This window comes from Proteus sp. fly-1008, from assembly GCF_040140305.1.
GTDB classification, from domain to species: Bacteria; Pseudomonadota; Gammaproteobacteria; order Enterobacterales; family Enterobacteriaceae; genus Proteus; species Proteus vulgaris_B.
The window spans coordinates 57,672-98,440 of the sequence record NZ_JBEEWH010000001.1 but is presented as its reverse complement, the minus strand read 5'-3'; the positions used below and the strand labels follow the sequence as shown (position 1 = coordinate 98,440).

The following is a 40,769-nucleotide window of genomic DNA, read 5'->3' as shown; positions in this document are numbered from 1 at the left end:
ATTTCTCTTTATCCTTTTTTCTAATATTTTCTCATCTTACCTACCCTACAAAATAATTAATTCAGCTTGCAAAAATTTATTGCGCAACAAAACGTTTAAAAAACAAGCAGTCAGCACCGTATTTTGATCACATCACTTAAATTTACCTTTTTTCGATTTTCTTCATAGAAATTAACCTCTATAATACGAAACATAATTTTGTTGAAAGGTTTCAGCGTGTTGATTTACGGGCATCTTTAGAAAACAGAACAAATGAAACGTGATAGACTATAATGTAAGATGTCTACCAACCATTGATACAAAATAGTGACAAGTTTTTTATGGTGTTGCTAGATCATTAACATGTTGCGCAACTTATCCATTAGAGATGAGTTTACATATTCTGTTTCGCACAGTTGATTAAAAATAGCGACATTAACCCTTATTCATCCATTACAATACAACCATTAAATAGACTGCCATGAAAAAGACAAAAATTGTTTGCACCATCGGACCAAAAACCGAATCTGAAGAAAAACTGAATCAATTACTGGACGCAGGCATGAATGTTATGCGTCTAAACTTCTCTCACGGTGACTATGAAGAGCATGGCAACCGTATCAAAAACCTGCGTAACGTATGTGCTAAAACAGGCAAAAAAGCCGCTATTTTATTAGATACTAAAGGCCCAGAAATCCGCACCATCAAATTAGAAGGTGGTAACGATGTCGCTTTAGTTGCTGGCCAAACTTTCACTTTTACTACAGACAAATCTGTTGTTGGTAATAAAGATCGTGTAGCTGTAACTTATGAAGGTTTCGCAAAAGATTTAACCGTTGGTAATACTGTATTAGTTGATGATGGTCTTATCGGTATGAAAGTAACAAAAGTTACTGATACTGAAGTTGTTTGTGAAGTTTTAAACAACGGTGACTTAGGTGAAAACAAAGGTGTTAACTTACCGGGCGTTTCTATCGGTTTACCCGCATTAGCTGAAAAAGATAAACAAGATCTTATCTTTGGTTGCGAACAAGGCGTTGATTTCGTTGCAGCATCATTCATTCGTAAACGTTCTGATGTTGAAGAAATGCGTGCACACTTAAAAGCACACGGTGGCGAAAACATCATGATCATCTCAAAAATTGAAAACCAAGAAGGTTTAAACAATTTTGATGAGATCTTAGAAGCTTCTGACGGTATCATGGTTGCTCGTGGTGACTTAGGTGTTGAGATCCCTGTTGAAGAAGTTATCTTTGCACAAAAAATGATGATTGAAAAATGTAACGCTGCGCGCAAAGTAGTTATCACTGCAACGCAAATGTTAGATTCAATGATCAAAAATCCACGCCCTACTCGTGCTGAAGCAGGTGACGTTGCGAATGCTATCTTAGATGGTACTGACGCGGTTATGCTGTCAGGTGAAAGTGCAAAAGGTAAATACCCAGTAGAAGCGGTAACTATCATGGCAACTATCTGTGATCGTACAGACCGTATCATGCAATCTCGCCTTGATTACAAACAAACCGCTGCAAAATTACGCGTCACAGAAGCAGTTTGTCGCGGTGCGGTAGAAATGGCTGAAAACTTAGATGCACCTCTGATTGTTGTTGCAACTTTCGGTGGTAAATCAGCTCGTTCTATCCGTAAATATTTCCCAACTGCGCCAATCTTAGCATTAACAAACAACGAAGAAACTGCTCGTCAACTTCTATTAGTTAAAGGTGTAACAACTCAATTAGTTAATGAAATTTCTTCTACTGATGACTTCTACCGTATCGGTAAAGAAGCTGCATTAGCAAGTGGTTTAGCTCATGCTGGTGATCGCGTTGTTATGGTAACAGGCGCATTAGTTGATAGCGGTACAACAAATACTTCATCTGTTCACGTTCTGTAATTTGCACAGTATATTAATTGTTCAAAACGCCACTTTTTAAGTGGCGTTTTTTATTATTCACCCACATCTCGTTTATTTATTCACTTTTCTTTACCACTTCTTCTATCCTTTTAGTAAGCCTTTTATTCATATACGCTAAATAAGGATATAAAATGCCTGATGATAAAATAAATACTAATGTCTTCGCTTGTACTACCCTCGCGATTAAAGATAAAAAAAATCGTATTTACCATGGTAGAACAATGGAGTTCTCAACAGATAAACCCGCTTCAATATTTGCATATTATCCTAAAGCACATACTTTCCAACAGAATGCACCAGACGGTACACCAGGGCTAAAATATACTGTTAAATACCCTTTTATTGCCATTACAGCCCCCATTAATTTAGAAGGGACAAAAGACGTACTTGAGGGCGTCAATACTCAAGGTCTTTCTTTTAGCTTAAATATGCTTCCTGATTCAAAGCTCGATGATATTACCCCGCAAGATTACTCAACGTCAGTACCTATTGCGGCAATCGGTGAATGGGCTTTAGCACAATATGCAACCGTTGAAGAGTTAAGGAAAGCCATTCCTAAAACGGCTTTTTGGTCACAAAAACTATTACTTTTACGCAACTTACCCAGCCCTTTTCATTATGCTTTTTATGATAAAACAGGTGCTTGCATTGTTGTTGAGGTTTCAGAAGGGAAATTGCATATTTATGATAATCCTACTTATTGCATGACCAATGGCCCATTATTCCCATGGAATCTTACTAACTTAAATAATTACACTCACCTTTCTAATGTTAATATTTCCACCAGCACATTGGGAAATATTAAAGTCAAACAACCAGATAGTGGAATTGCTTTAGCTTCCTTACCAAGCTCTGATACTTCTGTCGATAGATTTATTCGTGCGGTTTACTATACAACGTATTATCATCAGGTGTCTGATCCTGATATACAACTTGTTGAATTAGCACATATCATGAACCGTTTCGATCGCCCTAAAAATTCCACAATCGATCCATTGCTAGGCCATGATACGTTAAAAGCGCTTCATACAAGTGAATTTTCAGTGTGGACAACGCTCACCGATTTAGAACGAGGAATACTCTTTTTTAGAGGGTATAACAATCTTAACTTTCAAAAGTTTACGCTTGAAGCATTTAAAAATGAAGCAGAACCTATTTTCATAAAAGTAAATTTAGAAGGTCATTTATAGATAAAAGCGTGAGCAATAATAAAAAAGGACAGATAATATATTTTTCTATCAGACTTTTATGAATAAAATTCTTTTGTGAAATAACACGCATTTTTTGTACTGAATATTTGCGTTTTAGGTGTTATTTTTTCTATTGTTCAGTTAATGAGTAAGTAGAATATAGTAAATAAATCCAGCATTTTCTTATATCTGTGCCATACTTATTAATGGTTTCATATAAATGCTACTTGTTCCTTTACACAAATTAATAATAGAGGTTGTAACTATGAAAGCGAAACTTGTACTAGGTGCGGTAATTCTGGCTTCAGGCTTATTAGCAGGTTGTTCTTCTAGTAATAATGCACAGTTAGATCAAATCTCTTCTGATGTAAGTAGCCTGAACTCTCAAGTTCAACAACTAAGTAGTGATGTACAATCTGCGCGTGCTGAAGCTAAATCAGCTTATGACGAAGCAGCTCGTGCTAATCAACGTTTAGATAACCAAGTCACTACTTATAAAAAGTAATTTGACTCACCAATAAGCTGAAAACAGCTTTAGGTAAGCATTAATAGCAAAGCCCTAACAATGTTAGGGCTTTGGTTTTTATAAGGTTTTTAATTATTATTAAGTGTATCAATGCCAAAAGCTTTTATACGCTCATTTAAATTAAGATTCGTTGCTAGGTATGAGTTATATCTGATATTTTTGTCTGTTTGAGTAGATATCTGACTAAATATATCCTTAATTTTATCAACATTTTTTTGTTGATCTTTCGTCAGTACAAAATATTCCATGCCACTGACTTTTTTTAATTCATTCTCTAGAATATTAAATAGCTCTGTCACTGACTTTGAATACTTTGAGTAAGATACTCTGGAGCTAACTTTATCAGGCAAAGTCTCTATTTCAATTAACTCATATGCCCTACATCCCTCTTTAGGGATGACTCGCTGAAGAAGCTCCTCGCACATTAATTGAATATTTTCACTTTTTAGCTTTTTATCCCCAATTAAAAATGTTTTACAGCTATTTATCACCTGAGATAACTTATTAAATAGCAAACCAGAATTATCCGCCATGCTAGGCGTGATACTGTTATTTCTCTTTATCAGATTTTCATTATTAGCTGAAACTCTCATTAAATTTCCTTATTATCAGTAAAATAATATTACTTATAGTAAGGTATCTTTAACGCTATTGATTTTATAAAGCAGTCTTTTGCTACTTATAAACTATCATTCAAACTTAGTAGACTGTAACCTCTACAGGAATACCAGAACGACGAATAAGCTCTGCATCGACTTTATCTTTATCGACTTTGCCACTTTCATACCAAGCATTAAATTGCTTTGTAAATGTAAAAGGCATGGTTTGGGGGTCGTCATTCTCATTGCGTGATAGTGGCTGATGGACTTCAATAAATTGCCTACCGTCTGCAGTTTCAGTAAATTTAATCGGTTTATTGATAACCTGAACTCGGCTTCCTTTGGGTACAACATTAAATAATGTCTCAATATCATTCGGACGTAAACGAATGCAACCTGAGCTCACTCTTAAACCGATACCAAAATCAGCGTTAGTACCATGAATAAGGTATTCGCCCCTGCTATGAGCCAATCTTAACGCATAAGCCCCCATAGGGTTTTCAGGGCCAGCAGGAACAACCGCCGGCAATGTTATCCCTTTTGCCGCATAATTTTTGCGAATATTGGTCGTTGGTGTCCAAGTGGGATCTTTTATAAGTTGGGAGATAGAAGTCACCATTTCAGGTGTTTCACGCCCTAATTGACCAATACCGATAGGATAAACATCAACCGTACCACCTTTTTTGGGATAATAATAAAGGCGCAATTCGGCAAGATTGATAACAATACCTTTTCGTACAGTGTCCGGTAAAATCATCTGTAACGGGATCGTTAATGCCTTACCAGCATCGGGTAAAAGAGGATCAATTCCTGGGTTTGCTTCCATCATATTGAGCAATCCCACTTGATATTCAGACGCTATCGCTTCTAGTGAACGCTTATCATCCGGCACAATGTAAGATTGATTATTACCAATAATACGCTGGCCATCATCGGGTAATAGGTATTCTGTAGCATAAGATAAGTGACTACTCATTCCTAATAGCGATGCACCCAAGAGAGTTAACCATTTTTTCATCGTTTATCCCGTGTGTTAGAAATAAAATAAACTGACTATTATGATGATAACATTATCATTGTTATGCTATTCATATAATTAGTCAGTTTAGATCATTAATGAGGGATAAGATAACATTTACGCTACAGTGTATTCTGAAAAACGCCTAATAAGCGTTGTCACCATTGCATGTAAACCTTGTGTTCTAGATGGCGTTAAGTGACTTTCTAGTGCTAATGATGAGAAATAATGTTTTACATCCGTCGCTAAAGCTTGCTCAACTGTTTTACCTTGGAATAAGATAATAACCAAGGCGACTAACCCTTTAACAATGCCTGCATCACTATCACCAGCAAGGATAAGTTGTTTATTCTCATTAAGAGAAACAGCGATCCAAACTTGGCTTTGGCAACCTTCAATAAAGTTAGCTGAAATACGTTGTTCTTCTGTTAGAGAAGGAAGACGCTCACCTAGCTCCATCATATAAAGATAACGTTGTTCCCAATCCTGACAACGAGAGAAATTGCGTAATAATTTTGCTTCATCTGGCAAATTAGCAACTGCCATGAATAACCTCTTTGTTTTAATCTTTAACCTAATAGCATTTCGACACGCAATAATGCATTAACCAGTGCATCTATATCGTTTTTATTAGTATACAACCCAAGAGATGCACGACACATTGCAGGAACCTGATAATAATCCATAATTGGCATAGCACAATGATGGCCAGTACGGATCGCAATACCATAATTATCAAGAAAAGCACCTACATCATAAGCGTGATGTTTACCTAAATTAAAGGCTATCACACCTTGGCGAAAATCATTGCCATACAGCGTTAATGATTTTACTTTTTGTAGCTGCTCTTGTGCATACTTCATTATACTATTTTCATATTTCGCAATATTATTCATGCCTAAATCTGAAAGATAATCTAATGCTGCACCTAACCCAATCATCCCCATAATGTTAGGCGTACCCGCTTCAAAACGCCAAGGCGCATCCGCATAGGTAATATCACCATTGATATGGACATGTTTTATCATTGCACCACCACCTTCCCAAGGTGGCAATTCATCGAGAACTACCTTTTTACCGTACAACAAACCAATTCCTGTTGGTCCATAAAGCTTATGAGCACTACAAACAAAAAAGTCACAATCAAGTTGTGAAACATTAATGGGTTGATGCATTACGCTCTGCGCACCATCAACCAAGATATGTAATTCACCACCTTGTTGAGAAGCATATTGCCGAGCATCATAAATAATGTTTGCAACTGGGTTCACTGTGCCTAATACATTTGATTGATGAGTAATACTAAGTAATTTTGTTCGCTCATCAATTAAACTAGGTAACTGACTTAAGTCCAGCGTACCATCTTGTGATAACGGTAAAATGCGAACATGAAAACCATACTGTTTTGCCAGCATATACCATGGAACAATATTCGCATGGTGCTCCATTTCTGTGATGATGATATTGTCACCATCATTTAAAAATCGTTGGCTATAAACATTTGCAATTAGGTTGATCCCTTCCGTTGTTCCTTTAACAAAAACAATCTCCTCTTCACTATTGGCACCTAAAAAATCACAGGCTTTTTTACGGACATTTTCAACCAACGTTGTCGCATTTGCACTTAACGTATGAATGCCGCGATGAACCGCGGCATATTGTGTTAAGGCAAACTGTTTTTCATGTTCAATGACGCAAGCCGGTTTTTGAGCACTTGCGGCACTGTCGAGGTAGACCAGTGGTTTTCCTTTCACTTGTTGTGAAAGAATTGGAAAGTCATCTCGCGCTTTTTCAATGGAATGCGTCATAATGCCTTATTTTATACCTCTAATAAGCGCTGATTAATTCTGTCTAATACAAGCGATTTAATCACTTTATTTTCTAACGATTCAGTTAATTCAGCAGCAAATGCATGAATAATCATTTTACGAGCATCACTTAAAGGGATGCCGCGTGAGCGTAAATAAAACAACTGTTCATCATCAATTCTACCCACTGTAGCGCCATGGCTACATTTTACATCGTCGGCATAAATTTCAAGTTGTGGTTTAGTATCGATTTGCGCCTTATCACCCAGCAACAGATTGTTATTCGTCATTTGACCATCTGTTTTTAATGCTTGTGGCGTAACAGTGATCATACCGTTAAATACGGCCTTTCCTGCATCCATTGCAATACTTTTATGTAGTTGACGACTTTGGCAATTTTTCTCACCATGAACCAACCAAGTACGAGTATCAGCAATTTCTCCGGCCTTAGGTAATACAACGCTATTCATCGAAAGCTCTGTATTTTCACCTTTTAGCGCAGAGCTAGTATGGTGCCGACTGAGTTTAGCACCCAATAAGAAAGCATAACTATTAACACGAGCATCACGACCAATAGTCAGATCGTTATGCGCAAAGTGCTGACTTTCTGCATTTTCAAAACTTAATTTGATATGGCTAAAAGAGGCATTATCACCAATCGTTGCCGTTAATCTCGCGCCAGTAAAATGACGATTTTCATTATTACTGCTGATATAATGCTCAATGACCTGCATTTGTGTATTAGCACCCACATCAAGATGAAAACGATAATTCGCGTTATTCACCTTCGCACCATGCTCACCTTGTGTAATATTAAGGATATAAAGCGGTTTATCCGCAATAACACCGTTTTTCAGTGTAATAAGCAAAGGGTGTGGCGCTAAACTTTCAACTAAATGCAGAAAAATTTCACCATTGACGGCCTCAGGTAGCTCACTCTGATTATCAAGTAAGGTCACCTGATAAGGGCCGAATTCTTTACTACTTTCTGTTGGCGAAAACGTACCATTCACCATTACAACACGATAGCAATCAAGTGCTAAAGCATGTTTAGTAATCAAGCTTTGCACATCAAAAGGGGGTAACTGTTGATAACTTTGGCTTAACGTCTCATCTAATGGTGTATAGTGCCAATCTTCATGGCGATAAATAGGAAAACCTACTTTCTCAACTTGCAACCAATGATTACGAGCGTTGAAGTTATCGTCACCTTTACGTTGATGATATAACTCAGAAAATATTTTTAGTGCTTGTTGATTACGTAATTCAACTTGGCGCTGCTTTTCACGCTTTTCATTGAGGGTCAATAAGCCAGCCATAACCTTGTTCCTCCAATTTTTGCGCCAATGAAAAATCACCTGATTTAATGATTTTTCCCTGATAAAGCACATGTACAAAATCAGGTTTAATATAATCAAGAATACGTTGATAGTGTGTTACAACAATAAACGCACGTTTACCATCACGTAGGCTATTAACACCATTAGACACGATTTTTAATGCGTCAATATCAAGACCGGAGTCTGTTTCATCTAAAATGCACAGTTCTGGCTCTAGGGCTGCCATTTGCAAAATATCGTTACGTTTTTTCTCACCACCTGAGAAGCCCACGTTAACAGAACGTGTTAACAAATCTTGAGGCATATCCAGTAATTTGATTTTATCTTCAATAAAATCTTCAAAATCAAAGCGATCTAATGGCTCTTGTCCACGATATTCTCTTACCGCATTCACTGAAGATTGTAAGAAAAACTGATTACTGACACCGGGTATTTCAACAGGGTATTGAAATGCCATAAAAATACCCTCACCTGCGCGATCTTCAGGTTCTAATTCTAATAAATCTTTATTTTTGAAAGTAATAGAACCTTCATCTACTTCATATTCTTCACGGCCAGCGAGTGTTGCAGATAAGGTACTTTTACCTGAACCATTTGGCCCCATAATCGCATGAACTTCACCTGCACGAACTTGCAAATCTAGCCCTTTCAGGATTTCATTGCCTTCAACACTGACATGTAAATTTTTAATATCTAACATAATATATGCCTTAGGTATCGTTACACCCAGAATTTGATTAATACTTAACCAACGCTATGCTCTAAGCTGATTGCTAATAATTTTTGTGCTTCTACAGCAAATTCCAGCGGTAATTCTGAGAACACGTCTTTACAAAACCCGTTTACAATCATTGAGATTGCATCATCTTCACTTAATCCACGTTGACGACAATAAAACAGTTGATCTTCACCAATACGTGACGTTGTCGCTTCGTGTTCAAGCTGTGCTGAGTTATTCATTACCTCAACATATGGAAAAGTATGTGCGCCACATTGCGTACCAATTAACATAGAATCACATTGTGTAAAATTACGGGCATTTTTTGCACCAGGGAGGACTTTCACAAGTCCACGGTAACTATTTTGACTTTTACCCGCTGAAATGCCTTTAGAGATAATGGTTGATTTGGTATTTTTGCCAATATGGATCATCTTAGTACCAGTATCTGCTTGTTGATTGCCGTTAGTTAGAGCAACCGAGAAAAATTCAGCCGTAGAATTATCCCCTTTTAAAATCACGCTTGGGTATTTCCAAGTGATTGCAGAGCCCGTTTCTGACTGCGTCCACGACATCTTGGCATTTTCGCCTTCGCAGATAGCGCGTTTAGTTACAAAGTTAAGAATGCCACCTTCACTATCGCCACCAGAGAACCAGTTTTGTACAGTAGAATATTTTACTTCAGCATCTTTATGAATAATGACTTCAACCACAGCAGCATGAAGTTGATAACTATCACGAACCGGCGCTGAACAACCTTCGATATAACTGACATAACTGCCTTCATCAGCGACCAGAATAGTTCGTTCAAATTGACCTGTTTGAGCCGCATTAATACGGAAATAAGTCGATAATTCCATTGGGCAACGTACCCCTTTTGGAATATAGACAAAAGTTCCATCAGACGCGACGGCGGCATTCAGTGCGGCAAAGTAGTTATCATGGCTTGATACAACAGTGCCTAAATACTGACGCACTAAATCAGGGTATTCTTGAATAGCTTCGCTAAATGAGCAGAAAATAATGCCATGTTCAGCAAGCTCTTCACGATATGTAGTTGAAACTGAAACAGAGTCAAAAATTGCATCAACCGCAACCGCTTGCCCTTCTCTTACAGGAACACCCAGTTGGTTAAATGCATCTTCAACTTCTTTAGTTAAATAATCTTGCACAGCTTGCTTATCACTAGTTACTGCTTCATTTGTACCACCAGCACAACTGCCGTTAGCACAACATGAACTGCAAGAAGGCGCAGAATAATAGCTATAATCTTGGTAATTAAGTGATGGATAATCCGCTTTTAGCCAATGCGGCTCTTCCATTTCTAGCCAATGGCGATAAGCATCTAAACGAAATTCCAGCATCCACTCTGGCTCGTTTCTTTTTGCCGATATTGCACGTACAACCGCTTCATTTAATCCTTTTTCTAAGGTGTCAGTTGATATATCGGTATAAAAACCTTCTTTATAGTGATGATCGCTTAGCCATCCCTGAACTTCATCACCAATTTCAACATTGCTCTGAGACATAATCTGACTTCACTATGTTATACCCCAAAGCTCTCACCACATCCGCAGACGTTTTGAGCTTTAGGATTATTAAATTTAAACATTTGATTAAGTCCTTCACGAACATAATCAACAACAAGCCCATCGATGAATGGCATTGCTTTCAATGAAACAAACAGTTTTGCGCCATTATGTTCATACACAATATCATCTTCATTAGGGCCTGCTACGAGTTCAATAACATAACCATACCCAGTACAACCAGAGGGTTTGATATTTAAGGAAAGCCCCTGTTTTTCAGGGTTTTTCTCAACTAAATGGCAAATATGTTTTGCTGCATCATCCGTCAGTACAATGCCTTGCCAAGCTGTGTCGTTAAGAGAAAAAGTTTCAACGTTGTTTGTCATTTCTGACCTCATTTCGAAAGGAGATTGATATCTTTCCTGACACTAATGGTAATGATAACCCTTATCACTTCAACCATGTCTTTTGAAAGGATATTATGCAAATGTATGTTTTTTGTTCTATTATTGCGTTAAATTTGTTAAATTTTATTTTTAACGCTATGTAATATATCACTTTTGTCTTTTTTTATAACAAAAAATAAAACTTTTAATTTTTCTTATAATTCGCACAATAAGCATATAAGTTGCAATATAAATGCACTTTATATGTTATCACTGAAATCGAGAGAAAAAAGCATAAAAATATGTATCTACACGATGGTATTTACAATACAGACATTTCATTTTTATGCTTGTCATGAGGGATAAGATAGCACCACTGATGGAATAACTTCTTATTGTATTGTGTGTTTGCTGAACTTATTTATTAATTGAAATGGTTTGAATATGTTCTCTTGTACATTCAATAAGTTGTTTGTATTTTTGCTTGTTCGACTGGCTATTTATTGTACTAATAAATTGCAATTGCCAAACGCGATTAGTGCTAAGGTCTGCCACTAAAACACCTTCATAGCTCACATTTTCTCTTGCCATATTTCCTTCAAAAAGAACATGACGGCTTTCAACATTTGGAATGGTTAATGGTTTTATTGATGTGAAAATCTCATTCATACCATCAATTATCGCAATATTATCAATGATGCCTTGTGCTCCAGCATCCACATCGTAAGTCATTGCATCGGCCATTTTAAAATAAACCAGACGAACTTCCGACAAATCACAAATAGGATTTGATTTATAAACTATCATTTCTGTTGTAACGTCCTGAACATTATCAGGCAATATTTTAAAATAGTTTTCAGTATCTTCTCTGCTCATTGAAAATGAAGTGGGATACGCCATATTAAAACCAGAAATATTTTGTACTGGAATATTACTTATATTGTTACTCGCTTTAGAGGTAGAATTATTATCACATCCGGTGAGTAATAAACCTGCAATTAATAATGCTGCGGTGTTGAGTTTTGAAATAGTTAACATTGTGAGCGTCTTTTCTTTTATTATGAAGATAATGATTATCATTAAAAATAAAGTCTAAATAAAGAATAATTTCTATTTTCGTTCTCTATTTTTATTCTTTTTCTCATTACCTATAAACATAAAAACGCACAAAGCGAGTATTTCACTTTGTGCGTTTAATTTTTTACTTTCTTAAGAAATAACCGATGTGGTTAACCTTGAAATACACACTTGACGATCCTCATCATCAAATATTTCTATTGACCACACTTGATGAGAACGCCCTAAATGAATAGGTTTACATACCCCTCTCACCTTACCTTCTCTGGCTGAACGAATATGATTAGCGTTAATTTCTAAACCCACAATTTTCTGTTCCCCTTCGGTACAAAGATACCCAGCAACCGATCCTAGGGTTTCAGCTAAAACAACAGAAGCGCCACCATGCAACAAACCTAGAGGTTGTTTTGTACGATGATCAACAGGCATTATTCCTTCAAGATAATCATCACCGAGGCACGTTAATTCAATACCTAAATGACTCATCATATTGTTTTGGCCAATATGATTAAGATGCTCGATTGTCGTTTCACGTTTCCATATCATGGCATAATCTCCAATAGCGCCTGTAGTGGGTGTTTAAGCTCAATATTATCAATACGTTTTACTTGGCTACGACACGAATACCCTGTGCTTAAGCAACGCATTGTCGGCAATGTTTTTAGTGCATTACCCCATGAGAGTTGGTAAATGCCTAATGAGTTTTCATAATTGTTCAGTTCATGTCCATAAGTACCAGCCATTCCACAACATCCAGTACTTACAAATTCGAGTTGTTGCCCATAACGTTGGAAAATTGTCTGCCACTGTTTCATACTTTGTGGTAGTGCCGTCACTTCCGTACAATGCCCGAAAAGATACCATTTTTCAGCATCATCACGAACAGCCATTGGTTCACTCACTAATTTATTTAGCCATTCATGAACTAGTTGAACATTAAAATCACCACGCTTATCACCCAGTATTTCACGATATTCATCGCGATAACAAAGCACTAATGCGGGATCAACTCCCACCATTGGAATGTCTAATTTTGCAACACGATTAAGCATAGTTGACGTTTTTTGTGCTGTTTTACTAAATTTTTGTAAAAAGCCTTTAATATGTTGCGCCTTTCCATTAGGTGAAAAAGGCAGTAAAACAGGTTTAAACCCAATTTTTTCAATGAGTTTGATAAAATCTGCGACCACTTTTGCATCGTAATAGCTAGTAAAAGGATCTTGCACCACCAACACATAATGACTTCGTTGCTTATCTGATAAACGTTCTAAATCTTCTAACGTCATATCTAGAGCGTGGTGACCAGCTAGTTGTTGTTTTAATGTTGGCGATGACAGTAACGGTAAATCTACCATTCCTATGGTATGTTTACTTAATGACTGCACCAAGGTTTGCTTCATAAAAAAATTAAAGAATCCCGGCGCTTTAGCCATGATAGGAGTTGTTAATTCAACATTTGCAACAATATGATCTTTTAATGGCCGTAAATAGCGCTGGTGGTACAATTCAGTAAATTTAGAACGAAATGACGGTACGTCAATTTTAATCGGGCACTGAGTTGAACAGGCTTTACAAGCTAAACAGCCATTCATAGCCACTTTCACTTCATGAGAAAAGTCATATTCGCCACGTTTTGCTTTCCATGTATTACGTGTTTTTTCAATCAAACTTCTTAAGCTAGGTTTATTATTTTCTAGGCTAGATCCAAGTTGTTTTGGGCTAACACCTTGCTCTGTTAATAAACGTAGCCACTCCCTTACAAGTGTAGCTCGCCCTTTAGGTGAATGAATGCGTTGCCCACTAATTTTCATGGAAGGACACATCGGGCTTTTCGCATCAAAATTAAAGCAAAGCCCATTACCATTACAGTCTAAAGCCCCTTTAAAATCTTGACGGACAGATAAAGGGATGGTGCGATCAAAGGTGCCTCGTTTAATGGTATCAACTTGTTTCATAGGTTCATCAACCTCTAACGGAGGGCAGATTTTCCCAGGGTTAAGTCGATTTCGAGGATCAAACACCGTTTTTATCTGGCGAAGTTCGTGATAGAGCGTTTCACCAAAAAATTCAGGGCTGTATTGCGCTCTAAAGCCTTTTCCATGTTCACCCCAAAGTAACCCACCATATTTGGCTGTTAACGTAACAATGTCATCTGAGATAGATTTCATCAGCAATTCTTGTTGTGGATCGCACATATCAAGTGCAGGTCTTACGTGCAATACACCCGCATCAACATGCCCAAACATGCCATAATTGAGTTGATGACTGTCAAGTAACGCTCTAAATTCTGTAATATAATCAGCAAGATGTTCTGGTGGTACACAGGTATCTTCTACAAAAGGTATAGGCTTTGCTTGCCCTTTTGCATTACCTAATAAACCAACTGCTTTTTTACGCATGGCATAAATGCGGTTAATATCCGCTAAATCATCACACACTTGATAACCAATAACACCGCTTTGTCCCTCTTTCATTAATGAGTCTAAACGCTGACATAATGATGTAACTTGAGAATGAATTAATGCTTCATCATCACCCGCAAACTCAACAATATTAAGGCCTTGCATATCTTTATCTGCCACATCCGTGATCAGTTCTTTGACGGAATGCCACACAATATCTTCACGAGCAAGATTCAAGACTTTGGAATCAACGGTTTCAACAGAAAGTGCATTGGCTTTAACTAAAAAAGGTGCGTTACGCAATGCAGAATCAAAAGAGTCATATTTTACATTTACTAAGCTACGTTGTTTAGGAATGGGCGTGATATCCAACGTTGCTTCAGTAATAAATGCCAGTGTGCCCTCTGAACCGGTTAAAATTCGCGTTAAGTCAAAGCGTTTCATGTCATCACTAAAAACATGACGCAAATCATATCCCGTTAAAAAGCGGTTTAATTTAGGGAATTTTTCAAGAATAAGTTTTCGTTGCTCTTTGCAACGGGATAAAACTGTTCGATAAACCTTCCCAATAGCAGAGCTTTCTTGGGCGATATTTTCGGCTAATGCCGTATCCATGGAGCGGGTTTCAAGGAGTTCGCCACCTAACAAGACCGCCCGAACACCGAGGACATGATCAGAGGTTTTACCATAAACCATAGAACCTTGCCCTGAGGCATCGGTGTTAATCATTCCACCTAATGTGGCTCGGTTACTGGTAGAAAGTTCTGGTGCGAAAAAAAAGCCATAGGGTTTTAAAAACAGATTGAGCTCATCTTTTATCACACCAGCTTCAACTTTAACCCAACGTTCTTCTGGGTTTATCTCAATAATACGTTTCATATAACGAGATAAATCAACCACTATACCATCAGTCAATGCCTGCCCATTGGTGCCGGTACCTCCGCCTCTTGGTGTCAAAGAAAGCGAATGAAATTTGGGTTCATCGACCAGGCGTGCAACAATAGTAACGTCAGCCGTTGAGCGAGGAAAAACCACCGCCTGTGGCAATAACTGGTAAATACTATTATCTGTTGCCATAGTGAGTCTATCAGCATAACTGCTGGAGATATCACCAGTGAAGCCATTCTTACGGAGAGTATCAAGAAATTCTGTTGTGAGTTCACTAACTTGCGGTGCTTGCGATATACGTGGGATCATTTGTTATAGCTCTTTAATCTAATAGTCCACATTGCTTAATTTTTGATATTGAAATGTATGCTAAGAGGTACTTTTACTCATTTTGTACTTTCAGACCGATACCTGTTCACCTTATCATACAATTCTGGCAAATTGCGTAGTGATATAAACAACGTGATATTTGCAATGTTTATTCATCTGCTTCTAGCATTTTTATTCGTGTAGGGATTTAAAACCATGGAAAAACCGCAGATCCATACAGATATACCCAAAGTTTTATTCACTGTTCTTTTTATTTCTTTTTTTATTATCGCCAGTTTTTGGATACTCAACCCTTTTATTGTGGGTTTTATTTGGGCTGGAATGATTGTTGTTGCCACATGGCCTTTGCTCCTTATTATTGAAAAACGAGTAAAATATCGTTGGCTATCTACCATGATAATGATGATCTTGATATTACTGATTTTTGTTATCCCTATTATCTTGTTAATTAGCAGTGTTATTGATAATAGTGCCCCACTAATTGAGTTAGCTAAGTCACCTTCGAATATTCAGCCTCCTCAATTATTATGGCTTAATGATATCCCGATGATAGGAAGCAAGCTTTATGATGCATGGCACTCTATTCTCGTTTCTGGTGGCAATGCGTTAATTGCCAAAATTCAACCTTATGTTGGGCAAGCCGCTAACTGGTTTTTTGCTCAAGCCCTAAATATCGGTCGATTTGCTCTGCATTTAGGTGTGATGTTGTTATTTTCTGGCTTACTGTTTTTACAAGGTGAGAACGTTGTTGCTTGGTTACGTCATTTTTCTATTCGCTTAGCAGGTCAACGTGGTGATGCGGCCATTTTACTAGCATCAATGTCTATTCGTGCCGTTGCTCTGGGCGTGGTATTAACCGCCTTAATTCAAGCCATTGTCGGTGGCATTGGCCTTGCGGTATCAGGCGTGCCTTATGCCACAGTACTTACCGTTGTCATGTTCATTTGTTGCCTTGCTCAAATAGGCCCTTTATTAGTGCTAATCCCTTCTGTTCTATGGCTATTTTGGACTGGTGATACAACTTGGGGCATTGTCATGGTAATTTGGGGAGGTGCCGTGGCAACTATGGATGGTGTATTACGCCCATACTTAATCAAAATGGGGGCTGATTTACCGATGGTATTAATTCTAACGGGGGTTATTGGCGGCATTTTGACATTAGGTATGATTGGATTATTTATTGGTCCTGTTGTTCTTGCTGTTACACATAGTTTATTAAATGCATGGATAAATGAAGTACCAAAGCCTAATCCTGATCTAACTGAAACCGTAGAATTTATGAATAAAAACTTTATTGAGAAAGAATAAATAATAATGGGGCATGTAAGTGTAGCTACTTACATGCTCTAAAAATAATAGACTAAAGTTTAATAAAGATTATCAATTTAGGAATGAATTATTATATTTTTATATTCAAACTTACAATTTGAAACAAATTACATTTTTTTAAACCTGTTTGTTACCAGCTAGTTATATTCACTTTGAAATAGACTAATATTATTTTTATTGAGATAATTCTTAGAGCATAATTAACTCATTTCTCTTAATATAAATATCAACGAAACAAATGTTTCACCGAATTAATGATTTCGCCTTTCATATTAATAAATTAATTGGCGAAATTAAAGAATATAAAATATTGCTGTGTGTAGTCTTTGCCTGTCAGCCCATGATAGGCTTTTTTTTTGCCTATTATTTAATAATTGTATAAAAAAAGCTCACATTATTTTGTGAGCTTTCATTTATAACCTTTATATTAATTCTATTGTGCTAATTTCACCCAAGTTTTAATTACGGTATCTGGATTTAAAGATAAACTATCAATCCCTTCTTCCATTAGCCATTGTGCGAAATCTTCATGATCAGAAGGTCCCTGACCACAAATACCCACATATTTACCGTTACGTTTAGCCGCTTGGATCGCCATTGATAACAGCGCTTTTACCGCGTCATTACGTTCATCAAACAACGAAGAAACCACTCCTGAATCTCGGTCAAGACCTAATGTTAATTGGGTCATATCATTAGAACCGATAGAGAAACCGTCAAAATGCGCTAAGAATTGATCGGCTAATAGTGCATTTGATGGAATTTCACACATCATAATCACTTTTAAGCCATTCTCACCACGTTTTAAACCGTTTGCCGCTAATTCTTCAATAACTTCTTCAGCTTGGCGTACCGTACGAACAAATGGGATCATCACTTCAACATTATCTAACCCCATATCGTTGCGAACACGTTTTACCGCTTCACACTCAAGCGCAAAACAACGACGGAAATCATCGGATACATAACGACCTGCTCCACGGAATCCTAACATTGGGTTCTCTTCATCCGGTTCATAACGGTCACCACCAACTAAGTTGGCATATTCGTTAGATTTAAAGTCAGACAAACGAACAATCACACGTTTAGGCCAGAATGCTGCCGCCAATGTTGCAATCCCTTCTGTTAATTTACTAATGTAATATTCAACAGGAGATTCATAGCCAGCCATCATCTCATTAATTTCAGCTTTTAATGCTTCGCTTTGATCGTCATACTCTAATAATGCACGAGGATGGACACCAATCATACGGTTGATAATAAATTCTAAACGCGCAAGCCCCACACCGTCATTTGGTAAACCAGCAAAATCAAATGCACGATCAGGATTACCGACGTTCATCATGATTTTCAGATCAAGTTCAGGCATGTTATCGATTGCGGAGCTTTGAATAGAAAAATCTAGTTTGCCATCATAGACAAATCCCGTATCACCTTCAGCACAAGAAACTGTAACGACTTGCCCTTCTGTAATACATTCAGTGGCATCACCGCAACCTACAACAGCAGGAATACCTAATTCACGAGCAATAATCGCAGCATGACATGTTCTACCGCCACGATTTGTCACAATCGCAGAGGCCTTTTTCATAATAGGTTCCCAATCTGGGTCTGTCATGTCAGTAACCAGTACATCACCAGCTTCAATTCTATCCATTTCATTTAAGTTATGAATAACTTTGACTGTGCCTGTACCAATACGATGACCAATAGCACGGCCTTCAATGATTACAGAGCCACTTTCATTTAACTGATAGCGTTCCATCACTTGCTGGTTAGATCGAACGGTTTCAGGGCGAGCTTGTACTATGTACAAACGACCATTATGCCCATCTTTAGCCCACTCGATATCCATTGGACGACCATAGTGGCGCTCAATCAATACAGCTTGTTTTGCCAACTCTTGAACTTCATTATCTGTCAAAGAGAAACGATTGCGCAGTGATTCTGGCGTATCTTCAATACGTACTTGTTTACCATGCTCTACACTGTCTGCGTAAACCATTTGGATTTTTTTAGAACCTAAGTTACGACGAACAATTGAAGGTAGGCCTTTTGCTAAAGTTGGCTTGTGTACATAAAACTCATCAGGGTTTACTGCTCCCTGAACAACCATTTCGCCTAAACCATAAGCTGATGTAATAAAGACAACTTGATCGAAGCCTGATTCAGTATCGATGGTAAACATCACACCAGAAGAGGCAAGATCAGAACGCACCATACGTTGAACACCTGCCGATAACGCAACACCGCGGTGATCGTAGCCTTGATGGACACGATAAGAAATTGCTCGGTCATTAAATAACGAGGCAAATACATGTTTAATCGCAACGAGAATGGCATCAATACCTTGAACGTTTAAAAACGTCTCTTGTTGGCCCGCAAAAGAAGCATCAGGCATATCTTCTGCAGTTGCAGATGAACGAACGGCAAAAGAAGCTTCTGACTCACCTTCACTTAATGTGAGATAAGCATCGCGAATATCTTTTTCAAACTGAGGCGTAAAAGGTGTATCAATTACCCACTGGCGAATTTGATTACCTGCTTGAGCCAGTTGATTAACATCGTCAACATCAACGCTATCAAGTAATTCATAAATACGCTGATTGATACCACTCTGTTCCAGAAAATCATTAAACGCTTGCGCTGTGGTAGCAAACCCATTAGGAACAGAAACACCCAGTTCCGCGAGGTTTGTGATCATTTCACCGAGGGAAGCATTTTTCCCACCAACACGATCAACGTCATTCATACCTAATTGGTTATACCAAAGTACATTGCACGGGGTGAGGCTATTGCTGGACATTGAGAACAATCCTTTTTTAAACAATTATGAGAGAGAGAAAAAAAGAAAAACCCGCTGTCAAAACGACAACTTAAATAAGCGTATCACAATGTTATAGTGAATATAGAAAGGTGAATCGATCAACCAGAAAACTTTATTTTTTTATCCTTTATAATCACTAAAAATGCTATAGATAATGTTGTTTGATTCGCTAATTCAGCTAAAAAAAGGTGAGCATTATGATATTAAGCTTAAATTCTATTAATTGTGATAATAATGAACCCATTGATAGAACAGTCTTTTTTATCTCTGATGGTACAGCTATTACAGCTGAAGTTTTAGGCCACGCCGTACTTTCTCAATTTCCACTAAGAATGAAAAGTTATACATTACCTTTTGTTTCTACGGTGGAAAGAGCTGAAGAAATAAAACAGAAAATCTCTGAAATTTATAAAAAGAGTGGCGCTAAACCCCTTGTTTTTTATTCTATTATTAGCCCTGAAGTTAAACGGGTAATAAATAGTAGTGAAGGTTTTTGTCAGGATATTGTGCAATCTCTTGTATTACCGCTTGAAAAAGAAATGGGTATTCAAGCCTCACCAAAATTAAATAAAACACACGGGTTAACAGAAAAAAATCTTAGTAAATACGATGCCCGTATTGCGGCTATTGAATACACGCTTTCTCACGATGATGGAATATCATTACGTAATCTCGATCAAGCACAAGTTATCTTAATTGGTGTTTCTCGTTGTGGTAAAACACCCACCAGCCTCTATTTAGCTATGCAATTTGGTATTCAAGCGGCCAATTACCCATTTACTGCTGATGATATGGATTTTTTAAAACTCCCTGCTGAATTAAAAGAGTATCAACATAAATTATTCGGTTTAACCATTGCACCAGAACGCCTTGCTGCTATCCGGGGTGAACGTCGTGAAAATAGCCGTTATGCATCAATTCGCCAATGTAGAATCGAATTAGCCGAAGTCGAAGCCCTTTTTAGAAAAAATAATATTCCTTATCTCAATACCACAAATTATTCTGTTGAAGAAATTTCAACCAAGGTAATTGATTCTATGGGATTAGCGAGAAGAATGTTCTAAGTCTTAACCGTATTTTTTTATTGGTTTTTCTCTAATAACGCTGTTGAAATTAGCTGAATTTCGTTTATTGTGATCTTAATCACTGGGTAGACTTACCCTGTATATTTATTGAGATGAATTATGTTAAAGACAGACGAACTACGGACTAAGGCTTTAGACAGTCTGGTGACACCAGAAACCTTAGCAAAAGAGTTCCCCATTTCTGATGAGATAATCCAAAATATCACATCAGCACGTAAACGAATTGAAGCTATCCTCACTGGTGAAGACAAGCGGCTTTTAGTGATTGTGGGTCCTTGTTCTATTCATGACCCCAAAGCAGCCAAAGAATACGCCACGAAACTTAACCAACAAAAAGAACGCTATCATGACCGCTTAGAAATTGTCATGAGAACCTACTTTGAAAAACCACGTACGGTTATTGGTTGGAAAGGTTTAATCTCTGATCCTTATCTTGATAATTCTTGCAATGTAAATGAAGGTATCCGCCTTGCAAGAAAATTATTAATTGAGATAAATACATTAGGTTTACCAACTGCAACCGAGTTTCTTGATATGGTAACTGGTCAGTATATTGCTGACTTAATTAGTTGGGGTGCTATCGGCGCAAGAACTACAGAGAGTCAGGTTCATCGTGAAATGGCATCTGCACTTTCTTGTCCTGTGGGCTTTAAAAACGGTACGGATGGTAATACTCGTATTGCTATTGATGCAATTCGTGCCTCTCGCGTAGGTCACACTTTCTTATCACCTGACAAAAATGGCCGTATGACAATTTACCAAACTAGCGGTAACCCTTATGGGCACATTATTATGCGAGGTGGTAAAAAACCAAATTATCATGCAAGCGATATTGCAGATGCTATTGATGCACTAAAACAAGTGGATTTACCTGAGCATCTTATTATCGACTTTAGTCATGGCAATTGTGAAAAGATCCATCGCCGTCAATTAGAAGTGGCTCGCAATGTCAGTCAACAAATTAAAGATGGCTCGCAAGCAATTGTTGGTGTGATGGCTGAAAGTTTTTTACAGGAAGGCTCGCAAAAAGTCTTGCCAGAAAAACCTCTTGTTTATGGACAATCTATTACTGACCCATGCTTAAGTTGGAATGATACCGAGCAATTGCTTGAATTATTAGCACAAGCCGTTGAAAGTCGATTTTAATAAACTTACTTCTTAAGGGGATAATCCTATCCCCTATTATTTTTCTTCTATATTCATTCTGTATTGTTCTTATTTTTCAGTAAAAAGATAAACCTCTTTTATTCCTTTGTTTTAAATTTCATCACATACCGCTTTATCACTCACAATATGACTTAAATTTACCTGTTTACGTTAAAAAAAGCTTGTCTAAATACATTTGTTAACGATAATGATTATCATAATGATAACGCTTATTACTCTTAGTGTATTATGAATAAAAAAGCCAATAATTTGGATAGTTCATTAGTTAAACAGGACTCTCATTCTTCAATAATTCAATCTATTAATAGTATTGAATTATTGGGCAAAGATGGCGTGGTTTACATTCAACATAACGGAGAGTTGTATCAACTACGTCAAACCAAAGCAGGAAAACTGATCCTGACTAAATAATCATTTTTGACAATAACTCGCAAGCCACCTATCGATTCAGCTAGGCAGCCAGCTAAATAACTCCATATACAAGGACTTTCTATGGATATTTATGGTATGTGTATGCTGAAAAAACATTTCAAATATTCAGGTATAGCAACAGCACTTTGTCTGTTGTATTCCCCTATTGCCTCTGCACACGCTGAAAACACACAAACGGACTCTCTTACTGTTATTGGTCATAAATATCATGAAATTGAGCATAACTTTCAATCTACAATTGAAACCTCAACCCCCCAGGCAAAAACAGCTTCAACAACCGGTGAGATGTTAAAAGAAGTCGCGGGTATCACTCTTTCAGGAACGGGAGTGACTAATGGTGCCAACATTCTAATGCGAGGATATGATCAAAAAGGCGTCAAAATTCTCGTTGATGGCATTCATCAACCACTCGAAAATACGATGAATAACTTAGGAGGGGTATTTCTTGATCCTTCTTTAATCAAAAGTATTAATGTCAAACACGGTTCTGCCTCAACTGTTCATGGCGAAGGCGCTATGGGAGGTGTTGTTGCTTTTAATACTCTCGATCCTCAATCAATATTGGCAAAGAATAAAAACTTAGGAGCTAAATTATTCAGCTCTTATTCTTCTGCTGATCGCCATTTTTCTTATGGCGGAATAATTGCGGGCCAACATAAATTATTTTCTGGTTTAATCTCTTACACTCAACGTCAGCGTGGTCCTATCTTATTGGCTGATGGGCAGAAAATGGATAACAATGAATCCATTAATAACTACTTTGCTAAAATCTATCTCTATCCCACAAATAACCAAACCTTTATTTTCTCAGCTCGCCATTATGATAATTCAGGTGAACAACGAGAAGTATTACATCGTATGGGTGGATATGGTAAAAATAAAAGTAACCAAGTATATCGGGATACTCAGCAAAAAAATTATTCTCTAACTCATCACTATGCCCCTGAAAGTAATTCTTGGATTGATTTAACAACTCATCTTTATTACTCACAGTTTAATATTGAGCAAACTTTCTTAACCGATGTAAAACTTACAGAAAGTGAACTTAAAAAAAATTTAAAAGGTAATATCGGTGCTTTCGAAGCTCGAACACAATCAACTTATGGTGGAAAATTAGAAAATTACACTAATATTACTCCTCATAATAATCTTAATTTATCTGTCATTCTGGGCACTGAAGCTTACCGACAGAAAATGACATCCAACGAAAAAGCAAAAAACTTCCCATTGGCAAAAATGGATTATGCCGCAGCATGGTTACAAAGCACACTATCGACACCGCTATTCCCTTTATCCTTAACAGCCGGTGTTCGCTATCACTATTATGAAAGCTCTCCAAATAAAAAGATTGATAGTTTCATTTACAATCATGCAGCTAGCGTTAGAAGTGTAGATGAAAATAAACTCATGCATAAAGCAAGTTATCGTGGTACCACTGAAAATGTAAAATTAACATTTTCTGCAACACCGTGGTTACAGCTTTACACGTCATACTCAACTGCATTTAGGGCACCTACATTAAGTGAGATGTTTAATGATTCACTTCATTTTAGTAAAGGTCGATTTTTAACATCTTATTGGATACCTAATCCTTACTTAAACCCAGAAAGAAACAGAACTTGGGAATATGGTGGAAAATTCTCATTCCAACAATTGCTATCCGAAAATGATGCACTAGAAATTAAAGTGGCTTATTTCGATACATTGTCAAAAGACTATATTTCCTATGCTCATTGGATGGGAACAATTCTTGGCAAGATGAGCCTAAAAGCCTATAACATTGCGAATGTTTATATTGAAGGTGCCGATATTGCTTTACGTTATACCCACACTTGGCTCTCTGCTGGGTTAAGTTATAACCATACAAACACATTCCAACTTACAGATAGTGAAACCATCTCCCCCGTAAGACCAGAAATTCTTACTGCCTTTATACAAGTTCCTATCGCCAAAACACCTTTCTCATTAGGTTGGTCAGGACAATTTGCCAGTGCTACTGATTCTAAAAGTAGCTACAAGGGCATGATTGCTCCACAAAATAGGGGAAAAGAAGTCACTCGATTACAAGAAGTTGTTCAACAATTTCCTGGATATGCTGTCCACGATTTTTCACTCAGCTATCAATCTAAGAAAAATAAAGATCTACAAGCAACACTTATGTTGGCAAATGCCTTTAATTATGAGTATTTCTCAACTCAAGGTGTGCCTCAAGAAGGCAGAAATATCAAAATGTCCGTCAGTTATCGCTGGTAGATGAGGAGCAATGATTTACATAACAAAGGGCTGTTTAAACAGCCCATTAAAATAATGGAGATCCATCTGCATGTCTCAGTCATTCCTATTAATTAAATTTAGTTTACTTGCTGTTGCTGTTTCTTCTGCTTGTGTATCAGCACAAGAAAAAACACACACTAGCGAGGAGAAAAAAACAGAAGTACTTACCGTTTATGCGACTGGTAATGAGCGTGATAGCTTTACGTTACCCATGATGTCAACCGTTATTAAAAATAACAATGCGTTGTCAGAAACCGCGGGTAGTGCATCTGAACTACTTCGTCATGTGCCCGGAATTTCTATTTCAGGCACAGGTCGTACTAATGGTGAAACCATCAGTATGCGTGGATACAGTAAAAATGGAATATTGACACTTGTAGATGGTGTACGTCAAGGAACTGACACTGGCCATATTGATAGTATTTTTGTTGACCTTCTTCTTATAAAGCAAGTTGAAGTGGTTAGGGGTCCTTCTGCATTATTGTATGGTAGTGGAGCACTTGGCGGTGTTATTGCTTACGATACAGTTGATGCGAGCGATCTACTTTCAAAAAATGAACAAGGCGGTGTACGTGTCACTGGTCTTGGTAATACCGCACAACATAGCCAAGGTTTAGGAGTTACCGCTTTTGGTAAACACGAGAAGCTTGATGGTCTTGTTGCATTATCAGCACGTGATAAAGGTGATATACGTTATGGTGGGGGTTATCGTGCACAAAATGATGAAACCATTATTAACCTACTCTCCAAAGGGCGTTGGTTTATTGATGATAGCAATACTTTAAGTGGTCAATTCCGCTATTACCATAATAATGCTCATCAACCTAAAAACCCTCAAATTGCTGGAAATTCCACACTGACAAATGTGGAAACTGACCGAACAACAACACAAAAAGATGCACAGTTAACCTATCAATACAATCCTTCAGATTTACAATGGATTAATCTAAAAACACAAGCCTATTACAGTGAAGTTGATATCAACGCTAAAACAGTACAAAAAGGATTTGAAGGTCGAGAACAAAAGACGTATGGCGTAAAACTAGAAAACCGCTCACAACTCGCCATGCAGAGTTTCGCATCACATGGTTTTACTTATGGTGGTGAAGTATATAAACAGAAACAATCACCAAGTCAAAATACAGAAAGCTTCCCACAAGCAGATATTCGTTTTATGTCAGGTTGGATTCAAGATGAAGTCACTTTACATGATTTGCCTGTCTCCTTAATTTTAGGAACCCGTTTTGATAAATATAAAAGCCAAAACGATCGTTATGATGATATTACCGCTGATAAATGGTCATCCAAAGGAGCCATCAGCATCACACCTACCGATTGGTCAATGCTTTATACCTCTTATTCACAAGCGTTTAGGGCACCTTCTTTAGGCGAAATGTACAATGATGCTAAGCATTTTGATGCCCCGTTCCCAGGAGCACCAACAAACTATTGGCGTCCTAACCCTAATTTAAAGCCTGAAACCAATTCAACCACTGAATATGGATTTGGTTTTCAATTCGATGACTTATTATCTAATAATGATAATCTGAAAATTAAAGCTGCCCATTTCAATACTCGCGCAAAAGATTATATTGATGCAGATGTCGCTATTTTTCAGGGATATACACAATCAACAAATATTCCAAGAGCAACTATTTGGGGGTGGGATGTTTCTATGAGCTACCAATCTAAATTCTTTAATTGGGACTTAGCGTATAACCACACCAAAGGAAAAGATAATGCTACAAATGCCTCAATTACTTCGATTGAACCTGATACTTTGACCAGTCGCTTTGATGTTCCAGTTCCAAGCACAGACTTTTCAGTAGGTTGGGTCGGTCAATTTACGAAAAAAACAGATTTTACCAAACATAATCGCTTTAATCGCCCAGTTAATAATCAACAAGCAGGTTATGGCGTCAATGATTTTTACCTTCGCTATGAAGGAAGTGCTTCATTAAAAGGATTAACAACCTCATTTGTACTGGGTAACGCATTTGATAAAACTTATTATTCTTCTGCCGGTATTCCTCAAGAAGGTCGTAATGCAAAAGTGCTTGTGAGTTACCAGTGGTAATAAACAATAAAATCAACAATATAATAGGAGTTTCTGTGAATAAACCTCTTTATGAGAGCTACCTGCAAGCTAAAGCGGATAAAAAAGCACCTTATGCCCGTGATCTGGCTACATACTTAAATGTAAGTGAAGCCGAATTAACCCATGCACGCATAGGACATGATGCAAAACGCTTACGTAACGATGTGCAAGAATTATTAAAAGCCTTAAGTAAAGTAGGTGAAGTCAAAGCCATTACTCGTAACGATATCGCCGTTCACGAACAACTTGGTGAATACACTAATGCTCGCTTTAACGATCACGCAGGTTTGATTTTAAATCCTCGTGCAATGGATTTACGCTTTTTCTTCGCTTATTGGTCTAGCATTTTTGCACTCGCTGAAGAAACCTCAAAAGGAACTCGCTATAGCATTCAGTTTTTTGATATGCATGGCGATGCATTACATAAAGTCTATGCAACTGACAATACCAATATGGATGAATGGAATGCGCTAATCCAATCATTCTTATCGGAAGAAAATCCAGCTCTCGACATTACCCCTATCGAACCTTATTCAAGCACACCGGTTAGTCATGAATTGGCAGAGCAACTTGAACAACAATGGCGTTCAATGACCGATGTTCACCAATTTTTCAAACTACTAAAAGAAAATAATTTGAGTCGTCAACAAGCCTTTAAAGCTGTTGCCGATGACCTTGCTTATCAAGTCGATAACAGTGCACTGAAAACCTTATTAACCCTCGCTAAAGAAGCACAAAATGAGATCATGATTTTTGTCGGAAGCCGTGGTTGTGTGCAAATCTTTACGGGGCAGATTGACCGTTTAGTTCCTCATCAATTTGAGAATAGCGATCAAGTCTGGATTAACGTTTTCAATCCCGCATTTACACTTCATTTAATTGAAAGCGAAATCGCTGAAAGCTGGATCACTCGCAAACCAACTCAGGATGGTTTTGTCACCAGTCTTGAAATCTTTGATAGCAAAGGCCAACAGATTGCCCAGCTTTATGGACAACGAACTGAAGGCACTGCTGAGCAACAACAATGGCGCGAGCAAGTTAATACTCTTGCTAAAATAGCCTAATCGGAGAATGAGTTAATGAAAAAATGGCTTCTTTTGATCCTGTGTAGCTTAATGTCGTTTGCCAACTCCGCCAATGAACGTATTGTCACTATTGGTGGTGATATCACAGAGATCGTTTTCGCATTAGGTTCAGGTGAACAAATTATTGCAAGAGACAGCACTAGTTTAGTCCCTGAACAAGTGAAAGCACTCCCTGATGTGGGTTATATGCGAATGCTAAACCCCGAAGGTATCTTATCGGTCAAACCAACATTAATTATAACCAGCGAACTCGCTCGCCCTTCTTTAGCACTACGCCGAATAAAAGAGGCAGGAGTCACTGTTAAAACGATTACAGGTACACATTCATTAGAAGCCATTAATGAAAAAATAGACACCATTGCCACCATTTTAAATAAACAAAAAGAAGGTGAGCAGCTAAAAGAAAAACTCACCCTATCTATTAGCCAAATACCCACAACTCCTATAGATAAAAAAGTCATTTATATCATGAGTCATGGTGGTGTTGTTCCTATGGCCGCTGGTCAAAATACTGCAGCAGATACCATTATTTCACTAGTTGGAGGTAAGAATGCAATGCAAGGCTTTACGAGTTATCGCCCTCTTTCTCAAGAAGGTGTCATTGCAAGCCAACCTGATATTTTGCTGGTGACTAAAGAAGGTATTAAAGGCATTGGCGGTATTGAAAAACTTTGGAATTTACCCGGTATAAAGTACACACCTGCAGGTAAAAATAAACATTATGTCGTCGTCGATGATATGGGTTTGTTAGGTTTTACGCTTTCAACACCTGATGTCATGCATCAAATTCGTCAAGCATTGGAGCAATAATGTCTCGTTTTCGTTCACCGTGGATGAGTATTTTAGTTTTACTCTGTTTGCTCACCATTGTTACATTAATCTCTGTGAATAGCGGTGCATTGGCACTCTCATTTCATACATTATGGAATAGCTCTTTTGATGATATGGAATGGCAAATTTGGCTTGATATACGCTTGCCTCGTGTGCTTTTGGCTATTCTTGTCGGTGGGGCATTAGCGATATCAGGTGCGATCATGCAGGGATTATTTAGAAACTCATTAGCTGACCCAGGGTTACTTGGCATAAGTAGCGGTGCAGCACTAATGGTTGCTATCGTGATTATATTACCCTTCTCTTTTTCACCTGTATTCGCATTTTACAGTCATATCATTGCCGCCTTTGTTGGCGGCTTAATTGTGGCAATGATCATCTTCTCATTACATCAATTGAGTGATGGTAATTTAGCAAGGTTATTACTTGCAGGGATCGCTATCAATGCACTTTGTATGTCCTTTATTGGTGTCTTAAGCTATATCAGTACAGATCAACAATTACGTCAATTTTCACTGTGGATGATGGGGTCATTAAGCCAAATTGACTGGAAAACCTTATCAATTGCAACCCTTGTGATCATCCCTGTCAGCCTTTTAGCTTGTTGGCAAAGCCATAAATTAAATCTATTACAACTTGGTGACGAAGAAGCGCACTATTTAGGATTAAACGTAAGACGAACCAAATTTATTTTATTACTACTTAGTGCCATTTTAATTGGTTGTGCTGTTGCTCTCAGTGGTGTCATTGGATTTATTGGCCTTGTGGTTCCACATCTTATTCGCATGCGCATTGGTAGTAATCACGTATGGTTATTACCTGCTACCATTTTAGGTGGTGCAACACTGTTGCTCGCCGCTGATACATTATCAAGAACACTGGTATCTCCTGCAGAAATCCCTGTGGGGCTCATTACAGGATTAATTGGTGGCCCTTATTTCCTTTGGCTTATATTACGACAACCCGCGGGAAGGATGTCATGATTCAAAAACAAAACACTTCGTTGCTCTATGGAAATAATTTGACGTATCAAATTGGTGAAAAAAACATTATTGATGATGTGTCTCTTTCACTTAATGCCGGAGAGTTAGTCACTATAATTGGACCTAATGGTGCAGGAAAATCATCATTACTACGTTTATTGACTGGTTATACGACACCAACACAAGGTGAGTGCTATTTTAAACAAAAGACTTATTCGCAATGGAATAGCCAACAATTAGCACAAAACCGGGCTGTTATGCGCCAAAATAGCCAACTCTCATTTTCTTTTTCTGTAGAAGAAGTGGTTGCAATGGGAAGAAGCCCTCATGGGCAACAACATAAAAAAATAGCTATCGAAACGGCTCTACTACAAACAGATTGCTTAAAGTTTAAAGATAGAGACTATCGTCAATTATCAGGTGGCGAACAACAAAGAGTGCAACTTGCCAGAGTATTAGCTCAATTATGGCATCCAACACCACAAGAAGCGGTGTTATTCCTCGATGAGCCGACTTCAGCACTTGACCTTTACCATCAGCAACACAGCTTGCGCTTACTAAAGCAATTAGCAAAAACACAACATCTTATGGTTTGTTGCGTTCTACACGACCTTAATTTAGCCTCACTTTATGCTGATAGAATTTTATTATTACATCAAGGGAAATTAGTTTGTGAAGGTACCCCACACAATGTCCTTACAACAGAAAATATCCAAAAATGGTATGGCGCAGATGTGAGTGTTGATACCCATCCAGAGCATTCGTATCCACAAGTTTTTCTCCGCCCATAAGTTACCTTAGTTTTACTCAGTTACCTTCTAACATATGTTTTCTAGATTGTGACTGAGTTAATTTATTTTTATATGCTTATTTATTTCAAATAAAATGCACTAAGTAACACCACCCCAATTGATTAATAAATCTTATTTTTAAACTTCCCTATTTGGTCAAATAAATTGACTTTAAAATACACCTTAATCATTGATTGGCTTATAAATCACACGAAAAAATATAACAATCTTAAAAATAAACGGTATAACAGAATGACGAAAGAAAAAATAAATCAATAAATTCAACAAAATAAAATGCATCCAAAGCAATTTTTTTAATCAAAAATTTCCATTAAGCTCTACCTTACTTGAGATATATAGCTTTCACCTATTAATTTGATAATGATTATCAATAACGAAAAGCACTTTTTGCCTACCAGTTATTTTCCCCATGCTTAAAATAGGTTATAAATAACATACGTTACTATTCTATTTACTTGGGCACTGTGTCCCCACCATTTTTGTGGGAGGTTTTATGGCTGAAAATGTCGTTAATGATATTCTAAAATGGTTAGAAACCCAGTTACAACGTAACGAAGGTATAAAAATCGATACTATTGCGAACAAAAGTGGTTATTCAAAATGGCACTTACAACGCATATTTAAAGATTTTAAAGGCTGCACATTAGGCGAATATGTCCGCAAACGTCGCTTATTAGAAGCGGCTAAATCATTACAAGAAAAAGATATGTCTATTTTAGACATCGCTTTAATGTATGGCTTTAGCTCTCAAGCAACATTTACTCGTATTTTTAAAAAACATTTTAATACTACACCTGCTAAGTTTAGAGAAAATGGCACTATGCCAGATACACATTGCTTTATGTCATGTGAAACTCACTGATTAATTTAGCATTTATAAGATGTCATAAAAAAACCAGCTATCATCGAGCTGGTTTTTTTGTGTTCTACTATATTTTTTGAACAAAAAATTAAGCAATTGCTGTCACTAACCACTCTTGAAGCTCTTTAAGCTCCATTTTATTGCTGGGATAACATGTTATCAGTTGTTCTATCAACACATTTAAAGATGCTGGTGTATAACGTTGTCCAACAAGCATATTTGACAGAGCTTCTAACGGTGCAGGATCTAAACTGTCAGTATAGATTTGACTTCTGACTACATTACCACGCTCAATATCAAAATGTAGTTCAACCCCACCCCATTTAAAACGATTATCTAACAAATGAGAAAATGCAGGAGCTTGTCCAAAATTCCATTCCCAACTACTTTGCTTAGCGAATGTCTCTTCAAAACCAGGTAAGTCAGGTAATTTTTGCGGGGAAATAATCTCTGCATCTACTCGTTCACCATAGTATTCAAAAAAGCTTTCGGTGATAGTTTCACAAAGTTTTTCGTGAGTAATATCAGATTTCAGTTCGACTAAATTAGTCACTCGAGAACGTACAGAAGTGATCCCTTTAGCTTGAAGTTTTTTCGGATCTGGATTGAGATAATTGGCTAATCTAGATAAGTTAGCATTTATTAATAATGTGCCATGATGGAAACCACGATCTTTTGTCTCTTTATAAGCCGAGCCTGAAATTTTTCTTTCACCCTCTTCTTGCGGTACGACTAAATCATTACGCCCTGATGCTGTAGCTTGTATACCTGCCTTTGATAAGCCATCAAGTATAATTTGAGTTGAGATCGTTTTATTATATTCTGGTTTTCCCGCCATAAAGGTAAAACAGGTATTACCGAGATCGTGGAAAACAGCACCACCACCACTTGAACGCCGTGCTAATTTCACGCCATCTTCATCCATTTTTCGCGTATTACACTCTTTCCACGGATTTTGGGCTCGTCCAATAACTACCGTATTATCATTACGCCACAGAAAAAGTACACGCTGATCCGCTGGCATTTGTCTAAAAATACACTCTTCAACAGCAAGGTTAAACCAAGGATCATAAGATTCGGAAATTAACAGTCGCAACTTACCTGACATGAGGAATACCTATATGAAGAAAATAAGGTATAAGATAGCATAACTCTCAATATATTAGGGTCTTAAATGGCACTAAATTACAATCGGCGAGCTTGCCAGAATGTTTTTTTCCAATAGACATTATCAAGAGAGGAGCGAGTAACTCCTTTACTAGTTGATGCGTGAATAAATGTGTTGTCAGTGTCATAAATACCAACATGAAGTCCATTTTCACCACCACCAGTTTTGAAAAATACTAAATCCCCTGGCATTAAGTCACTTTTACTGATTTGTGTTCCATATTTGGTTTGATCGATAGTCATCCGAGGTAATTTAATATCAAAACGATCACTGTACGTTTTATAGACAAACCCTGAACAATCAATACCTGAAGATGTCATTCCGCCATAACTATAAGGTGTACCATACCACTGCTCAAGTTGTGATTTAAGCTGCACTATCACCATAATAGGATCGGAAAGCTGCGTTTTTAAAGGAGGCGCTGGTGGAATGCGCTTTGACGGACTAGATGAACATCCAGCCAACAGGATAATACAGAGTAAGAAAGGATAGAAAACGGACTTTCTCATTGCATCCACCATTATTATTATGTGAGATTTTAAAATCTATCTGCTTTTTTAAGCAAAAACAAGTTATTGAAGGTGAATGAATCAAGATTAATAGAATAAATCGCACAATAACCAACAAGGTACAGAAAATAAAACCCAAACTTTGAATTTAGTGTGATGTTGACTCTTTGGGTTTCTGGCTAATCAGCCAAACGCCTATCATAATAAAAATAACACCTGCTGTTTTTGTCCATGAAGGGGTTTCTTGAAACCAAGGTAATATCACTGCAAGGATATAAACAAAAACATAGCTCAAACTAATAAGTGGGTAAGCTTTATTTAAAGGGATAGTACGTAAAGTAAATAACCAACAAACCATTGACAGTATATACCCTACAAGCCCAGCAAATACAATGCTTAAAGGTGTAATATTGTCCCATAGCCATGAAAAATCAAACCACCGTTTTTCTAGCTGTAAATCCGGTAGCTCAGACATACCAAACTTTAACAACAATTGAGCAGCAGTGACTAATAGTGCGCTTCCCATCGCCCATAAATAGCCTTTCATGCTTGCATACTCATCAATACAATACCAATCATAATCGATGCAATACCAATCCAATGCTTCACATTTACAGGCTCTTTATACACAAACTGCCCGATTAATGTCACCACAATAAAATTAATACTTAACATAGGATAAGCAATACTTAGAGGAAGAATTTGTAATAGTCGTAACCAAAACAGCATCCCTAAACCAAGCATCGCAATGGCAACAAAAAGCCAGAAAATCGTTTTTCTGGCTTTTGTTAATGAGTCACTTTGCCAGCTAACCACCGCTTGTTTTTGACATACTTGCCCTATGCAGGTCAAAAAGCTCACAATTAGCAATAAAACAAAGGACATTAATTACGCTTCTCATACGTCAAAATAGCAACTCGATGATTTGTCACAAGCTCTTCAGGTCTTGGTAGTTGAGCTAATTTTTTCGGATCTTTAAACGTAATAACGACTGATACATTACCTTCTTTTCTTGCTTGCTCTAACCATTGAGCAAAATTATCAGGTTTAATTAATTTATGCTGAGAATCAGGATATTCTCTAATACCATAAGTTAACTCACCAGTTCTTTCATAAAGATAAATATCACTACGCTGTAATTCCCACGCCAATCCAGCACCAATCCCTACACTGTTACTTACAATGTATTTGCTCGCATTGAGTGTATCAATATTTTGACGAATAAATTCTTGAGGTAACTTTCCATCAACACTACTGTTAGGTATTGCCTGCCCAATGCACAAACTCACACCTAACGAGCAAGATGCTGCCCATAGCCAATGTTTACCATTAAGCGTAGAGCAAAGATAACCAATAATACCCCATAAAGAGAATGCGACGATGGCTAAAACCCATTTAGACCACTCATAAGGCATGTATATAGGTTTTGAAGAAGCAAGTTGAATGATTAAGATAGCGACAACGGCGGCAACACCAATAAAAATGTTGATATAGCCATTAATACGCAGTGCTTTCATTCTAAATTTACGTGCACAATCTACGCCATATTTTGCCATTAGCATTGCAAGCGGCGCCATAAATGGCAACATATATGTTGGTAACTTTCCTTTCGCAATACTAAAGAATAAAAACGGAACAACAAACCAGCACAATAAGAAAAACAGTTCTGGGCGTTTACGTCTTTTCTTCCATGCCCCCATTAATGCGCCAGGCAATAAACCAAGCCAAGGTATTACCCCTAACAATATAATAGGAATATAGTACCAGAATGGGGAACTATGCTGAGCATCTTCACCAGAAAAACGCTGAATATGTTCAATCCAAAAGAAATAATGCCAATAGTCAAGCTCTGCTTTTGCAATAGCTAATGCCCACGGCAAACTAATTAATGCAGCACTAAACACCGCAAGTAAGCCATAGAGCAACATTTGAGTAAATTGCTTTTGATAAAGAGTAATAGGTATCATCACAATGACAGGGATAGCTAATGCTAAAAACCCTTTAGTCATAAATGCCATACCACAAGCCAAACCTAATGTTATCCAAGCTAATATTCGTGTCTTTACCGTCGTCGCTTTCAGTGCCCAAAAACAGCAGACCATACTCGCGGTAACCCAAAGTGCTAACATAGGATCTAACACACTGTAAGTGCCTACGCTAAACACTAAAAACATGGATAAATAAATTAAGCTAGAAACAAAAGCGACTTGGCGGTTACGCCACATCATTCTTGCCAGTAAATAAACAAGTAATGTGCTTAATAGAATAGAAATAACTGAACCAAAACGCACAGCAAAATTTGTGTGGCCAAATATTAATTGGCTAACATTATTGATCCAATAACCTGCAACGGGTTTTTCGAAATAGCGAATATCGAGCATATGAGGAACAATCCAGTTCCCGCTCACCACCATTTCGCGGCTAATTTCCGCATAACGGGTTTCATCTGGTTGCCATAATAACCGGCTGTTCAATGGAAATAAGTAGGTAAGAACAAAAAAAAGAGCCAAGAGGATGGCCCCGATTTTACTCGCCCGGTTATTCAACATAGTTTCGTTAGACCTCTTGTTGGCACCCTAACCAGCCTTCTCGACCTGGAAAGTCAGATCGAACAACTTTACCCATCGGAAGCGTTTCTTTATCTTGTGGTAATAAATCGCTTAACGGACAGAATTCGATGCCTTCATTTGCAATCATTGCCAGTAACTGCTCAAACTGAGCTGCTTTTGACATTCCTTCAACTTCGGTATGGATAGTATAAACAGGTATTCCACTGTCTTTTTTGATTTCATCAATAATAAATTGATTAAAATCCTCATCCTTTACCTTTGTGCCGACGACTTCATCATAAGTTGGTAATGTTACTGGAATTTGCACTGTACCGATAGAACCATTTTCTAAAATAGGTCTAAAAGGATGCGTTCCTCGACAATCGCTATTGTAATCGAATTGAAAAGTTTCTTTAACTGTTAATACGCGTTCATCAGCACGCCATCCAGCAACTGCTGAACATTTTACAGGGTTTTCAAGTGCTTTTTCCAGTGCTTCTACACCTAAACGAACTTGTTGCATTAATTCTTCTGTTGACCAACGAGCAACTTTTGCTTGCCAACCTTGGTGATCCCATGAATGTAGCCCTACTTCATGCCCAGCATTTTGGGTTTCTTTCATCAAATAACCTAGATTCTTAGCAATTTTTTTGCCTGGCCATGCTGTTCCTGCTAATAAAATATCTAATCCATACAACGATGCAGCGTTAGATCTCAGCATTTTCCATAAAAACTTTGGTTTTAAAAGGCGCCATAAATGGCGCCCCATATTATCTGGACCTACGCTAAAGAAGAAGCTGGCATGAATGTTATGTCTGGCAAATACATCCAGTAGCTGTGGAATACCTTGCTTCGTTCCTTGATAAGTATCCACATCAACTCTCAAACCAACTTTCTTCATTATCTGATCCTATTTATCGCCTAATTCTTCAACCGCACCACGTAAGAAGAAGTCTAATGTTTCCTCTACAGTTTGACGGGTTTCAATACTTGGTTTCCAGTCCAATAAACGCTCTGCGTTTTTAATGCTAGGCTTACGGTGTTCAACATCTTGATAGCCTTTACCATAGTAACTACTACTTTCGATTTTCTTGAAGCCAGCAAATGGAGGGAAATGACCACGTAACTCATGTTTTTCAAAGCAATCTAACAGCATTTCTGCTAATTCGCGAATACTTGCTTCGTTAGTTGGGTTACCAATATTGATAATTTGACCATCACATTTGTTATCACGATTTTCAATAATACGGAATAACGCTTCAATACCGTCATTAATATCAGTGAAACAACGTTTTTGCTCACCACCATCAACCAATTTAATTGGTGAACCTTCAACTAAATTTAGAATTAATTGTGTAATGGCTCGAGAACTACCAATACGCGCTGAATTTAAGTTATCTAAACGAGGTCCCATCCAGTTAAACGGACGGAATAATGTAAATTTAAGATCTTCTTTAGCACCATAAGCCCAAATAACTCGGTCTAATAGCTGTTTAGATACAGAGTAAATCCAACGTTGTTTATTGATAGGGCCAACAATCAGACGTGAATTATCTTCATCAAATTCTTTATCATCACACATGCCATAAACTTCTGATGTGGATGGGAAAATAATACGTTTATTATACTTAACACAATAACGTACGATTTTTAAGTTTTCTTCAAAGTCTAATTCAAAAACTCGTAATGGATTACGGGTATATTCGATAGGCGTTGCAATAGCCACTAATGGCAGAATAACATCACATTTTTTGATATGATATTCAATCCATTCTGTATGAATACTCACGTCACCTTCGATAAAGTGGAAACGTGGGTTACCAATAAAGCGTTCAATTGCTGAAGAACCGATATCCATACCATAGATATCATAGTTATCATCTTTCAATAGGCGCTCTGTTAAATGGTTACCAATAAAGCCATTCACACCTAAAATAAGAACACGTTTACGACGTTTAACCTGTGTCGTTGCTTTTGGCCCAACGCGAACATCTGTCACAATGCCCATTTCAGCCGCTAAACGGCTTCCTTGAATATAAAGGCCATTTTCACTTTGACCTGTTACCACTTCGATTGCGCCTTTCTCACATGCAATCACTAAAGGTTCTGTTGATATAACCGTACCTGGACGCTTACTTTGATTATCTGCAACAACACGAGAACGCCAGATAATCATTTTACGTTCACCTAAGAAAGTAAATGCACCTGGGTATGGTTCAGTAACAGCACGCACTAAATTGTGAACTGTTTTTGCGTCCGCATTCCAGTCGATTAAACCATCATCAGCACAACGACGACCAAAGTAAGTAGCTTGGCTTTCATCTTGTGCAGTTGTTGAATAATCACCTGATGCAATATGTGGTAATGCACTAGAGAGTAATTTATTCGCTGCTTCTCTTACTTTTTCATGTAAAATCAGAGAAGTATCATTGTCTGTGATGGTAACTTTTTCTTGAGCAACGATATCACCCGCATCAGCTTTCGCTGTCATTTTATGCAGAGTAACACCCGTTTCTGTCTCACCATTCACAATCGCCCAATTAATTGGTGCACGTCCACGGTATTTTGGTAATAAAGAACCGTGTAAATTAAATGCGCCTTTAGGTGCCAAATTCAGGATCTCATCACTTAACATGTGACGATAATAGAAAGAAAAAATGACATCAGGTTTCATTTCACGAATACGTTCAATCCATAATGGATGATTGACATTTTCAGGCGCGAATACTGTCAATCCCATTTCTGCACTCACACGAGCCACTGATGAGAAGAAATGATTTTCGTTTGGATCGTCAGTGTGGGTAAATACAGCCTGAATATCATAACCCGCTTTTTCAAGTGCTTTTAAACCAACACAGCCGATATCGTGATAGGCAAATACTATTGCTTTCATTAGTCTTTTTCCTGATCTTCGTTGGGTTTGTTAACACCAACCACTTTTTGGATAAAATACCGAGGACGCGCTCTTACATCATTATAAATTCGGCCTATATATTCACCTAATAAGCCCATTGCAACGAACTGCGCACCGATAAACATAAATAAGATTGCGAAAAGTGTGAATACACCTTCAGCGGCCCACATTGCACCGAAAATAATACGCAAAACAATTAGAAGTAATGCTAAAACAAAGCCAGAAACAGCGATCACACTGCCGACAATGCTTAATAAACGTAGTGGTGCTGTAGTAAGACAAGTTAAAAGGTCGTACATCAGATTAATTAGCTTTAAAAAGCTATATTTTGAATCACCATATTCACGCTCTGCGTGTGCGACATCAATTTCAATAGTACGACGAGCAAATGTGTTCGCAAGAATAGGAATAAAGGTACTTCTTTCGTGACACTGTAACATCGCTTCAACAATATGGCGACGATATGCACGTAGCATACATCCATAATCTCCCATAGAACGACCTGTCGCCTTGGTTATCATGGAGTTAATCATTTTTGAAGCTGTTTTACGAAACCATGAATCTTGACGATTGCGACGACGGGTTCCCACAACATCATAACCTTCTTCTGCAGTTGTAACGAGTCTAGGGATCTCTTCAGGTGGGTTTTGTAAATCTGCATCTAATGTAATGATTAAATCACCATCAGCTTGATTAAAGCCAGCCATAATTGCAGAGTGTTGACCGTAGTTACGATTCAAAATAATTGCAATTACGTGATTTTCTTCAATAGCAGCGGCTTCTTCTAACATTTTGGCTGAATTATCACTACTACCATCATCAACCAAGATCAGCTCATACGCTTGTTTTAATTGCTTACAGCTTTTTATAGTACGCTCTAAAAGTTGAGGGAGGCTCTCTTCTTCGTTATAAACGGGGATTACAACCGATACTTTTTTGATTTTATCAAATGTTGACACTTAGATATGCTCCGAAAGAATTTCATTGATCGCATCTACAACGCGAATAACATCTTGATTACTCATATCAGGAAACAATGGCAGCGAGCATAACGTTGCAGAGTTCCACTCTGATTGAGGAAGTGATAAAGCGGGATAGCGCTCACGATAATATTTTTGTGTATGCGCCGCACGGAAATGAAGCCCTGTACCAATTTCCTTTTGCTTCAATTTTTCCATAAAAGTATCACGATCGATACCACAAATGCTTTTATCTACTCTCACCATAAATAGGTGATTAGCATGCAAATGAGGATACTCAGGAATACTCAACATCTCTAATGGTGAGTCTTTTAGTTTTTCACGATATAGTGCCACTAATTCAGCACGTTTCGCGTTCATTTCCTCTAAACGCCCTAATTGCACCACAGCAATAGCGGCATGAATATCAGATAAATTATATTTATAACCAGGTTCAACAACTTCAGCTTGAGGCTTACGCCCTTGAATTTGTCTATCAAAAGCATCAACACCTAAGCCATGAAATTTTAAGCAACGTACTCGATTGGCTAATTCGTCATTATCAGTAACAACCAACCCACCTTCAGCACAAGTTACGTTCTTAATAGCGTGAAAAGAGAAAATAGAGGTTCCTTTTTCACCAATCCATTCATTTTTATAGCGTGCGCCAATCGCATGTGCTGCATCTTCAATAAGAGGAATTCCCGCATCTCGTGCTACTTTTCGTAATGCATCCAGATCACAAGGCGCACCGGCATAATGAACCGGAATAATTGCCTTCGTTCTAGGGGTAATCGCCTTTTTGACATCCTCTGCACTTACCATCAAAGTATCACGGTCAACATCAATCATCACCGGCTCTGCGCCTAGTAATGTAATGATATTAATGGTTGACACCCACGTTTGTGATGGTGTGATAACTTCATCACCTGCGCCAATTCCCATAGCCATTAGAACAACATGCATACCCGCAGTGGCCGAGCAAATTGCAATAGCATGTTTGCTACCAAATTTTTCACAGAAGTCTTGCTCTAATTGATGGTTCTGAGGGCCTGTTGTGATCCAACCTGAACGTAATACATCTTCAACGGCTTTGATTTCTTCATCGCCAATCGCAGGGCGAGAGAAAGGAAGGAAATGACTCATAAAAATGTAGCCTAATTAATGAATGAATAAATAC

At 37.7% G+C, this 40,769-nt stretch carries 35 protein-coding genes; 14 read left to right on the top strand and 21 right to left on the bottom strand.

Going from position 1 to position 40,769, the window contains the following annotated elements; translation table 11 throughout:
* Positions 1-460 precede the first annotated feature (460 nt).
* The 3 genes from pykF (at position 461) to ABN256_RS00465 (ending at position 3,589) form a co-directional block, all read left to right on the top strand.
* Positions 461-1,873, top strand: coding sequence for a pyruvate kinase PykF (gene pykF, locus ABN256_RS00475; protein WP_196553148.1), 1,413 nt, complete (start codon positions 461-463; stop codon positions 1,871-1,873).
* 152 nt (positions 1,874-2,025) lie between these two features.
* The gene (locus tag ABN256_RS00470; RefSeq protein ID WP_349438903.1) at positions 2,026-3,084 is read left to right on the top strand and encodes a linear amide C-N hydrolase; all 1,059 of its coding nucleotides are present in this window, start codon (positions 2,026-2,028) and stop codon (positions 3,082-3,084) included.
* 265 nt (positions 3,085-3,349) lie between these two features.
* Positions 3,350-3,589, top strand: coding sequence for a major outer membrane lipoprotein (locus ABN256_RS00465; RefSeq protein ID WP_036937280.1), 240 nt, complete (start codon positions 3,350-3,352; stop codon positions 3,587-3,589).
* A gap of 89 nt (positions 3,590-3,678) precedes the next feature.
* Here the strand turns inward: ABN256_RS00465 and ABN256_RS00460 are convergent, their stop codons facing one another.
* The 11 genes from ABN256_RS00460 to ydiJ form a co-directional block, all read right to left on the bottom strand.
* Positions 3,679-4,203, bottom strand: coding sequence for a hypothetical protein (locus ABN256_RS00460; RefSeq protein WP_197269256.1), 525 nt, complete (start codon positions 4,201-4,203; stop codon positions 3,679-3,681).
* A 106-nt stretch (positions 4,204-4,309) separates the two neighbouring features.
* Positions 4,310-5,227, bottom strand: coding sequence for a L,D-transpeptidase family protein (locus ABN256_RS00455; RefSeq protein ID WP_197269257.1), 918 nt, complete (start codon positions 5,225-5,227; stop codon positions 4,310-4,312).
* Between the two features lie 117 nt (positions 5,228-5,344).
* Positions 5,345-5,773 (bottom strand): cysteine desulfuration protein SufE, encoded by a 429-nt coding sequence (gene sufE, locus ABN256_RS00450; protein ID WP_072070310.1) that lies wholly within the window; start codon positions 5,771-5,773, stop codon positions 5,345-5,347.
* Positions 5,774-5,796: 23 nt separating this feature from the next.
* Entirely contained in the window at positions 5,797-7,035 is a 1,239-nt protein-coding gene (gene sufS, locus ABN256_RS00445) for a cysteine desulfurase SufS (RefSeq protein WP_197269258.1), read from the bottom strand.
* An 11-nt stretch (positions 7,036-7,046) separates the two neighbouring features.
* Positions 7,047-8,354, bottom strand: a complete 1,308-nt coding sequence (gene sufD, locus ABN256_RS00440; protein ID WP_196553153.1) for a Fe-S cluster assembly protein SufD — start codon at positions 8,352-8,354, stop codon at positions 7,047-7,049.
* The gene (sufC, locus tag ABN256_RS00435) at positions 8,329-9,075 is read right to left on the bottom strand and encodes a Fe-S cluster assembly ATPase SufC (protein WP_072070316.1); all 747 of its coding nucleotides are present in this window, start codon (positions 9,073-9,075) and stop codon (positions 8,329-8,331) included. Before sufC ends, sufD begins: the two co-directional genes overlap by 26 nt.
* Before the next feature lie 44 nt (positions 9,076-9,119).
* Complete coding sequence (gene sufB, locus ABN256_RS00430; protein WP_072070320.1) at positions 9,120-10,622, bottom strand: Fe-S cluster assembly protein SufB; 1,503 nt, start codon at positions 10,620-10,622, stop codon at positions 9,120-9,122.
* A 17-nt stretch (positions 10,623-10,639) separates the two neighbouring features.
* Positions 10,640-11,008: a Fe-S cluster assembly scaffold SufA gene (gene sufA, locus ABN256_RS00425; protein WP_196553154.1), complete on the bottom strand. Its 369-nt coding sequence runs from the start codon at positions 11,006-11,008 to the stop codon at positions 10,640-10,642.
* Positions 11,009-11,425: 417 nt separating this feature from the next.
* Positions 11,426-12,046, bottom strand: coding sequence for a hypothetical protein (locus ABN256_RS00420; protein WP_196553155.1), 621 nt, complete (start codon positions 12,044-12,046; stop codon positions 11,426-11,428).
* 171 nt (positions 12,047-12,217) lie between these two features.
* Entirely contained in the window at positions 12,218-12,631 is a 414-nt protein-coding gene (locus ABN256_RS00415) for a hotdog fold thioesterase (protein WP_197269260.1), read from the bottom strand.
* Complete coding sequence (gene ydiJ, locus ABN256_RS00410; RefSeq protein ID WP_349438899.1) at positions 12,628-15,684, bottom strand: D-2-hydroxyglutarate dehydrogenase YdiJ; 3,057 nt, start codon at positions 15,682-15,684, stop codon at positions 12,628-12,630. The genes ABN256_RS00415 and ydiJ overlap by 4 nt, the downstream gene beginning before the upstream one ends.
* Before the next feature lie 216 nt (positions 15,685-15,900).
* On the opposite strand from ydiJ, the gene ydiK reads away from it, so the two are divergent.
* Positions 15,901-17,013: an AI-2E family transporter YdiK gene (ydiK, locus tag ABN256_RS00405; RefSeq protein ID WP_196553157.1), complete on the top strand. Its 1,113-nt coding sequence runs from the start codon at positions 15,901-15,903 to the stop codon at positions 17,011-17,013.
* Between the two features lie 454 nt (positions 17,014-17,467).
* On the opposite strand, the gene ppsA is transcribed toward ydiK, so the two are convergent.
* A complete protein-coding gene (gene ppsA / locus ABN256_RS00400) occupies positions 17,468-19,840 on the bottom strand; it encodes a phosphoenolpyruvate synthase (RefSeq protein WP_072070330.1) in 2,373 nt (790 codons plus the stop codon).
* Positions 19,841-20,058: 218 nt separating this feature from the next.
* Between ppsA and ppsR the strand changes: the two genes are divergently transcribed.
* The 10 genes from ppsR to ABN256_RS00350 all read left to right on the top strand — a co-directional run bounded on the left by ppsR (position 20,059) and on the right by ABN256_RS00350 (position 31,490).
* The gene (ppsR, locus tag ABN256_RS00395) at positions 20,059-20,925 is read left to right on the top strand and encodes a posphoenolpyruvate synthetase regulatory kinase/phosphorylase PpsR (protein ID WP_115349637.1); all 867 of its coding nucleotides are present in this window, start codon (positions 20,059-20,061) and stop codon (positions 20,923-20,925) included.
* 120 nt (positions 20,926-21,045) lie between these two features.
* Positions 21,046-22,092, top strand: coding sequence for a 3-deoxy-7-phosphoheptulonate synthase (locus ABN256_RS00390; RefSeq protein WP_072070331.1), 1,047 nt, complete (start codon positions 21,046-21,048; stop codon positions 22,090-22,092).
* Positions 22,093-22,362: 270 nt separating this feature from the next.
* Positions 22,363-22,524, top strand: a complete 162-nt coding sequence (gene hemP / locus ABN256_RS00385; RefSeq protein ID WP_231619304.1) for a hemin uptake protein HemP — start codon at positions 22,363-22,365, stop codon at positions 22,522-22,524.
* Positions 22,525-22,605: 81 nt separating this feature from the next.
* The gene (locus ABN256_RS00380; RefSeq protein WP_196553158.1) at positions 22,606-24,798 is read left to right on the top strand and encodes a TonB-dependent receptor domain-containing protein; all 2,193 of its coding nucleotides are present in this window, start codon (positions 22,606-22,608) and stop codon (positions 24,796-24,798) included.
* A gap of 70 nt (positions 24,799-24,868) precedes the next feature.
* Complete coding sequence (locus ABN256_RS00375) at positions 24,869-26,896, top strand: TonB-dependent hemoglobin/transferrin/lactoferrin family receptor (RefSeq protein ID WP_349438896.1); 2,028 nt, start codon at positions 24,869-24,871, stop codon at positions 26,894-26,896.
* A gap of 35 nt (positions 26,897-26,931) precedes the next feature.
* Positions 26,932-27,981: a hemin-degrading factor gene (locus tag ABN256_RS00370; RefSeq protein ID WP_196553160.1), complete on the top strand. Its 1,050-nt coding sequence runs from the start codon at positions 26,932-26,934 to the stop codon at positions 27,979-27,981.
* A 15-nt stretch (positions 27,982-27,996) separates the two neighbouring features.
* Positions 27,997-28,812, top strand: coding sequence for an ABC transporter substrate-binding protein (locus ABN256_RS00365; protein WP_196553161.1), 816 nt, complete (start codon positions 27,997-27,999; stop codon positions 28,810-28,812).
* Entirely contained in the window at positions 28,812-29,816 is a 1,005-nt protein-coding gene (locus tag ABN256_RS00360) for a FecCD family ABC transporter permease (protein ID WP_196553162.1), read from the top strand. The genes ABN256_RS00365 and ABN256_RS00360 overlap by 1 nt, the downstream gene beginning before the upstream one ends.
* On the top strand, positions 29,813-30,607 hold the full coding sequence (locus tag ABN256_RS00355) for a heme ABC transporter ATP-binding protein (RefSeq protein WP_196553163.1): 795 nt from the start codon (positions 29,813-29,815) through the stop codon (positions 30,605-30,607). Before ABN256_RS00360 ends, ABN256_RS00355 begins: the two co-directional genes overlap by 4 nt.
* 514 nt (positions 30,608-31,121) lie before the next feature.
* A complete protein-coding gene (locus ABN256_RS00350) occupies positions 31,122-31,490 on the top strand; it encodes a helix-turn-helix domain-containing protein (protein WP_196553164.1) in 369 nt (122 codons plus the stop codon).
* Between the two features lie 88 nt (positions 31,491-31,578).
* Here the strand turns inward: ABN256_RS00350 and lplA are convergent, their stop codons facing one another.
* The 9 genes from lplA to arnB form a co-directional block, all read right to left on the bottom strand.
* Complete coding sequence (gene lplA / locus ABN256_RS00345) at positions 31,579-32,598, bottom strand: lipoate--protein ligase (protein ID WP_196553165.1); 1,020 nt, start codon at positions 32,596-32,598, stop codon at positions 31,579-31,581.
* A 77-nt stretch (positions 32,599-32,675) separates the two neighbouring features.
* Positions 32,676-33,167 (bottom strand): C40 family peptidase, encoded by a 492-nt coding sequence (locus ABN256_RS00340; RefSeq protein ID WP_036913240.1) that lies wholly within the window; start codon positions 33,165-33,167, stop codon positions 32,676-32,678.
* Between the two features lie 148 nt (positions 33,168-33,315).
* Positions 33,316-33,714 (bottom strand): 4-amino-4-deoxy-L-arabinose-phosphoundecaprenol flippase subunit ArnF, encoded by a 399-nt coding sequence (arnF, locus tag ABN256_RS00335; RefSeq protein ID WP_196553166.1) that lies wholly within the window; start codon positions 33,712-33,714, stop codon positions 33,316-33,318.
* Positions 33,711-34,052, bottom strand: coding sequence for a 4-amino-4-deoxy-L-arabinose-phosphoundecaprenol flippase subunit ArnE (arnE, locus tag ABN256_RS00330; RefSeq protein ID WP_072070353.1), 342 nt, complete (start codon positions 34,050-34,052; stop codon positions 33,711-33,713). The genes arnF and arnE overlap by 4 nt, the downstream gene beginning before the upstream one ends.
* Positions 34,052-35,716 carry a lipid IV(A) 4-amino-4-deoxy-L-arabinosyltransferase gene (gene arnT, locus ABN256_RS00325; RefSeq protein ID WP_196553167.1) on the bottom strand — a complete coding sequence of 555 codons (1,665 nt, stop codon included), beginning with the start codon at positions 35,714-35,716 and terminating at the stop codon, positions 34,052-34,054. Before arnT ends, arnE begins: the two co-directional genes overlap by 1 nt.
* 7 nt (positions 35,717-35,723) lie before the next feature.
* Positions 35,724-36,617 (bottom strand): 4-deoxy-4-formamido-L-arabinose-phosphoundecaprenol deformylase, encoded by an 894-nt coding sequence (arnD, locus tag ABN256_RS00320; RefSeq protein WP_109408669.1) that lies wholly within the window; start codon positions 36,615-36,617, stop codon positions 35,724-35,726.
* A 9-nt stretch (positions 36,618-36,626) separates the two neighbouring features.
* The gene (arnA, locus tag ABN256_RS00315) at positions 36,627-38,609 is read right to left on the bottom strand and encodes a bifunctional UDP-4-amino-4-deoxy-L-arabinose formyltransferase/UDP-glucuronic acid oxidase ArnA (protein ID WP_196553168.1); all 1,983 of its coding nucleotides are present in this window, start codon (positions 38,607-38,609) and stop codon (positions 36,627-36,629) included.
* Positions 38,609-39,589, bottom strand: a complete 981-nt coding sequence (gene arnC / locus ABN256_RS00310) for an undecaprenyl-phosphate 4-deoxy-4-formamido-L-arabinose transferase (protein WP_197269263.1) — start codon at positions 39,587-39,589, stop codon at positions 38,609-38,611. The genes arnA and arnC overlap by 1 nt, the downstream gene beginning before the upstream one ends.
* The gene (gene arnB, locus ABN256_RS00305) at positions 39,590-40,735 is read right to left on the bottom strand and encodes a UDP-4-amino-4-deoxy-L-arabinose aminotransferase (protein ID WP_197269264.1); all 1,146 of its coding nucleotides are present in this window, start codon (positions 40,733-40,735) and stop codon (positions 39,590-39,592) included.
* Between the last annotated feature and the right edge of the window lie 34 nt (positions 40,736-40,769).

What these genes read in the sequence shown, in the direction of transcription:
- pykF (WP_196553148.1), top strand. Translation starts at nt 461, where the DNA reads ATGAAAAAGACAAAAATTGTTTGCACCATCGGACCAAAAACCGAATCT.
- ABN256_RS00470 (WP_349438903.1), top strand. Translation starts at nt 2,026, where the DNA reads ATGCCTGATGATAAAATAAATACTAATGTCTTCGCTTGTACTACCCTC.
- ABN256_RS00465 (WP_036937280.1), top strand. Translation starts at nt 3,350, where the DNA reads ATGAAAGCGAAACTTGTACTAGGTGCGGTAATTCTGGCTTCAGGCTTA.
- ABN256_RS00460 (WP_197269256.1), bottom strand. Translation starts at nt 4,203, where the DNA reads ATGAGAGTTTCAGCTAATAATGAAAATCTGATAAAGAGAAATAACAGT.
- ABN256_RS00455 (WP_197269257.1), bottom strand. Translation starts at nt 5,227, where the DNA reads ATGAAAAAATGGTTAACTCTCTTGGGTGCATCGCTATTAGGAATGAGT.
- sufE (WP_072070310.1), bottom strand. Translation starts at nt 5,773, where the DNA reads ATGGCAGTTGCTAATTTGCCAGATGAAGCAAAATTATTACGCAATTTC.
- sufS (WP_197269258.1), bottom strand. Translation starts at nt 7,035, where the DNA reads ATGACGCATTCCATTGAAAAAGCGCGAGATGACTTTCCAATTCTTTCA.
- sufD (WP_196553153.1), bottom strand. Translation starts at nt 8,354, where the DNA reads ATGGCTGGCTTATTGACCCTCAATGAAAAGCGTGAAAAGCAGCGCCAA.
- sufC (WP_072070316.1), bottom strand. Translation starts at nt 9,075, where the DNA reads ATGTTAGATATTAAAAATTTACATGTCAGTGTTGAAGGCAATGAAATC.
- sufB (WP_072070320.1), bottom strand. Translation starts at nt 10,622, where the DNA reads ATGTCTCAGAGCAATGTTGAAATTGGTGATGAAGTTCAGGGATGGCTA.
- sufA (WP_196553154.1), bottom strand. Translation starts at nt 11,008, where the DNA reads ATGACAAACAACGTTGAAACTTTTTCTCTTAACGACACAGCTTGGCAA.
- ABN256_RS00420 (WP_196553155.1), bottom strand. Translation starts at nt 12,046, where the DNA reads ATGTTAACTATTTCAAAACTCAACACCGCAGCATTATTAATTGCAGGT.
- ABN256_RS00415 (WP_197269260.1), bottom strand. Translation starts at nt 12,631, where the DNA reads ATGATATGGAAACGTGAAACGACAATCGAGCATCTTAATCATATTGGC.
- ydiJ (WP_349438899.1), bottom strand. Translation starts at nt 15,684, where the DNA reads ATGATCCCACGTATATCGCAAGCACCGCAAGTTAGTGAACTCACAACA.
- ydiK (WP_196553157.1), top strand. Translation starts at nt 15,901, where the DNA reads ATGGAAAAACCGCAGATCCATACAGATATACCCAAAGTTTTATTCACT.
- ppsA (WP_072070330.1), bottom strand. Translation starts at nt 19,840, where the DNA reads ATGTCCAGCAATAGCCTCACCCCGTGCAATGTACTTTGGTATAACCAA.
- ppsR (WP_115349637.1), top strand. Translation starts at nt 20,059, where the DNA reads ATGATATTAAGCTTAAATTCTATTAATTGTGATAATAATGAACCCATT.
- ABN256_RS00390 (WP_072070331.1), top strand. Translation starts at nt 21,046, where the DNA reads ATGTTAAAGACAGACGAACTACGGACTAAGGCTTTAGACAGTCTGGTG.
- ABN256_RS00380 (WP_196553158.1), top strand. Translation starts at nt 22,606, where the DNA reads ATGGATATTTATGGTATGTGTATGCTGAAAAAACATTTCAAATATTCA.
- ABN256_RS00375 (WP_349438896.1), top strand. Translation starts at nt 24,869, where the DNA reads ATGTCTCAGTCATTCCTATTAATTAAATTTAGTTTACTTGCTGTTGCT.
- ABN256_RS00365 (WP_196553161.1), top strand. Translation starts at nt 27,997, where the DNA reads ATGAAAAAATGGCTTCTTTTGATCCTGTGTAGCTTAATGTCGTTTGCC.
- ABN256_RS00360 (WP_196553162.1), top strand. Translation starts at nt 28,812, where the DNA reads ATGTCTCGTTTTCGTTCACCGTGGATGAGTATTTTAGTTTTACTCTGT.
- ABN256_RS00355 (WP_196553163.1), top strand. Translation starts at nt 29,813, where the DNA reads ATGATTCAAAAACAAAACACTTCGTTGCTCTATGGAAATAATTTGACG.
- ABN256_RS00350 (WP_196553164.1), top strand. Translation starts at nt 31,122, where the DNA reads ATGGCTGAAAATGTCGTTAATGATATTCTAAAATGGTTAGAAACCCAG.
- lplA (WP_196553165.1), bottom strand. Translation starts at nt 32,598, where the DNA reads ATGTCAGGTAAGTTGCGACTGTTAATTTCCGAATCTTATGATCCTTGG.
- ABN256_RS00340 (WP_036913240.1), bottom strand. Translation starts at nt 33,167, where the DNA reads ATGAGAAAGTCCGTTTTCTATCCTTTCTTACTCTGTATTATCCTGTTG.
- arnF (WP_196553166.1), bottom strand. Translation starts at nt 33,714, where the DNA reads ATGAAAGGCTATTTATGGGCGATGGGAAGCGCACTATTAGTCACTGCT.
- arnE (WP_072070353.1), bottom strand. Translation starts at nt 34,052, where the DNA reads ATGTCCTTTGTTTTATTGCTAATTGTGAGCTTTTTGACCTGCATAGGG.
- arnT (WP_196553167.1), bottom strand. Translation starts at nt 35,716, where the DNA reads ATGTTGAATAACCGGGCGAGTAAAATCGGGGCCATCCTCTTGGCTCTT.
- arnD (WP_109408669.1), bottom strand. Translation starts at nt 36,617, where the DNA reads ATGAAGAAAGTTGGTTTGAGAGTTGATGTGGATACTTATCAAGGAACG.
- arnA (WP_196553168.1), bottom strand. Translation starts at nt 38,609, where the DNA reads ATGAAAGCAATAGTATTTGCCTATCACGATATCGGCTGTGTTGGTTTA.
- arnB (WP_197269264.1), bottom strand. Translation starts at nt 40,735, where the DNA reads ATGAGTCATTTCCTTCCTTTCTCTCGCCCTGCGATTGGCGATGAAGAA.